Origin of the sequence: Streptomyces sp. 13-12-16 (assembly GCF_002114215.1) — a bacterium.
Lineage (GTDB): Bacteria > Actinomycetota > Actinomycetes > Streptomycetales > Streptomycetaceae > Streptomyces.
The window spans coordinates 56,647-113,323 of record NZ_NCTE01000504.1 but is presented as its reverse complement, the minus strand read 5'-3'; the positions used below and the strand labels follow the sequence as shown (position 1 = coordinate 113,323).

56 protein-coding genes and 5 pseudogenes are annotated in these 56,677 nt (G+C 70.2%); 28 read left to right on the top strand and 33 right to left on the bottom strand.

Going from position 1 to position 56,677, the window contains the following annotated elements:
- The first annotated feature begins 8 nt into the window (after nt 1-8).
- The 10 genes and pseudogenes from B7767_RS20285 (at nt 9) to B7767_RS20245 (ending at nt 9,297) form a co-directional block, all read left to right on the top strand.
- A complete protein-coding gene (locus B7767_RS20285; RefSeq protein ID WP_143652560.1) occupies nt 9-428 on the top strand; it encodes an ATP-binding protein in 420 nt (139 codons plus the stop codon).
- Between the two features lie 107 nt (nt 429-535).
- A complete protein-coding gene (locus tag B7767_RS20280) occupies nt 536-847 on the top strand; it encodes a DUF6415 family natural product biosynthesis protein (protein WP_256923504.1) in 312 nt (103 codons plus the stop codon).
- A pseudogene (locus B7767_RS49360) lies at nt 844-1,107 on the top strand (DUF6302 family protein); the annotation flags it as partial. The gene B7767_RS20280 and the pseudogene B7767_RS49360, both read left to right, overlap by 4 nt.
- Nucleotides 1,108-1,354: 247 nt before the next feature.
- Entirely contained in the window at nt 1,355-1,555 is a 201-nt protein-coding gene (locus tag B7767_RS20275) for a DUF5999 family protein (RefSeq protein WP_085573429.1), read from the top strand.
- Nucleotides 1,552-2,217: a hypothetical protein gene (locus B7767_RS20270; RefSeq protein WP_256923503.1), complete on the top strand. Its 666-nt coding sequence runs from the start codon at nt 1,552-1,554 to the stop codon at nt 2,215-2,217. Before B7767_RS20275 ends, B7767_RS20270 begins: the two co-directional genes overlap by 4 nt.
- 203 nt (nt 2,218-2,420) lie before the next feature.
- A complete protein-coding gene (gene fxlM / locus B7767_RS20265; protein ID WP_085573428.1) occupies nt 2,421-3,656 on the top strand; it encodes a methyltransferase, FxLD system in 1,236 nt (411 codons plus the stop codon).
- Nucleotides 3,657-3,711: 55 nt separating this feature from the next.
- Entirely contained in the window at nt 3,712-3,903 is a 192-nt protein-coding gene (gene fxlA, locus B7767_RS20260) for an FxLD family lanthipeptide (RefSeq protein WP_085573427.1), read from the top strand.
- 94 nt (nt 3,904-3,997) lie between these two features.
- Complete coding sequence (locus B7767_RS20255) at nt 3,998-7,063, top strand: lantibiotic dehydratase (protein ID WP_085573426.1); 3,066 nt, start codon at nt 3,998-4,000, stop codon at nt 7,061-7,063.
- Nucleotides 7,060-8,293 (top strand): annotated as a pseudogene (locus B7767_RS20250) (lanthionine synthetase C family protein). Before B7767_RS20255 ends, B7767_RS20250 begins: the two are co-directional and overlap by 4 nt.
- Nucleotides 8,275-9,297: a thiopeptide-type bacteriocin biosynthesis protein gene (locus B7767_RS20245; RefSeq protein WP_085573425.1), complete on the top strand. Its 1,023-nt coding sequence runs from the start codon at nt 8,275-8,277 to the stop codon at nt 9,295-9,297. Before B7767_RS20250 ends, B7767_RS20245 begins: the two are co-directional and overlap by 19 nt.
- A gap of 321 nt (nt 9,298-9,618) precedes the next feature.
- On the opposite strand, the gene B7767_RS20240 is transcribed toward B7767_RS20245, so the two are convergent.
- From B7767_RS20240 to B7767_RS20225, 4 genes are all read right to left on the bottom strand, one after another.
- On the bottom strand, nt 9,619-10,236 hold the full coding sequence (locus B7767_RS20240) for a hypothetical protein (RefSeq protein WP_085573424.1): 618 nt from the start codon (nt 10,234-10,236) through the stop codon (nt 9,619-9,621).
- Entirely contained in the window at nt 10,233-11,414 is a 1,182-nt protein-coding gene (locus B7767_RS20235; RefSeq protein ID WP_085573423.1) for an MAB_1171c family putative transporter, read from the bottom strand. The genes B7767_RS20240 and B7767_RS20235 overlap by 4 nt, the downstream gene beginning before the upstream one ends.
- Nucleotides 11,415-11,427: 13 nt before the next feature.
- The gene (locus B7767_RS20230; RefSeq protein WP_256923502.1) at nt 11,428-11,937 is read right to left on the bottom strand and encodes a hypothetical protein; all 510 of its coding nucleotides are present in this window, start codon (nt 11,935-11,937) and stop codon (nt 11,428-11,430) included.
- 163 nt (nt 11,938-12,100) lie between these two features.
- Entirely contained in the window at nt 12,101-12,601 is a 501-nt protein-coding gene (locus B7767_RS20225) for a helix-turn-helix domain-containing protein (protein WP_085573422.1), read from the bottom strand.
- A gap of 373 nt (nt 12,602-12,974) precedes the next feature.
- On the opposite strand from B7767_RS20225, the gene B7767_RS20220 reads away from it, so the two are divergent.
- From B7767_RS20220 to B7767_RS20175, 10 genes are all read left to right on the top strand, one after another.
- On the top strand, nt 12,975-13,976 hold the full coding sequence (locus tag B7767_RS20220) for a hypothetical protein (RefSeq protein WP_085573421.1): 1,002 nt from the start codon (nt 12,975-12,977) through the stop codon (nt 13,974-13,976).
- Nucleotides 13,976-14,671: an ATP-binding protein gene (locus tag B7767_RS20215; protein WP_085573420.1), complete on the top strand. Its 696-nt coding sequence runs from the start codon at nt 13,976-13,978 to the stop codon at nt 14,669-14,671. Before B7767_RS20220 ends, B7767_RS20215 begins: the two co-directional genes overlap by 1 nt.
- Before the next feature lie 118 nt (nt 14,672-14,789).
- Nucleotides 14,790-15,356 carry a WhiB family transcriptional regulator gene (locus tag B7767_RS20210; RefSeq protein ID WP_085573419.1) on the top strand — a complete coding sequence of 189 codons (567 nt, stop codon included), beginning with the start codon at nt 14,790-14,792 and terminating at the stop codon, nt 15,354-15,356.
- Nucleotides 15,353-16,396, top strand: a complete 1,044-nt coding sequence (locus B7767_RS20205; protein WP_085573418.1) for a DUF2637 domain-containing protein — start codon at nt 15,353-15,355, stop codon at nt 16,394-16,396. Before B7767_RS20210 ends, B7767_RS20205 begins: the two co-directional genes overlap by 4 nt.
- Before the next feature lie 103 nt (nt 16,397-16,499).
- Nucleotides 16,500-16,724: a hypothetical protein gene (locus B7767_RS20200; RefSeq protein WP_085573417.1), complete on the top strand. Its 225-nt coding sequence runs from the start codon at nt 16,500-16,502 to the stop codon at nt 16,722-16,724.
- A complete protein-coding gene (locus tag B7767_RS20195; RefSeq protein ID WP_085573416.1) occupies nt 16,721-17,386 on the top strand; it encodes a MobC family plasmid mobilization relaxosome protein in 666 nt (221 codons plus the stop codon). The genes B7767_RS20200 and B7767_RS20195 overlap by 4 nt, the downstream gene beginning before the upstream one ends.
- Nucleotides 17,386-19,155 (top strand): relaxase/mobilization nuclease domain-containing protein, encoded by a 1,770-nt coding sequence (locus tag B7767_RS20190; RefSeq protein ID WP_085573415.1) that lies wholly within the window; start codon nt 17,386-17,388, stop codon nt 19,153-19,155. The genes B7767_RS20195 and B7767_RS20190 overlap by 1 nt, the downstream gene beginning before the upstream one ends.
- A gap of 106 nt (nt 19,156-19,261) precedes the next feature.
- Nucleotides 19,262-19,666, top strand: coding sequence for a hypothetical protein (locus B7767_RS20185; protein WP_085573414.1), 405 nt, complete (start codon nt 19,262-19,264; stop codon nt 19,664-19,666).
- A gap of 306 nt (nt 19,667-19,972) precedes the next feature.
- Nucleotides 19,973-20,356, top strand: coding sequence for a hypothetical protein (locus B7767_RS20180; RefSeq protein WP_143652559.1), 384 nt, complete (start codon nt 19,973-19,975; stop codon nt 20,354-20,356).
- Nucleotides 20,353-23,037, top strand: coding sequence for a tetratricopeptide repeat protein (locus B7767_RS20175; RefSeq protein ID WP_085573412.1), 2,685 nt, complete (start codon nt 20,353-20,355; stop codon nt 23,035-23,037). Before B7767_RS20180 ends, B7767_RS20175 begins: the two co-directional genes overlap by 4 nt.
- 367 nt (nt 23,038-23,404) lie before the next feature.
- Here the strand turns inward: B7767_RS20175 and B7767_RS20170 are convergent, their stop codons facing one another.
- The 6 genes from B7767_RS20170 to B7767_RS20145 form a co-directional block, all read right to left on the bottom strand.
- The gene (locus B7767_RS20170; protein WP_085573411.1) at nt 23,405-24,658 is read right to left on the bottom strand and encodes a hypothetical protein; all 1,254 of its coding nucleotides are present in this window, start codon (nt 24,656-24,658) and stop codon (nt 23,405-23,407) included.
- Between the two features lie 68 nt (nt 24,659-24,726).
- Complete coding sequence (locus B7767_RS20165) at nt 24,727-24,909, bottom strand: Dickkopf N-terminal cysteine-rich domain-containing protein (RefSeq protein ID WP_085573410.1); 183 nt, start codon at nt 24,907-24,909, stop codon at nt 24,727-24,729.
- A 229-nt stretch (nt 24,910-25,138) separates the two neighbouring features.
- The gene (locus B7767_RS48160; protein ID WP_256923501.1) at nt 25,139-25,399 is read right to left on the bottom strand and encodes a hypothetical protein; all 261 of its coding nucleotides are present in this window, start codon (nt 25,397-25,399) and stop codon (nt 25,139-25,141) included.
- A gap of 69 nt (nt 25,400-25,468) precedes the next feature.
- Entirely contained in the window at nt 25,469-25,786 is a 318-nt protein-coding gene (locus tag B7767_RS20155) for an esterase (RefSeq protein WP_256923500.1), read from the bottom strand.
- Between the two features lie 101 nt (nt 25,787-25,887).
- Nucleotides 25,888-26,100, bottom strand: a complete 213-nt coding sequence (locus B7767_RS20150; protein WP_085573409.1) for a hypothetical protein — start codon at nt 26,098-26,100, stop codon at nt 25,888-25,890.
- Nucleotides 26,101-26,202: 102 nt separating this feature from the next.
- The gene (locus B7767_RS20145) at nt 26,203-26,550 is read right to left on the bottom strand and encodes a DUF317 domain-containing protein (protein WP_085573408.1); all 348 of its coding nucleotides are present in this window, start codon (nt 26,548-26,550) and stop codon (nt 26,203-26,205) included.
- 217 nt (nt 26,551-26,767) lie between these two features.
- On the opposite strand from B7767_RS20145, the gene B7767_RS20140 reads away from it, so the two are divergent.
- Nucleotides 26,768-27,031, top strand: coding sequence for a hypothetical protein (locus B7767_RS20140; protein ID WP_085573407.1), 264 nt, complete (start codon nt 26,768-26,770; stop codon nt 27,029-27,031).
- A 4-nt stretch (nt 27,032-27,035) separates the two neighbouring features.
- On the opposite strand, the gene B7767_RS20135 is transcribed toward B7767_RS20140, so the two are convergent.
- The 16 genes and pseudogenes from B7767_RS20135 to B7767_RS20060 all read right to left on the bottom strand — a co-directional run.
- Entirely contained in the window at nt 27,036-27,521 is a 486-nt protein-coding gene (locus tag B7767_RS20135) for a hypothetical protein (protein WP_085573406.1), read from the bottom strand.
- 61 nt (nt 27,522-27,582) lie between these two features.
- Nucleotides 27,583-28,533 (bottom strand): DUF317 domain-containing protein, encoded by a 951-nt coding sequence (locus B7767_RS20130; RefSeq protein WP_085573405.1) that lies wholly within the window; start codon nt 28,531-28,533, stop codon nt 27,583-27,585.
- A gap of 114 nt (nt 28,534-28,647) precedes the next feature.
- The gene (locus tag B7767_RS20125) at nt 28,648-29,496 is read right to left on the bottom strand and encodes a winged helix-turn-helix transcriptional regulator (protein WP_085573404.1); all 849 of its coding nucleotides are present in this window, start codon (nt 29,494-29,496) and stop codon (nt 28,648-28,650) included.
- A 23-nt stretch (nt 29,497-29,519) separates the two neighbouring features.
- Nucleotides 29,520-30,347, bottom strand: a complete 828-nt coding sequence (locus B7767_RS20120) for a large ATP-binding protein (protein WP_085573403.1) — start codon at nt 30,345-30,347, stop codon at nt 29,520-29,522.
- Nucleotides 30,344-31,012 carry a hypothetical protein gene (locus B7767_RS20115; RefSeq protein WP_085573402.1) on the bottom strand — a complete coding sequence of 223 codons (669 nt, stop codon included), beginning with the start codon at nt 31,010-31,012 and terminating at the stop codon, nt 30,344-30,346. Before B7767_RS20115 ends, B7767_RS20120 begins: the two co-directional genes overlap by 4 nt.
- Nucleotides 31,009-31,485 (bottom strand): hypothetical protein, encoded by a 477-nt coding sequence (locus tag B7767_RS20110; RefSeq protein WP_085573401.1) that lies wholly within the window; start codon nt 31,483-31,485, stop codon nt 31,009-31,011. The genes B7767_RS20115 and B7767_RS20110 overlap by 4 nt, the downstream gene beginning before the upstream one ends.
- Nucleotides 31,482-32,258 (bottom strand): glycosyl hydrolase, encoded by a 777-nt coding sequence (locus B7767_RS20105; RefSeq protein ID WP_085573400.1) that lies wholly within the window; start codon nt 32,256-32,258, stop codon nt 31,482-31,484. Before B7767_RS20105 ends, B7767_RS20110 begins: the two co-directional genes overlap by 4 nt.
- On the bottom strand, nt 32,255-32,854 hold the full coding sequence (locus B7767_RS20100; protein WP_085573399.1) for a DUF4913 domain-containing protein: 600 nt from the start codon (nt 32,852-32,854) through the stop codon (nt 32,255-32,257). Before B7767_RS20100 ends, B7767_RS20105 begins: the two co-directional genes overlap by 4 nt.
- Before the next feature lie 93 nt (nt 32,855-32,947).
- Nucleotides 32,948-33,853: pseudogene (locus tag B7767_RS20095) on the bottom strand (DNA cytosine methyltransferase); the annotation flags it as partial.
- A gap of 121 nt (nt 33,854-33,974) precedes the next feature.
- Nucleotides 33,975-34,076, bottom strand: a pseudogene (locus tag B7767_RS48155) (DNA methyltransferase); the annotation flags it as partial.
- A 119-nt stretch (nt 34,077-34,195) separates the two neighbouring features.
- On the bottom strand, nt 34,196-35,419 hold the full coding sequence (locus B7767_RS20090) for a DnaB-like helicase N-terminal domain-containing protein (RefSeq protein WP_085573398.1): 1,224 nt from the start codon (nt 35,417-35,419) through the stop codon (nt 34,196-34,198).
- 217 nt (nt 35,420-35,636) lie between these two features.
- The gene (locus tag B7767_RS20080) at nt 35,637-37,424 is read right to left on the bottom strand and encodes a type IV secretory system conjugative DNA transfer family protein (RefSeq protein ID WP_085573396.1); all 1,788 of its coding nucleotides are present in this window, start codon (nt 37,422-37,424) and stop codon (nt 35,637-35,639) included.
- A 137-nt stretch (nt 37,425-37,561) separates the two neighbouring features.
- Nucleotides 37,562-38,290, bottom strand: a complete 729-nt coding sequence (locus B7767_RS20075; protein WP_085573395.1) for a hypothetical protein — start codon at nt 38,288-38,290, stop codon at nt 37,562-37,564.
- 183 nt (nt 38,291-38,473) lie between these two features.
- Nucleotides 38,474-38,971, bottom strand: coding sequence for a hypothetical protein (locus tag B7767_RS20070; RefSeq protein ID WP_085573394.1), 498 nt, complete (start codon nt 38,969-38,971; stop codon nt 38,474-38,476).
- A 26-nt stretch (nt 38,972-38,997) separates the two neighbouring features.
- Complete coding sequence (locus B7767_RS20065) at nt 38,998-39,762, bottom strand: hypothetical protein (RefSeq protein WP_085573393.1); 765 nt, start codon at nt 39,760-39,762, stop codon at nt 38,998-39,000.
- Between the two features lie 226 nt (nt 39,763-39,988).
- Nucleotides 39,989-40,621: pseudogene (locus B7767_RS20060) on the bottom strand (hypothetical protein); the annotation flags it as partial.
- Between the two features lie 271 nt (nt 40,622-40,892).
- Here B7767_RS20060 and B7767_RS20055 point away from each other — a divergent pair.
- The 4 genes from B7767_RS20055 to B7767_RS20040 all read left to right on the top strand — a co-directional run bounded on the left by B7767_RS20055 (nt 40,893) and on the right by B7767_RS20040 (nt 44,546).
- Entirely contained in the window at nt 40,893-41,972 is a 1,080-nt protein-coding gene (locus B7767_RS20055; protein ID WP_085573392.1) for a tyrosine-type recombinase/integrase, read from the top strand.
- A 4-nt stretch (nt 41,973-41,976) separates the two neighbouring features.
- Nucleotides 41,977-42,303, top strand: a complete 327-nt coding sequence (locus B7767_RS20050) for a helix-turn-helix transcriptional regulator (RefSeq protein ID WP_085573391.1) — start codon at nt 41,977-41,979, stop codon at nt 42,301-42,303.
- 299 nt (nt 42,304-42,602) lie between these two features.
- Nucleotides 42,603-44,060, top strand: a complete 1,458-nt coding sequence (locus B7767_RS20045; RefSeq protein WP_256923498.1) for a hypothetical protein — start codon at nt 42,603-42,605, stop codon at nt 44,058-44,060.
- A 60-nt stretch (nt 44,061-44,120) separates the two neighbouring features.
- Nucleotides 44,121-44,546, top strand: a complete 426-nt coding sequence (locus B7767_RS20040) for a hypothetical protein (RefSeq protein ID WP_085573389.1) — start codon at nt 44,121-44,123, stop codon at nt 44,544-44,546.
- 74 nt (nt 44,547-44,620) lie between these two features.
- On the opposite strand, the gene B7767_RS20035 is transcribed toward B7767_RS20040, so the two are convergent.
- The 7 genes from B7767_RS20035 to B7767_RS20005 all read right to left on the bottom strand — a co-directional run bounded on the left by B7767_RS20035 (nt 44,621) and on the right by B7767_RS20005 (nt 51,968).
- Nucleotides 44,621-46,189, bottom strand: coding sequence for an ATP-binding protein (locus tag B7767_RS20035; protein WP_085573388.1), 1,569 nt, complete (start codon nt 46,187-46,189; stop codon nt 44,621-44,623).
- A gap of 27 nt (nt 46,190-46,216) precedes the next feature.
- Nucleotides 46,217-46,669, bottom strand: a complete 453-nt coding sequence (locus tag B7767_RS20030; RefSeq protein ID WP_085573387.1) for a DUF6238 family protein — start codon at nt 46,667-46,669, stop codon at nt 46,217-46,219.
- A 28-nt stretch (nt 46,670-46,697) separates the two neighbouring features.
- Entirely contained in the window at nt 46,698-48,164 is a 1,467-nt protein-coding gene (locus B7767_RS20025; RefSeq protein ID WP_085573386.1) for an SCO6880 family protein, read from the bottom strand.
- Between the two features lie 135 nt (nt 48,165-48,299).
- Nucleotides 48,300-49,718, bottom strand: coding sequence for an ATP-binding protein (locus B7767_RS20020; protein WP_085573385.1), 1,419 nt, complete (start codon nt 49,716-49,718; stop codon nt 48,300-48,302).
- 28 nt (nt 49,719-49,746) lie between these two features.
- The gene (locus B7767_RS20015) at nt 49,747-50,427 is read right to left on the bottom strand and encodes a hypothetical protein (protein ID WP_085573384.1); all 681 of its coding nucleotides are present in this window, start codon (nt 50,425-50,427) and stop codon (nt 49,747-49,749) included.
- Complete coding sequence (locus B7767_RS20010) at nt 50,427-50,735, bottom strand: DUF6112 family protein (protein WP_023421641.1); 309 nt, start codon at nt 50,733-50,735, stop codon at nt 50,427-50,429. Before B7767_RS20010 ends, B7767_RS20015 begins: the two co-directional genes overlap by 1 nt.
- A gap of 87 nt (nt 50,736-50,822) precedes the next feature.
- Nucleotides 50,823-51,968 carry a C40 family peptidase gene (locus B7767_RS20005; protein ID WP_085573383.1) on the bottom strand — a complete coding sequence of 382 codons (1,146 nt, stop codon included), beginning with the start codon at nt 51,966-51,968 and terminating at the stop codon, nt 50,823-50,825.
- Nucleotides 51,969-52,546: 578 nt separating this feature from the next.
- Between B7767_RS20005 and B7767_RS20000 the strand changes: the two genes are divergently transcribed.
- The 3 genes from B7767_RS20000 to B7767_RS46460 form a co-directional block, all read left to right on the top strand.
- Nucleotides 52,547-53,293 carry a site-specific DNA-methyltransferase gene (locus B7767_RS20000; RefSeq protein ID WP_085573382.1) on the top strand — a complete coding sequence of 249 codons (747 nt, stop codon included), beginning with the start codon at nt 52,547-52,549 and terminating at the stop codon, nt 53,291-53,293.
- 741 nt (nt 53,294-54,034) lie between these two features.
- Nucleotides 54,035-54,397: a hypothetical protein gene (locus B7767_RS46465; RefSeq protein ID WP_179167215.1), complete on the top strand. Its 363-nt coding sequence runs from the start codon at nt 54,035-54,037 to the stop codon at nt 54,395-54,397.
- On the top strand, nt 54,384-56,677 hold a 2,294-nt coding region (locus tag B7767_RS46460; RefSeq protein WP_218775806.1), incomplete at its 3' end, for a M48 family metalloprotease. The genes B7767_RS46465 and B7767_RS46460, both read left to right, overlap by 14 nt.

Sequence of the window (56,677 nt, the reverse complement as noted above, 5' to 3'; positions counted from 1 at the left end):
GGGGACTGATGCAGACCTCCTTCGAGATCGCCCGGCGCGCACAGGGCGAGGAGATTCCCTTACGGGATGCCCTCCGGGTGGGCGCGACGAGGCGCATCGCTCGCGCCTACCTCTCCTTTCACCGGTTGTCCAGCCTGGCTTTCCCCGTGTCGCTCGTCCTTTCCGAGCTGGTGACCAACGCCATCCAGCACAGCGGCGGTACCGAAGTCACCGTCACGATGCAACACGAGGACGACCTGCTGTACGCCGGCGTGACGAGCGACGTGCCCGGCAACCTGACCTTCCGGGAGACCAGCGAGGACGCGGAGAACGGCCGAGGACTGCTCCTCGTGATGGTCACGGTCAACGGACTGGACGGCACATGGGGCGTCAGCGACGACCAAAGGACCGTCTGGTGCCTTCTTCCGACGGAGGGGGGAGCGCAGTGAGCAGCACAGTCGCCCCCTTACGAACGGTCGAGCAGTGGACACCGCCGCTGGATGCGGACTGCTTGCGGAACGTCCTGGAGCGGGTCAGGGCCTGGAGACCGCTCGACGTGGAGGAAGTGTTCGACGATCTGGATGCGGCGATCGGCAACCAGCCGCCGCCCGCGGCTACGACTGCGGAACTGGTCGCACGCCTCCGCGGCCACCTGAAGCACCTCAGCGACATCGCCGTCGCGGATGTGAGCTTCCCACCCACCGCTGAGATGAGCCGGCTCGTCAAATGCGGACGGCCCCTGCGGGAGGAGCCCCTGCCGGCCGACCGGCAGCGAGCGGTCGGGCTCGCCCGCCGCTTGGCCTTCGTCACTGCCGATCTGGTCGAGGAGCTGATCGAGGCTCGCTACCTCAAGGGGGCCGACGAATGAGGCACGATCCCGGACACCCGCCGGTAGCCGCCTCCGTAGCTGCGAGCCCACGCGACGCGTACGAATTCGACTACCACGCACAGCGAACCGCCGAACCCTGGGCGCTGGAGAGAAGCGTCGCGGTGCGCACCATACGCATGCTGTTCCTCGCTGTTCCCGTCGGGAACGCGAGACAGGGAGGGCGCTTCCCCGTCTCGTGCTTCTGCTTCGGCGCCAAGGTCCGCGACCTTCTCCTGGACCAGCCCGGCTTCCCCACCCGCGAATGCGGTGGTCGCCCTACCCGGACGCCTGTCCTGTTGTCGAGCGGGGAGAGAGGCCACCGTCCCTCCGGGGATTCACGACAGCATCGCCCTCGGCCGTTTCCACGGACACAGCGAAGCAGCGATCGACCGCTTCGTACAGCGGCGCCCACAGACTCCCTCTTCGGCTGTGCCCACACCGTGTTCCCCCACGGCACCACAGCTCGCCGGAGAGGGCCCCATCCCACGATCCGGAAGGACCAACTCCATGTGCCAGCACCAACCCCCGTGCCCGTCGGCCGACGAGTCCGACCGGGCTGCGGCGCGAGCCGTGGCCCGGGACGAGGTGCTGGGTTGGACCCTTCTCTGCAATGGCACGGTGCTGTTCGAGGACACCGGCGAACTGCTCCCCGACGGCCGTACGGTGGCCCCGCACCGGTCCCTCGGCACTGTGCGGGCAGCCGCGTGAAGCGGACCAGCGCAGCGCCGAAGCTCGTGCCGTACGTCACCTCGCGAGAGGGCGAGTACGGCGGGCTGGAGTCGGAACTCACCCTGAGCATGGACGTCTTCGGTTCCGTGCGCCTCGCCTACCAGGACGAGACCCCCGTCGACCGTGGGCCGCGCGGTGAGCTGTGGGCACGGTGCTCCCAGTCTCTCAACGCCTCCGGGAAGCCGGTCGGCAAGCCGCAGTGGCGCTTGGTCAACCCCACCCGGCAGCGAAGGACGATGGAGGAGCTTCGGTGCCAGGTCGGGTTCTGCCCGGCCGAGACCGACCGGGGATACGTGTTCCTGGCCGGAAGCGCGGAAGACCCGTCGCACCGCTCCGGTGAGCCGGTGAGGACAGCCCAGCCACCAGTGTGCCTGGAGCATCTGCGGCCGGCCGTCGAGCTGTGCCCGTACCTGCGAAAGGGGCACGTCGCGTTCCTCACGCGGGCGACATCGGTCTGGGGCGTCATCGGCTCCCGGTACCGCCTCACCGCGACTGGACTGGAGCCGCTTCCTTCTGAGGACGACGACGCACCGGTGGCGTACGGACACCCCCAGTTGAGCTGGTTCCTGGCAAGCCAACTCGTACGCGAACTGCGGGACTACGAGGTCGTCGACTTGGACGATCTCGTACCCGCCGCATAGACGGCCGCCCGCGGCCCTGAGTGGTTCGGACAGGACCGTCGGGCGGCTCACCACCGGCGCCGGAGCCTTCTCGCGCCGTCCATCACGACACCGCCGAGCTCGGGTGGTCCGACAAGAACGAGGAGCGTTCGCCCATAACCTCCCGGTCACCGGCATCGCCGTGTCGGCCTGCATCCCCCAACACGTACGACCGAAGGAAGTCCATGACGAACACGATCGTCGAGCCCGACGAGGCGACCCGCCTGCGGAACAAGGTGGTGGACGAGCTGTGCGCGGACGGCAACCTCTCCTCCCCGGAGATCGAAGCCGTGATGCGCAAGGTGCCCCGGCACGCGTTCATTCCCGACACCCCGCTGGACAAGGCGTACGACACGTACGCCGCCGTGATCACCAAGACCGACGAGCACGGCGTGCAACTCAGCTCCGTCTCGGCGCCGCAGATCCAGGCGATGATGCTGGAGCAGGCCCAGGTGAAGCCCGGGATGAGGGTGTTGGAGATCGGTTCGGGAGGGCTGAACGCGGCCTACCTCGCCGAGCTCGTGGGTGAGCACGGTGAGGTCGTCACCGTGGACATCGACCCCGTCGTCACCGACCGGGCACGCCGGCTCCTGGACGAGCACGGCTACGGCAGGGTGCGCGTCGTCACCGCCGACGCCGCCGAGCCCGTTCCGGACCTCGGCGAGGTCGACGTCGTGATGGTGACCGCCGGGGCCTGGGACATCTCCCCGGCGTGGACCGCGCAGCTCAGGCAGGGCGGCCGGCTCGTGGTGCCGCTGCGGATGCGCGGCTTGACCCGGTCAGTCTCCTTTGTCCAGGTCGCGGGCGAACACGGCCCCTACCTGGAGAGCGAGTCGGGGCGGATCTGCGGCTTCGTCCCGATGCAGGGTTCGACCGCCCACCGGGAAGAACTCCTCCTCGTCAACGGCACTCCGGAGATCGGGCTGAAGTTCGACGACGGTCTGCCGGCCGACCCGCACCGACTCGACAACGCCGTCACGACACCGCGCCACGAGCTGTGGACCGGGGTCACCGTTCGTATCCAGGAACTCATCGACACCCTCCAGATGGCGATGGCGATCAGCCTGCCGGGCTTCTGCACGATGGCCGTCGACGAGGACTTGGACACGGGGCTGGTCGCCCCTGTGAACAAGCGGTTCTCCCTCGCAGCCGTCGAGGACGACACCTTCGCCTACCTCGTCACCCGCCGCACCGAGGACGACAAGCACATCGAGTACGGCGTGCACGCCCTCGGCCCGAACGCCGAGCAGTTCGCCGACAAGGTCGCCGACGTGCTGCGCGACTGGGAGGCCAACCGGCGCGGTGGCCCCAGCCCGGTCATCCGGGTCCATCCGGCCGACACCCCTGACGACCAGATCCCGGCCGACCGGGTCATCGACAAGGTGCACAGCCGGGTCTCGCTCTCCTGGCCCTCGGCGTGACGCCGGGAGCCAGGTCGTTCCGCACCATCCGAACACCAAGAGGAAGGGCACCATCATGACGAGCGCCCCCCTGGCCCCGCCCGCCCCGCCGACGGGCCTGGACGACGACTTCGCGCCCCTGGACGTGAAGGTCGTCATCGCCGAGCACGCGTACGGCAAGCTCATGTGCTCCACGGGCGACGGCTGCGGCACCACCTGCGCGACCGGCGCCTCCGCCTGCGGTTCCTTCACGGAGGACCCGGCCTGATCCAGGCCGCTCCCCGCCGGTGGGTCCGCGAAGCACTTCGCCCGGCCCACCGGCTCCCTGTCCCCTTCTCCACGCAGCCTGACGGAAGGGCCTCATGGCTTCCCGAGCAGTCGCCGGCTACCAGTGGCAGGGCGTCGCGATGCTGCGCGCCACCACCAGCCCCGGGCCGGCAGACATCCCCCGTACCCTCGACCTGGACGACGTGACCGTCACCCGCGGATGGCTGAACCGCATCTGGCAGCGCGAGGACTTCCGCAGCGCGCTGGAACTGGCCACCCCGGTCCTGTCCGACGCCGTCGGGGCAGTCGTCCGAGGCCGGCAGACAGAGCCCCGTCATGTCCGCCGCACCGCGTTGTCGACTGTTTCCTATCTCCTGCGGTGGCAGCACCGGCCGACCCCGCTGGGCCTGTTCGCCGGTACCGCCCCGGTGACTGTCGGGCCCCGGGCTGACACACGGTGGCGCGACAAGCACCGTACGCTGATCCGGCCGGACGCCGAGTGGGTCACCGACCTGGTTCTACGGCTCCAGCGCACCCCCGCGTTACTGAAGCGGCTACCGCTGGTCGCCAACAACGCCGCGCACACGCGCGGAGACCGGCTCGTGGCGCCGGGCCCGCCCTCCGACGGTCACGCCGTCCTCCTGGCCCCCGTGGAGGTGTCCGTCCGTAACGCCCGGCCGGTGGCCGCCGCCATGGACGCGGCCCGCACTCCCATCTCCTACGGCGACCTCCACGGCCACCTGCGCGACAGCTTCCCGCAGGCCACACCGGAGAAGATCGACGCCCTTCTCACCAGCCTGGTCGAGCAGCAGTTCCTCATCACCAGCCTGTGGGCGCCCATGACCACGGTGGACGCCTTCCAGCACCTGTGCCACGAACTGGACCGGCACGGCGCTGACAGTGTTCCCGAGGTACGGGACCTGGTCCATGAGCTGTTCGCGTTACGCGACGACGTGTCCGCCCACCAGCCGACGCTGTCCGACAACAGCGTGAGCGCCATCGCCGCGCGGATGCGCGGTCTCACCCCCGTCACCCCGACACCGCTGCTCGTCGACACCGCCCTCGACTGCGAGACCCAGCTCCCGCACGCCGTGATCGCGGAAGTGCAGGCAGCCGTGTCGGCCTTGTACCGGACCACCCCACAGCCCTACGGCTACCAGCACTGGCGCGACTACCACCGCCGGTTCCGGGCCCGGTACGGCGTCGGCACCCTGGTGCCGGTGACGGACCTGGTCTCCGACAGCGGCCTGGGCCTGCCCGCCGGATACATCGGCTCCGAACGCGGCGCGACCCCGAAACCGCGAACCGACCGCGACGAACTACTGCTCGCTCTGATGCAGCAAGTCCTCCTGGACGGCCGCGACGAACTCCGGCTGACAGACGACATGATCGACGCCTTGGAGAAGGCCGCCGGAACGGACGAGCGACTGTTCGTGTCCAGGGTGGAGGCCGCCTTCGAGATCCACTCGCCCAGCACCACGGCTCTGTCCGGCGGCACCTTCGACGTCCTGCTCACTGCGGCCCCCCGCCCCGGCAGCAGCATGGCGGGCAGGTTCGCCCACGTCCTGCCGCCCGAGCATCAGGACGCGCTCGCCGCCACATACCGCGGGGCGCCGGACGGGCTCACGGCGCAGCTCGTGTTTCCGCCGCGCCGACACCGCAACGAGAACGTCACCCGCACACCGCGGATGCTGCCGCACATCATCGAACTGTCCGGCCACCAGAAGACGGACGAGACGACCATCCGGCTCTCCGACATCGCCGTCACCGCCGACCCGCGCAGCTTCCACCTCGTGCAGCGCTCCACCGGCCGGCGCATCGACGTGCGGGTCCTGCACGCCCTGGAAGGCGGGACCCAGACCCCGCCACTGGCCCGGTTCCTCGCCGAAGTGGCCAACGGGCGGTACGCCGCCTACAAGCCGTTCGACTTCGGCGTCGGCTCCCGGCTCCCGTTCCTCCCGCGAGTGCGCTACCGCCGCACCATCCTCACGCAGGCCCGATGGCTGCTGACGGCCGACGACCTGCCCGGCCGCAAAGCACCGAGGCAGGAGTGGGAGAACGCCTTCACCACCTGGCGGGGCCGGCTGAGGGTCCCGAAGCAGGTCGCCGTCATCGAGTACGACCAGCGCCTCCCCCTCGACCTGTCCCACCCGGTCCACCTCCGGGTCCTGCGCGCACACCTCGACAACGCCCGGCGCGCGGAGCTGCGCGAGGTCCCGGACGGAGACGCCCACGGGTGGATCGGACGGGCACACGAGATCTGGCTCTCCCTGGGCCGGTCCGAGCCGGACACCGCCCATGCGCCCCGGCCGCGCCCCGTCACGTCGCCGGGGGCCGGACGACACCTCCCGGGCTCCGGCGGTGTCCTCCATGCGCAACTCCACGCTCATCCGCGCCGCTACGACGAGATCCTGCGCCACCACCTTCCCCACCTGCTCGCCGCGTTCGGGGAGAAGCCGCCGACCTGGTGGTTCACCCGGCACCGGGAGACGGCTCGTCCGGAGGCCGACCAGCACCTCGACGTCACGCTGCACCTGTCGCAAGGCGCCTACGGGGTCGCCGCACAGCACGTCGGTGCCTGGGCGGACAGCCTGCACAGAATGGGATTGGTGTCCGGGCTCGTCCTGGCTCCCTACCAGCCGCAGACCGGGCGCTTCGGCGGCGAGGCAGCCATGGACGCCGCGCACCAGGTATTCGCAGCGGACTCCGCCGCCGCCCTCGCGCAGATCCAGCTCACCGAGCGCACCGAGACCATCGCCCCGCAGGCCCTTACTGCGGCCAGCGCGCTGAACCTCGTCGCCCACCTCGCGCCGAGCACCGCCGAGGCCGAACAGTGGCTGGTCCACAACCTCCCCCAGGGCACCGGACGCCTGGACCGGACCCTGCGCAGCCAGACCCTCGGACTCGCCGGACCTGACGCCGTCACGGTTCTCGGTCCTCTCCCCGGCGGCTCCCAGGTCGCCGCAGCCTGGCAGGCCCGCGCCGCCGCGATGGCCGCCTACCGGAACACCGTGGCCGGTGAGCGTGACCCGCTCACCGTCGCCCGATCCCTGCTCCACCAGCATCACGTACGGGCCCTGGGCGTCAGCCCGACCGCCGAGGTCACCACGCTGCGACTCGTCCGCACCGTGGCTCTCCAGCACCGGAAGGCGAACCGATGACCGCCCCGGCCACCACGGTGCCGGCCATCCTCGACCAGTACACCGTCCGCCTGGCAGAACCCGACCCGCCGCCGGAGAACGAGCCCTGGGCGGTGCAGTCCCTCGCCGAGGGTGCCGCCGGAATCGCTCTCCTGCACACCGAGACCGTCAGCCGGTACGGCGGCTCCTGGCGTTCCGCCCACCGATGGATCACGAGCGCGGCCTCCGGGCCCATCAGCGCGGCCGATCAGACGGGCCTCTTCCTCGGCGCCCCGGCCGTCGGCTTCCTCCTCACCACCGTCCCCCCCGGCCTACCAGCATCTGTACGCCTCGGCGCGCACGACACTCCACCGGCACATCGCCGACCTCACGAACCGCCGCGTGGACGCCGCGCTCGCCCGCATCGACAGGGGAGACCTGCCGACCTTCGCGGAGTACGACCTCTTCCACGGCCTCACGGGGATCGGCGCCTACCTCCTGCGCACAGAGCCCGAGGGCGCAGGCCTGGAGAGGATCCTGCACTACCTCGTCGCCCTGACGCGGCCGCTCGCCCCCGCCGGCCGCGGGCTCCCCGGCTGGTGGGTCCGCCACGACCCCGCCCGCGGCGAGTCCCCCTACTTCCCCGGCGGACACGGCAACTTCGGCGCCGCACACGGCATCACCGGCCCGCTCCTCCTCCTGGCCCAGGCCCTTCGCCACGGCATCACCGTCAACGGTCACCAGGACGCGATGTTCACGATCTGCGCCCACCTCGACGCCTGGTGCCAGCACGGTGACTCCGGCCCGTGGTGGCCCGAGCACGTCTCGCGTCGCGACCTCGACCGCGGACGCCCCCACCACACCGCACCCACCCGTCCGAGCTGGTGCTACGGCACGACGGGCATCGCACGGGCCGGCCAACTCGCGGGAATCGCCCTGCGCTCTCCCGCACTCCAGAAGTTCTACGAGGACGCCATGTACCGGGCCTTGACCGATCCTGCGCAAATCGCACAGGTCGTCGACAGCGGCCTCTGCCACGGATGGGCGGGCATCTACCAGACCGCTCACCGCGCCGCCGCGGACGCGCTCGACCCGCGGCTGCGCACCCTCCCGGAACGTCTTGGTGACGCCCTCACCGCGCAGGACAAGCCCGACGCCCTGTCGACTCCCGGCCTGATCAACGGCGCCGCCGGTACCGCGCTCGCCCTCACCACCTTCGCCTCTCAGCAGGCACCGAGCACTGGATGGGACGCATGTCTCCTGATCAACTGACTCAGGCAACCGAGGCGAGCCCGACGCAGCACGCCGTCCTCGCCGTCCTCACCGGCCTGTCGATCGCCGACGCAGCGCAGCAGTACCGGATGGACCCCGTGGTCCTCTCCGACGCGGTCGCGGTCTACGACCAGGCCGGCCGGGAAGCGCTGGCCCGTCACGCGGCCACCACCGACTGGTGGCAGGCGTACCTCCACTTCACCGACTGGTCGAACGCCGACACCACCTTCACCGCACACGTCCTGCCCGTACTGCGCGAGGCGGAGTCCGTCGGCGCGATCGACGGCTGGTGGTACACCCGAAAGCACCCATGCTGGCGTCTGCGCCTCCGCGTCCAGCCCGCGGGCGGCGCCAAGCCGACCATCGGGGACGGCTTCGACCGCCTCGTCTCCGAAGGTCACCTTCGACGCTGGTGGCCCGGCATCTACGAGCCGGAGGCTCCGGCGTTCGGCGGGAGGACCAGCATGAGGGCCGCACACACCTTGTTCGTCACCGACAGCCGCGAGGCCCAGCAGTTACGCCGGCGCGGCGACCTCGCCGTAGGGCCCAGGGAGCTGTCCGTCCTCCTGTGCACGATCATGATGCGCGCCGCGGGATTGGAGTGGTACGAGCAGGGGGATGTCTGGGACCGCGTCATCACGACGGAGCACCGCTCGGCCGTCAGCGACGTTCCGGTGGAACGGCTCAACGCCCGAGCCCGGGAGATCCGTCCCCTGCTTCTCGTGGACAGCAACGTCCTGCTGCGGACCGGTGGTCCGCTGGAGCCTGTCGCAGAGTGGGCCGCCGCCTTCCGCAGCACCGGCCGAGCACTCGCCGAAGGCGTCCAGGACGGAACTCTTGACCGCGGGTTGCGGCAGGTGCTCAGCTACCACGTGATCTTCCACTGGAACAGGCTCGGGCTGTCCATGCGAGGGCAGAGCATCCTGGCCTGGGCAGCCAGGGCAGCGATCCTGCATAGGCAGCCTGCGCCGGCCTATGAGGAGCTGTTGTCTTCTCGGACGTGAGGATCGCGTTTCCGCTGGTGGACATAGGGGCAGCGGTCGGGTAGAAGTGACGGCTCGTCATGTCGTCGCTGCTGTGGGGGTCGCGGATGCCATCGGTGGTTGGGCTGCTGGAAGCGCGGGAGCCGGGTGCTCGCCGTGGTGCCGCCACTGCGTCGGATGCCACCTGGCAGGTCGTGGAGGTGGGCAGCCAGACCGCAGGACAGCGAGGGTCGGCCTGGGGAACTAGACCGAGCGAGGCGCATCTGGGCAGCGGGTGGGAGATCCAGATGTCTCCGTCACCGCTTGATGCCTTCGGATCCCGAGAGGGCTGATCCGGACGAGTCAGCGCAGCCCCGCGAACACCACAGCTGCCGCTGTGCCGCCCAGAACGGTGCCTACGATCACCTGCGCCGTCGTGTGGTCGCGGAGGGAGACCCGGGACCAGCCGACGGCGGCGACGCCGAGGAAGAGGAGGGCGGCCCACCAGCCGTAGGCGACGGTGATGACGACGGCGACGCCGGAGGCGACGGCGGTGTGGACGCTGACCTTCCACCAGACGGTGACCGCCATGGTCAGCACCAGGCCGGCGATCATGGCGGCGACCAGGGCGACGACCTCGCGAGGCGCGTCGAGTGCCAGGAGCAGGCCCGTGCCGACGAGGACGGAACCGAGGGTGACGAAGAGCGGTGTCCACCGCTGGGAGCGGACCTTGAGATGCTTGTCCGTCCAGCGGCCACGGCGGACGCCTGCGACGATGTAGGCGATCGGCAGACCGCCGCAGAAGGCGCCGGCCAGCAGGCCCCAGCCCGCACCCGCAAGGGAGTCGGTGGAGTGCCAGCCGATGACCAGCAGGACGCCGATGACCAGGTTGGCTGGCGCCAGGACCTCGGTGACGAGTCGTGCGGAGCGCCTCTCGGCAGGAGCGGCGGCAGTGGGTGGAATCTGGGTGACGGTGGTCATGCCGGTGTCTCCTCGATGTGGGCGCGGAGGAAGTCCTGCGTGGCGCGGGAGCGGTAGGCGGTGCTGAGGGTGGCGAGGGCGCGGATCTCGGTGGCGAGGTCGCGACCTCCGCTGGCCGGGGGCATCGGCTCACCGGAGCCGGTGGCCGCGCCGCGGAGCCGTTCCTCGCGGGCGACGGCGAGCCAGCAGGCCTCGGCGGTGATGTCGGCGTGGGCGCCGATGAAGCCGAGGGAGGTGGCGTGGTCGTAGGCGCGTCCACGCAGTTCAGCCGGTGCGTGGTCGGCGAGAGTGAGGATCGAGTCGCGGATCTCGATGGTGCGCCGGTACAGCCGGTCGTGCGTACGCAGTGGATTGGTGACGTCGGCGGCGCGGCTCGGCGGTGTGTCGAGCCGGGTCTCCGGGACGGCGTCGGTGAGGGTGCGCCACAGGGGGTAGAGGCTGACGAGCTGCCAGTGGGCCCGGCTGCGGACGAGGACGCGTGGGGCGGCGGGGAGGGTACTGCCCAGCACGATCAGCAGCAGGGCCAGGAAGAGCAGGCCCGTGCTGAGCGCGTGGTTGACGTTCTCACCGAGCGGGCTGCTGCCGACGTAGTCGATGAACAGCACGGCGACGCGGTGGAGGGCGTACACGAGGCCGACGGCGGTGCCGGTGCCGGTGAGGATCAGCCCTCGGCCGACGAGTCCGCTGTCGGGGCGGCGCCCCCAGCGGAAGCAGAGCAGCGTGGCGCTCAGCAGGGCGGCGCCGAGGTAGGAGGTCCACACGACGCCGTACGCGAGGATCGTGGCGTGGTCGGCGTAGTCCGCCAGGAGATTCTCCGCCTCGCGAGGCTGGGGCGTGGCGAAGAAGCAGGCGGCCAGCAGGGCGACCGTGACGACAGGCACGGCCTTGTGCAGCCTGGACACGCGCATCCCGGTCTTCGACTCGGCCATGTCGGCGACGAAGGTGAGGACCGCCGCCGCCGCGACGGTCCCGCAGACGTGCTTGACCAGGAACGACAGGTTGGTGACGTGCAGGTGCTCGTCGACCGCCGACGCGATGGCGACCGGCCGGACCGTCATGGCCACGGCGAGTGCCGCGAAGGCCAGCCAGAGACTGAGTCGTTCGGGTCTCCGGAAGGCGGAGCGGGCACGCCAGAGGGTGACGGCCCAGAGCAGGACGGCGGGTATCGCGTCGATCATGTGTGGGGGAGTCTCAGGAGTCGCTGAGCGCGGCATTGAGCCGGCGCAAGGTGCTGGGGGTGGTCCGGTCGCCGTTTCCACGCAGAGCGGCACGGGTCGCGATGAGGCCGGCGAGCGTCTCCGCGCTCCGCTCTTCCTCGGTCTCGTAGCTCGTGCGGCCGAGGACACCCGTCACGAGGTCGACGTCGAGGTGGTGGAAGGCGCGGCCGAGGGTTTGGCGAGGGGTGTGTCCGAGGAGCATGTGGCTGACCTCGTGCAGCACGATGTGGTCCCGGTGGAGGGGGCTGGTGGCGTCCTCCACGAGGATGTGGTCCGCGTTCTCCGTGGCGAGCCAGGCCCCGCAGGGCAGTTCGTCACCGGTGATCGCCGGGAACGTGTGCAGGTGGATAGGACGGCCGCGCTTCCTGGACACGCGGGCGAGCAGTTCCTCGATCCTGAAGGGATCCGGAAGATCGAGATCGTCCAGGACGGATTCGAGCCGGATCCCCTGATCTTGGGCAGGCCCCGAACGGCCGGACTTCATCTGCCCTCCGACTCCAGAACTTCTCGAACGTGCGACTACTGCCGCGATGCCGTGCCGAGTATATGGATCATTTCCGGTCGCACATCTGGAGGGTCGACGATTGTGCCGGGTGAATGCGGACAATCGTGTGTAGATGGAGTGGAGAATTCTTGCTAATGGGGCATCAGTTCACGCCGTCGTGATGTTTGCCACTGGAATTCACGTCGGCGATCGAGACCTCGTCAGGGACCCCGAGACCTTCGAGTTCGCGGGCGCGTTCGATGAATTCGGAAATGATCTTGAGGCTCTTGTCGGAGAGTCCGGACGCGCGGAGGGCCACTGATCTCACGCCTGCATCGCGCATGGCGGCGAGCGCGTCGAGTTCGGCGGCGATCTTCTCCGATTCGTCGTCGTCGAAGAAGTAGGCGGGCTTCACGCCGAAGAAGGTGGAGAGGGCCTCGAGGTGGCGCTTGGTCGGGTTGTCCTTGGCGCCGGTCCTCAGTTGCCAGATGTAGCTCGCGGAGATGGTCGGGCCGCCCTGTCGGCGGATGCCCGACGCCACCTCCTCGTAGCTGTACGGGCCGCGGCCCTTCGGATGGACGGTGGAGAACAGCCGGTCCAGGCGACCGGCGAGTGTGGCTCCTCCGCCCGCCTGCGTCGCAGGTGGGTTGTCCTGGTGGTCCATCGTGGCCGTCCTCCGGTCGCGTCGCCTTCACTGGGGTGGATGGCTTCCCTGTCTCCATTTTCGCTGGTTGACAGCAGTGCCCCGTCTCAGTCTAGTGTGATCATCGTGCCATCCACCCATGAAAACGGTCCAGGCCGGGGTGGGGCCGAACAGCGATGCCCGGGAGCGCCAACTCCCGGGCATCCGTCGGCTGCCCTCGCCGAGGGCATCCAATGATCCGGGGCCGCGTGGCCAAGCTTGCAGGCGGCAACCACGCAGCCCCGTCCACGAGGACGGAGTATCACATGCGCCCACCCAGCAGGGGAATCCCGGCATCCTCGGAGCGGAGCCGGTGCCGGCGGCTCCAGCGGCGTCGAGCCCACCGGGAGCGCTGATGGCCCGCATCCGGACGGTCAAGCCCGACCTGTTCGTCAACGAACGGGTCGCGGCCTGCTCGGTCACCGCGGTCGTCACCTACGTCGGCCTGTTCACCCAGTCCGACGACCACGGGCGGCACCGGGACAACCCGGCGATCATCGCCGGCCTCCTGTGGCCGCTGCGCGCCGAGCACACCCCCGTGCACGTGGAGGAGGACCTCCAGCAGCTCGCCGACGTCGGACTGATCTGTCGGTACACCGGCTGCGACGGCAAGCGCTACCTCCACATCACCGGCTGGTACGAGCACCAGAAGATCGACCGGCCCAGCCAGTCCCGGTTCCCGGTCTGCGTCTCCCACAACAGAGACAAGAAGTGCGGCCCGTGCAAGGGAGCCTGCGTCGAGGCCGAGGCGAACACCCGGGGAGCACCGGACGAGCCCTCGGCGAACCCTCACCGAGCCGTCGACCCGCACCCCGCACAGCTCGCACGTCCGCACAGCGACCGCACCACGGCGCCGGGCACTGGCGACGACACGCATCCCGACACCAGCGGGACGGCCTTCCCAACGGGAGGGGAACCCGCAGGTCAAGGACGGTTCGCAGAGGCTTCGACGAACCCTCCCCGCAACCTCGCCGAAGCCTCGACGCCCGGATCCAGGATCATGGATCCTGGATCGTCCTCACCTACGGGGCGCACAGCGCCCGACGGCACGGTCACCGCCGGGAACCTCCTCGCCGAATACGTGGGCTCCTGCACCCAGCGCCCGCCCGGTGACGTCCTCGGACACCTCGGGCGCCTGCTGAAGAAACTGCTCGCCGAAGGCGTCGACGTGGACCACATCCGCGCCGGCCTCGCTCGCTACGCCGAGATCCAGGGCCACCCCTCGCGGCTGCCGAGCCTGGTGAACGACGCCATGAACGCCCGCGTCCCCGCCCAGACGGGATCCCGACCCGGTGCGACGCACCGAGCGTGGACCAACCCGGTCGACGCGGCCGCCGCCTACGCGGAGGAGCTGTGATGAGCCGCGAGCCCGAGCTCCTCGGCGCCGGAGCCCTCCAGCGACTGCAGCGGATCCTCACCGCCCGGGGCATGAACCCACAGCACCTCCCCGACGCCCCGGACGAGGACCGGCCCTACACCCCGCTGGGCCTGCTGGACGCCCGGATGCCCCCGCGCTACCGGACCGCCCGCGCCGACCACCCCGAGGTACTGGCCTGGACCCGCGACGTGATCGCGCGGGCCGAAGCACCCAACCCCGGCGCGCGACGAGAGATCACCACCGGCCCCAGCCTGCTCCTCGCCGGCGTCACCGGCGCGGGCAAGACCCACCAGGTGTACGGCGCGGTCCGAACCCTCGTCGAAGCGGGCATCGCAGCCAGGTGGCGGGCCACCACGGCCGCCGACCTTTACGCGGACCTGCGCCCGCGCCCCGGACACGACACCGAACGCGGACTCGAGACGGTCAGCCGCTGCCCGCTGCTGATCCTGGACGACCTCGGCGCGGCCAAGACCTCCGAGTGGGTCGAGGAGATCACCTACCGGCTGGTCAACCGCCGGTACAACCTGATGCTCCCCACGCTGATCACCAGCAACCTCGCCATGCGCGACCTCCGCGGACACCTCGGGGACCGGGTCGCCTCCCGTCTCGCCGAGATGACCACCCGCGTCACCTTCGAGCCCGTCGACCGCAGACGCCGGCCCCACGCCGCCTGAGCCGCCGCAGGCCGCCACGCCGGGCTGCGCACCCGGCGAGCCACCCCATGTACTTCCCGACCCAGCAACATCTCTCCGCCGACGCCCACCGCGCGCGGAGAGCGATCGGAGCAACCGCATGACACCCACGACGATCAGCCCTGCCCGCCACCGGTCGCTCGGCGACCACACCTGGCAGGAGCAGGCCGTCTGCCAGAGCACCGAGTACAACCCGGTGGACCCCGAACTCTTCTTCCCCGAGCCCGACGAGACCGCCAAGATCACCGCAGCGAAGTCGCTCTGTGCCCAGTGCCCGGTCCGCCGCACCTGCCTGGACGCCGCCCTCGAAGGCGGCGACACCCACGGCATCCGTGGCGGGATGACCGAGGAGGAGCGTGCGCCGCTGCACGAGAAGCTCGCCAACCGTCTCGACTACAGCCGCGTCAACGCGACCGTCGCCGGGCGCGACGTCCACCTCACCAAGGCCGAGCGTCGCGCGGTCGTCCGCGCCGCCTACCGCCACGGCCTCACCGAACAGCGCCTGGCCCGGCTCCTGAAGATCAGCGAGGAACACGCCCAGAAGCTCTACCGCGAAACCCGCCGAGCCCTGCGCAACCGAGACCTGGAGCAGACCACGAAGAGCACCCCACCATCCGAGACCGACGGCAGGCATCTGGGCCGCGACGACTTCGGAGCGGCTGCGTGAGCACCGCCGGCGCGCCGGGCACAGCGCACGTCACCCGGTGGGACCGAGCGGTCGTCATCGCCCTCGGCGGTGCGGGATGCGCCCTGTCCTACGACGCCCTGCAGCAGATGGCCGTCGCCGTCCACGTCCGAGGGCTGCTGACCTACCTCTTCCCCTTGGTGATCGACGGGTTCATCGCGTACGGCGTCCGGGCCCTGCTGGTCCTGCGCGACGCACCGCTGCGCGCCCGGCTCTACGTCTGGACGCTCTTCGGCACGGCCACCGCCGCCAGCATCTGGGCCAACGCGCTGCACGCGGTCAGGCTCAACGAAGAGAGCACCTCGGCCACCGGGCTGCGGCTCGGAGACACGGTGGTCGCGGTGCTGTCCACCATCGCCCCGCTGGCCCTGGCCGGAGCGGTGCACCTGTACATCCTCATCGCCCGGGGGCCGGTCAAGGGCAGTGACCGAAGTGACCGCGATGACCTCGGTCAGGCCGGCCACCCCGAGCGTGTCCCGGTCACTCGGACTGACCGGGCCGGTCGGCCGCAGCCGCAGCCCGGTCAGGTCGGCGCCGGACAGCCGGTCACCGCCCTGACCGACCGGCCCCGCCTGTCCCTGGACGAGCAGGCACCAGAGGCCCGGACACTGACCGGGGGCAGTACCCCAGCGGACAGCAGCAGCCCGGACACCGGTCACTCTGACCGGGAGCCCAAGGCCGCTGACCTGGGCGGACAGTCGGACACCACCCCGGCGGTCAGTGCCCGAGAGGCCGTCACCGAGCCGGTCACCGGTCACTTGGCCGACCTCCCGCCGGTCACTCCGCCACCGGTTACTGCCCGCGGCCCTCGGACAACGGGTGGCCGGCGACCTGACCCAGACACCGAGGAACTGCTGGAGATCGCCCGGTCAGCGGTCAGGGCCGAGGACAAACTGACCCGCAAGGTGGTCGCCCAGGCGATCCGCGGTCAGCAGATCCCGCTGTCCAGCGACACGCTGACCGCCCTGATGGTCCAGCTCCGCCAGCAGCACGGACAGTCGGTCACCACCGCCCGGAACTGACCGCACACCCCAGGGGTGGGTGACCGAGCCGGACACTGCGGCCGGTCACCCGCCCCGGGCACCCCGCCCCACGACCCCCTCCCGCGAACCGGAGAGCACCGCCATGCGCACGAACCCCGCCACCCCTGCCGAGGTGGACACCTGGCTGACCGTCCTGCACCAGCGCGGTCACCTCCACCGTGCCGAATCCGGTCCCGACAACACCTGGACCGTGCAACGGTGCCGACACAGCCGCCCCTGGACCCTGCACCACCCGGTCCTGGCCATGGACTGGATCGAGGACATCGTCCGCGACGTCCACCAGCAGGACGCGGAGACGGGCCGGTGACCGCCAACGACCCGGCGGCCACCACGTCCGGACCGCAGCGTGACCCCAACTCGGCTCCAGGCGGAGCAAGTTGTCGCGTACGACGGTCCTACGGCCCGTCGTACGCACTTGCCCCCGCCCAGGAGGGCAGGGGAGGCCCGGCAGGCCCCCGAGCGAGGGCGCACGGGGACCATCCGGGCAACCGGCACCAGGGAACACCGGTCACGGGAGGAGAAGCCGACCGCGACGACCACCGCGAGCAGCCGCGCCCCAGCACGCCCGCCTTTCCCGACCGCACACCGCGCCGTCGTCGCCGCAACCCGAGCGAGCGCACTCGTAAGACGACCACCCGCCTCTCCGACACCGAGCACGCCGAGATCGTCGTCGCCGCCACGCAGCGCGGCATCACCGTCGCCCGATTCCTCGCCACCGCCGGCCTCGTCGCCGCCCGCGGTTCGACCGCCCTGCACACCGACGAACGTCTCGACACCGCCATCGACGAACTCGCCGCCCTGCGAACCGCCCTGGCCCGGATCGGCAACAACATCAACCAGATCGCCCACGTCCACAACGCCGGCGGACAGTCCCGCCCCGGCGAACTCGACCACGCCCTCGCGACCCTGACCCGGCTCCTGGCCCGTGTCGACGACACTGCCGACGCCCTGGTAAGGAGGCGAACCTGATGGTCCCCAAGGTCCGGCGCGGCTCGCGAACCCACGGCCTGCTCGTCTACCTGTACGGCCCCGGCAAACGCGACGAGCACGTCGACCCCCACCTCGTCGGGAGCTGGGACGGCTTCGCCCCCGACCCCGGCCGCGACACCAGCTCCGATCCCGATCCGAAGGTCACCCTCGCCCGCCTCACCGCCGCTCTGGACCTGCGGGTCAAGCAAGCCGGCGACAGCGCGCCCACCCAGCACGTCTGGCATTGCTCGGTCCGCACCGACCCCGGCGACCGGACCCTGAGCGACGCCGAATGGAACACCGTCGCCCGCCGCCTGGTCCACGCCGTCAACCTCGCCCCCGAAGGCGACCCGGACGGCTGCCGGTGGGTCGCCGTACGCCACGCCGACGACCACATCCACATCCTGGCCACCATGGTCCGAGGCGACCTGCGCCGCCCGAGGATGAACTACGACTTCAAGAAGGCCCAGGCGGAATGCCGACGCATCGAGAAGGACATGGGTCTGCGCCGCCTCAAGCCCGGCGACGGGACCGGAGCCAAGACCCCCACCAGCGCCGAACGCTTCAAGGCCGAGCGCACCGGCCGCTCCGAAGCCCCCCGTGAGACGCTCCGCGAAGCCGTCCGCCAGGCCTTCGCCGGCGCGGCCACCGAAGAGGAGTTCTTCACCCGGCTCCGGGAGGCGGGCCTGCGCGTGAAGACGCGGACCGCTCCGTCCGGCGACGCCATCGGCTACAACGTCGCCCTGCCCGGCGACCGCAACCGCCACGGCGAACCGGTCTGGTACCCCGGCTACAAGCTGGCCCCTGACCTCTCCTTGCCGAAGATCCGTCTTCGGCTGACCGACGGCGCCGCCGAGCGGATCACGCCCTCGGCCACCGGCGGCCGGACGGACTGGTCTCCGCCCGCCTGTGCACGCCGGAGCGCCACCGGCATCGCCGAACGCTCCGCCGTTCTTCTGGACCGCGACGACGGCGAAGCCGCCGCCCAGCTCGTCGGCGTCGGAGAACTCCTGGACGCGGTCGCCCAGACCTCCCCGGCCGCCACCCGCGCCGAGTTGGCTGCCGCCGCTCGCGCGTTCGAGCGGGCGACCCGTAGCCACGTCCGCGCCGAACTCGCCGACACCCGGGCTCTCCGCTCGGCCGCCCGGGGCATCGTCCAGGCCGGTGGTGCGCTCGGCAGGGGCGAGGACGGTGGCACCACCGCCATGCTCGTCTCCTCCCTGGTCCTGGTCACCCTCGCCGCCGCCCGCTGGCACTCCGCCCGCGGACACGCCCAGCAGGCCCACGCCTCCCGACAGGCCGCCGAGCACCTGCGCACCGCCTACAGCCAGGCCACCGCCACACCGATGCGGGTGCTGCACGCCCAAGGCCGCGCCCTCCCCGAGTCCCAACGCCGGTCGCACGAAGCCACCCTTCGCGCGGTTCTGCCAGAGCAGGACGTACGAGCGGGCGGCATGGCGACGAGGACCGATGCCCTGGTCGCCACCCTCGCCCAGGCCGAGCAGGCGGGCCACAACCCCGAAGCCCTCCTGCGACAGGCCATCGACATGCGCGAACTCGATACCGCCGAGGACGTCAACGACGTGCTGGTCTGGCGCCTTCGCCGCATAGCGCAGCTGCCCGCACACCCCGGCGAAGCTCCGCCCCGCCCACAGGCCGGCACCCGCCAGGCCAAGCCCTCGACCAGCCGCACCATCGAACGGAACGCCCCAGCAGCGGCACCGCGCCCGGCTGTCCCGGACCACGACCGCCGCCCGCCACGTCGCTGACCAGCTCGTCCGGACAGCCGGCCACTGGCCGACCGGACGCCACGAAATGCCTGGACAGCCGATTCCACCGGCTGTTAGGGATGAAAACAGGACTCACGACCGGAAGATGACGCTCGTGCTCAGAAGCACCGACCGCACCACGGAGCCGGCACCCGCGCTGCCCGTCCTCCCCACCGACACCGATCCTCTGCTGCAGCTCCAGTACGAGACGCGGCCGACCGACGGCCCCGGCGCGATTCGCTGCGTCGGCCACTCACGCGAACTCGCTCTCGGCGGCATCCCCGTGATGTGCTCCGCCTGCCAGGCCCGACGTGACTGGCTGCTCATCAGCCACGGCCGCAACGTCTGGATCCGCTGCCGATGCGGCGACCAGTGGCTCGAACCCGAGATCAGCCGCGCCGACTTCGACGCCCTGATCGGCGGCCCGAACGGGACGACCTACCCGAGCGTCGAAGCGGGCCTTGTCGCGCTCGGCTTCGACGGCGTCTTCGCTGGCATCTATCTGGAGTAGTGAGCGCTATTGCAGCCCATGCAACGGCAGCATCCGCTTGCCGCCCGCTCTGTTGACCCGAGGGGCGGCTCCACTTCCCTGGGAGACCCCCGATGTTCGCGAAGCCGGTAGGGGATGCGGCGGCTAGTCTCAAGCGAGCCGAAGGCGCTGGTCGGGGGCGTCTCGGCGCATAGGGTCGGGGAATTCGTTGATGCGCAACAACCAGTCGTAGGTGCGTACCATCGTGCCGAATCCGGTCGTTACGTCCCAAGTGCCTAGAGAATCGGTGGCGGAAACTGGCCCGATCGGATCCCCTGAGAACGTCTGATGGGTCATCATGAAATGGTGAATAACTGGCAGTTGCTGCGTTTGGTCGGTGGGATCGCTGGTGTCATCGCTCTGGCCGTGTTCATGACACTTCTGGGCCTTGACCGTGCTGACAAGCTGAGCAGTGTGCTGAGCCTGTTCGTCACCGTCGCTGGTTTCGTTCTGTCGCTGGTGGCGCACTTGCGGCAGAAGCCGGTCGATACGGCGGTGGCGCGCGGTGGGGCGATTGCTGCGGCCGGGAGTGTGCGAAATGCCCGGGCTCAGAGCGCTGGCGGCACGTGGCAGCCGGATTCGGCGCCGGCGACTGGGATCCGGGCGGAAGGCGGGTCGATCGCTGCCGGTGGTGATGTCGATGGTTCGTCGGCGTACGAGGGGCCCCGGTGAGCGCCGGGTGGTGGCGTCGTGGTTCGGGCCGTGACAAGGAGCAGGGCCACGGGGGGCTGAGCGCAGAGCAGGGCTCGATCGCCGCAGGTGGGAACATCGCCCACGCAGTTGCCCTGCAGGTGGGCCAGCTGGTCGTGCAGGCTCCGGCAACCGATCCCCAGCAGTTGGCCTCTGCGGCGCCACCGCCTCGCGAACTTCCCACCAGGGAAACGCTGGCCGGCGAGACCACCATCCTGGACGGTCTGTGTGCCTATCTCCGAGACGTGCCAGTGCCCGACAGCCGCACGCTCCCGTCGAGTGCCGCTGCGGGCCAGTCGAAACTCGTTGTCGTGCATGGCCAACCCGGGGTGGGAAAGACGGCCCTGGCAGTCAACGCCGCGCACGAGGTGAAGGACGCCTACCCGGACGGTCAGGTCTACCTCGATCTCCATGGTGACAAGACGACTCCGAGGAGCAGTTCCGATGCCCTCGGTCGCATGCTCCGCAGTCTGCATGTGGACCCGAAGGATGTGCCGAACTCCGCCGACGACCGGGCGGCGATGTTCCGGACGCTCACTGCAGATCTGCGACTGCTCGTTGTCCTGGACAACGCGCACAGCACGGATCAGACCGAGCTTCTGCTCCCCACCGGACCCGGTTGCTCGGTACTGATCACCTCTCGACGCGCGCTCTCTTTCAACAGCATCACCCAGCGGGAGCCGCTACCGATGCGTCTGCCAAGCGACCAGAACGCACTTGCCGTGCTCGCGCACTACGCGGGGAAGGAACGCGTTGCCGCCGAGATGGCGGCGGCAGTGGACATTCTTCGTTTCTGCGGCAACCTCCCGCTGGCCTTGCGGCTGGTCGGCTGCAAACTGAGGGAATCAGGCCACAGTCTTGGCCGCATGCGCCAGGCCTTGGTTGTCGAAACAGACCGTCTGGAGAGCCTGGGACGTCTCGACAACAGCAGGCTGACTGCCTGCTTCACCTTGAGTTTTCAGGGCCTCACGCCGACTACCCGTTCCTCCTTCGCTGTGCTCGCCTCATTGCCTCCAGGCCGGTTGACGGACTGGCATCTCACCCGGCTCGCGACCACCCGCGGGGCCGGACTTGCGGCTGGTGACGAACTGCTCGAGGTCGCGTTGATGGAGAGGCTGGACGGGGAAGGAAACGGCGGAGACTCCGAAAGCAGCTACCGCATGCACGACTTGACTCGTCTCTTCCTCACCCGTCAGCACGAGCAGATGCCTCCGGAGGAACGGAACGCTCTGGAGGAACGTCTAGTCCGGGCCTACAGGGACACTGTTGTTTTTTGGGCAGCCCAGCGCGCCCCGGAACTGCGCACCGAGGTGGACCCTAAGCGCATGTCCGACCTCTCTGGAGCGTCGATGACAGCCGCCGAGTGGGTCGCCGACGAGCAGGAGCGTCTCTTTTGGGCACTCGACCACGCACGGACCCTCGGGTTGAACGCGGTTGCGGGGGAGATCGGAGAGGCGTTGTCATACTTCCTTGACGACATCACCCTGGCTCCGAACTCCGCCGAGTGGATCTTCGAGGTTCCTGGGGAGACTCGGTCGCGGGTGCTGGCCGGTCTCCGCAGAGCACGCGCGATAGCTTCCCTCGCCGAAGGTAACCCGGACCGGGTGCTTTCGCTTCTGCCCTTGAGTAGCGACGATGCAGTGGAGAGGTCTCGGGACCAGGCCCTATGGGCCCGGGATGCAATGGTGGTTGCCCGGGCGCACTCCATGAAGGGCGACTACCGCACCGCTCTTGACCGTATGACGACCGCAGTGGACGAGCTGCGCGTGGTTGGCGATTCCTGGCATACCCTCAGTTCCCTCGAGCTGCTGGGGGAGCTACAACGCTGGCGTGGAAAACCCGAGCTGGGCGAGCAGAGCCAGCGGGAGGCCTTGCGTCTCGCCGAACAGGCGGGTGACCTCAGGGCGCGGGCACGTCTGCGGCGCACCCTCGCCGAGACGCTTGGTTACCTACGCCGCCCGTCGGAGGCAGCACCCCTGCTCGAATCGGCCAGGGACGACTTTAGACTCCTCCGCGATCGCCGTTGGGAAGGTGCCACGGAGTACGCTCTCGGCAAGATCTATCGGCTTCTTGGAGAACGCCAGAAGGCACTCGACTGCTACAGCCGGGCGGAGGGCATCTTCGGCCCGATGGGTGAGCGGCTGTGGCTTGGGCGGGTGAACAACGCCCGTATCCGTGTCTTTGCAGGCATGGGACGGATTGAAGACGCTGCCGCCACCGCCCGCCAGGCGATCTCGATGTTCGAGCAGTTGGGCAACCACATGTGGGTGGCGCACACTCAGCGGGACCTCGGTTGGCTGCAGTTGCGAGCTCGACGGCCTCAGGACGCCGAGGCACCGCTCACACATGCCGTGGACGCCTGTGCTGCAGCCGGCGACTCCTATGCGGGTGCCATGGCACGTCACCTGCGAGGCGTGGCCTATCGCGAACTCGGCCGGTATACGGAGGCGCACGCGGATTTTGACGCCGCCCTGGCGATCTACAGGTCCGGCTCGTACGAGTGGAACGAGGCCGCGATTGCCCATGACGTGATCCGCACCCTCCGAATGGAAGGTCGCGCGGAGGAGGCGGACATCATGGAACGGGACATGTCCGTCGAAAACCCGATCTTTGAGCGGATGCACGGCCGGGACGGAGCGGTCGTGGTGCCGGATGAGGACTGACCGGACCTGCCGAAGACTGGCATCCGCTTGATGTTCAGGATCACCCTCCGCCCAGATGGTCTTGTTAGGCCTGCCACCAGCGCGGGATGAACGGCCTCCGATGGTCAGCCAAGGCCCTCGACCAGGAGCAGCCGCGCCTGCCCTCGCCGCAATCCTGGCTCGACGCCCCGCGCCCGCTGGTGATCACCGCAGCGCAACGGCGCCCAGTCCACGAGCTGCTCGCCCGGCCTGGCCAAGACCTCGCCTTCGTCACCGAGAACAGGTCCCGACGGAGGACATCGTCTGCATCCTTGTCGACGGGCTTATCGCCAGGCAGGAATGCGAGGTCAACATCCTCACAGGGGTCCTCCCCAGCCCTCAGATCTCGTCAGGTGACAGGCGAGTCGGCAAGCAGATGGTCGAGGGCTTGGCGCCACGTACCGACGTGCACCGGCAGGGCCTGAAGGGTGTCCGCCAGCGAGCAAACGGAATCGGGCGTGGCAGGACGATGGACCCAGTTGACGATCTGAGCCAGCAACTGGGCACGCGTCCACGATCCGGTCGAAGCTGACTGAGACAGGATGCTGCTGACCGGAATATCCCGCTCCCGACCTGCGGGCGAGCCGGTCAACACCGGTCTTCCTCCCGACGGCGGAAGGCGCAGGGTGGTAAACGGCCTTGGACAGAGGCGCCAGCCGGCACGCTCAAGCCTCGTTGAGTGCACGACCAGATCCGACAGCCAGTTCCGCGGCAGCAGTACTGCATGTCCAGCCCGGTGCACGGCCGCCGCGCACAGCAGCGTCGTTTCGCTGGGGTTGGGAACTCCGTAACCCGTCAGCACTTGGGCCAAGGTATGTCTCAAAGCGTCTGCCGTCCGGGCGCGGGTGAGTAGTTCGCCGCCCCGATAGAGCAGGTAGAGCGATTGTGGCCGTTCCACGGTCAGTGTGACGGGCGTGTAGACACCCTGGTACCCCTCACCGGTCACCGATCGGACCAACTCGATTATGTCGTTGCTGCCCCGGACCGCAATGCCCACGGCGCGGCCGCCGTCTACCCGAGCGGTCACCAACGCGTCTACTGGCGCTTCGGCGACCTTGAGGGAGCAACTGGTAGGAGCTTCGATCACCGTTGTCACTGCGTCACCGCCGCTGAGCTGTACCAACTCGGCGCTGACCTCGGGGAACCCCACCACGAACCGGGCGGGACTGCCGGGTGACAGAAGCCACCCACTCGGAGTCCCGAGATGTGCCGTCTCGCGTCCGAGTGCCACAAGTCGTGCTCGGACCTGTGGTGGGACAGGCAAGCCCAGCAAATCGTCCCGCACGTCTTCGAGTAGAAGCACGGCAGCGTTCAAGCGGGTCATGACGGAGGCATTCGCGGCGAGGTCGGCCGACAGTTGCGTGCAGAATCCGCACTCCGATGACATGGCCACCACCAACACACGATGCGGCACCGCAACATCGTCAGCCAGCGCCCGCATTCGAGTCGGAGCGAGCGTGAGAGCCGGCTGGGTGTTGCCGACATGGACGAGCCCGGCAGCGCTCCACCTCTCAAGGCACTGCCGGTAGGCGGCGTGGTCTTCCGCGGCCGGCTCCTTGCCCTGCAGCCACGCCATGGCCGTCGGGGCGATGAAAGCAGCCACAGGCCGGGCGGTATCCAGCAATACGCCGCCGCGTCCGAGATCAGCGGTGATTACACCATCGGCCAGTCTCAGGCCTGGGCGCATTTGAACCACGAGCAGATCATGCCCGGGCAGCACTCGGAGTCCCACCAGCAGGCACCCCCGGCTTTGGTGCAAGCAGTCGGGGCCGTGTAGACCTCGGTGAAGATTTCTTCGATATCTGTGACCGTCTCGGCGTCGAGGGACACCAAGTCTTCCGCGAAGGTGACCATGACTCGTCCTTCTCGTGAGGAGGGCAGCCACTTCCCTTTCCCGGGCAAGCGGATGCATTCCGCTCAATCCGAAGGTTCGCCCGGAAGAATGAAGGGCACGTACGGGATCGTAGCGTGCAGTCGCCGTTGGCTGAGGCATCTTCAGCCAGGGTTCACGCCCGGCCCGATGGCAGGGGCCACGGCCTGCGGTCATGCGACGCTTCGCGGGTCCGGTATCGGGCCGTACTCGTCACCGTGGTCCTATTCGACGCCGCCCGGAAGTGGGATGGAGGCTGCCGCGAAAGGAGTTGAACTCGGCCCAGACGGTTCCTTCGAGTCCGCCGCAGGCGCAGGGTGAGCAGCCCCAGCGGTCGGCCAGCGCCTCGACGAGCATCCGGCTGCGGGCTGCGCCGACGCTGATACCCAGGTGGGCGGCGATCTCCGGGTATCCCCAGAGCTGCTGGTCGTCGGCCATGGTGTCCTCGTCGTTCGCCGGGTCGAGGGTACGCAATGCACGGATGGGCGCATGGCAAGGCCGCCCTTGCCTGATCGGCGTGGGGCGGCCTTCTGCGGTCCTCGGTCAGACCCCGGAGAGGCGGCTCAAGAGGTCGAGGGCGTCGGTGGCGAAGGTGAGGGCGGCGCACAGGCCGGTCACCTCGTGGACGGTCGGGCGGACCAGGTGCGGCCAGTCGTCCGGGGCGGCGGGCCAAGAGGCGAGGTGCACTTCGGCGGTGGCCAGGCCCAGGTGGGCGGTGACGTCCCAGCCCGCGAGGGGCGCGGGTTCCCAGCGCAGACGGATACGGCCGAGGGGGAGTCGGGGAGTTCCGGCGGCGAGCCACGTGACATCGAGCGGGCCGTCGGGTCGGGCGGAGACGCGCCGGACCAGCGCGCCGCGCACGCCGTCCGGTATGGGGCGTACGGCGAGGTCGTGCAGCGGAAGGAGAGGCGAGGGGTGAGACCGCGACGAGATAGGAGCCTCCGTGGTGTTGAAGGAATTGGTCAGGCCCAGGCGAGGGCGTCGCGTGCCCCCACCGGGAGGTAGTCCTCCTGTCCGTCGTCGGCGATGTACGCCGTTCCGCCGCGGACGATGACGTCGGCTCCCACGTAGTGGGCGAAGGGGAAGTCGGGGTTGACGGCGAGGCGGACCGGCAGGTCGGGGTCGAGTTCCTGGAGCTGGCGGAGCAGGTGGTCGACGGTCAGGTACTGGGGCAAGAGAATCTCCGAGAGCGGTGGGAAGTGACGGAGCTGGTCGGCCCGACGACATCGGAGTCGGCGGGGCAGCCGGTAAGAAAGGCGAAGGGGCCTGACCGGCGGTCAGCGCGAGGAATGGGCGACCAAGGCGGCGAGGAACCCGGCGACGGCCTCGGACGGGGTGTGGAGACCGAACTCCTGGACCCAGGAGTCGCCGTCGGCGGGCTGCACCCGGATGTGCCAGACGATGTCGCGCTTCCACGCAGCTGGGTCTTCGGGGAGCCAGCCGACGTAGACACGGCCGTCGGGACTGGTCGCGTGGACGTTGGCCTCTGGGGTGTCGACGATCGCCCACCCGAGAGCGCCCAGGAGATCGAGCACCGGACCGGCGCAGTGGTCGGAGGAGAGCCAGTGGTGGTCGTTCGCTGCGGGGCGGACGACGGCGGGCAGGAGGGTGGCGGAGATGCTCACGGTTGGACGATCCCTTCGTTGACCTGCGGTTTTCCCGACACCCGTACGTTGGCATGCAGCGTGCCGAAGTACGTAGTCGTTTCCCTGGGGACGACGTCTGCCATGGGCGAACTCGAGGTTGCCAGCAGGTGACTGGAGGCCGGGAATGGATAGGCGACCACGGTTGTCGTACCGGGGTTGCGGCGACGGGCCGCACGGGACCGAAGGGGGAGCAGGAATGGCCGAGGCGAGCAGACACCGGGACGGCGCCGGGCTGGAGCGCAAGATCCGCGCAGCCGGGCGGCCGTGGACCGTGGGTGACATCGTGATGGTCGCTGACGGCCAGTGGGGCGTCGGGGCGCAGCCCGACCGGTGGCCGGACGAGGAGCTGGTGGAGCGCCGGATCGCGGAAGGCCGGAGTGTCGAGCTGACGATGGAGGAGCTGGCCCGCGCGGTGGGCCTCCGCGCCGAGGACGCCCACCGCGACGAGGGCCCGCGCTGACCGTTCAGCGACGTGGCCCCGTGGTGGGTACCGGTGGCCCGACGACGGCCGACGGAGAGGACGGTTCGGGTACGCGGCCCGAGGCGTGCGGTGCCTGCCCGGAGCGGGCGACAGCGGCCTGGGCCAGCCGGACCGCCGGGGCCTCGGCCACGGGCACGGCGGCCTCACGAGCCTCGACCACACGCCTGATCGCCTGGAGGTACGCACGGCTCTCCGCGTGGGCGACGCGGAGGCTGGTTGCCGATTCGGTGATCCGGTCCAGCTCGTAGAAGTCCGGCACGTACCCGCGTCGGGTCAGAGCGTGCAGACGGTCCTGGTGGGCGGTCACCGCGTTGTCGGTGATGGCCAGGGCCGTACGGGTGTGCATGGCCGAGCGCAGGAGCGGGTCCTCGCTGGGGCGGCGGACTGCGAGGATCTCCAGAGCCTCGATGGGCCGTCCCCAGGCTTCCTCGATCATGGCTGTCGCGTGGTCGAGCATGGTGGTGGGCATGACGGAACTCCCGTTGTGCAGGGACGGTTTCGGGTGGTGCGGTATCCCGGGGCGGCCGGAGTCAGCGGCCGTGCCGTGAAGCCGACGACCCGGTCGGCAGTCGGGCGGTGGTTGTGGGTGCGAGGCTGCCCGAGTGGTTCTGCACCGCACCCGCGGAGCGGCTCCGGGCGGCCATCACCCGGAGATCGGTTGCCGTGCGCGGGGCCCGCGCGACACGGTGGACGGCCTGGGTGACCGCCGTACGTCGTACGTCCAGCGGAGTCGGAGCACGGGAGGCCTGAGCGTCGGTGGTCGGCATGACCGAGGCCACCGGGGTCATCATGACCAGGTGCTGCATCCGCCGGTCGATCTGGTGCCGTTCACGGATCACCGGGGCCGACTCCGCCATCACGGCCGCTGTCGCGGCGATCAGGTGGGACGGGGTGCGAGCGGTGAACACGGCCTCCGCCCGAGTGCCCCACCCCGGTGGACCAGCCCACAGGGTGATGGTCTCGTCGTCCGGGCCGTGGTCGCGCCTGTCGATAACGGCGCCAGCCTGGCCGTCGGGGGCGACGATCTCGATCGTGCCGGGCGAGTCGGGGACGCCGCGCGTCCAGCCGGCATCCGTCAGTGGCCGGACGGCGTCAGCCCAGTAGACCGAAGGGTGCGCCAGGAAGCGTCCGTTGCTCTCGTAGGCGTCGGCCTCGGCGTAGTCGTGGGCCAGCGCGGTGGTGAGGCCGGCGACGATCTCGGCCGGGGTGACGTGGTTGAAGGTGGCGGTCCAGCGGGTGGCGGAGGCAGCCTCGGTAGCCGCGCTGATCTTCCACAGCTCGAAGTCGTCGCCGAACCAGCCGATCCTGATCCGCTGGTCGGGCGAGGTGACGAGGAGCTGACAGGGCCCCTCGTCGAGGTAGTGGTGTGGCCAGTGGGCGACGGGGGCGAAGCCGGCCTCGCCGGTCCCGTTGGAGCCGGCCAGATACATGGGGCTGACCAGCACCTCTTGGTACCGGTTCGGGTCATCAGGGGCGTGCATGGTCGAGGCTCCGGAAGCGAAGGAGGGGAACACGCCCGCGTGCGCGGCAGGACGAGCGGCTGAGTGCACGTGGACGCCGTGGCAGTGACGAGTGGTTTCTGGTTCTCACGACCGTCACCGACCCCGGCCCGGTGTCGGCTGGGCGGTCACGGCCGCCGGCACCCGCGGTTGCGGTTGGGGCGCGTGGCTGAACATGACGTTCGGCGCGGCGGCGCTCCCCCGCAGGGCCGCCGCGGTCCGGGCACCGTCCGTCCCCGCCCCCAGCGGGACGCCGGCGTGGGAGCGCGTGGCCGTCGCTGCCGGACGTGGGACCGACGCGGCCCTCCGCAGGGCGACGGGCTCGCTCCAGTGCTCGACACTTGCGTAGACGGCCCCCAGCGCCTGGCCGGCATCGGCCAGCACGTAGGGGTCACCGTGTCGAGGGCCCGTCCGGGCGACCAGGCCGTCGGCCTGAAGCCGGAGGAGCCGCTGCCGCGCGAGGCCATTGTCCAGACCGGCCTTCTCGGCGATGTGCACGAACCGCATCGGGCCGCCGCCCGAGTCGAGGACCTGGATCACGGCGGTCGAGTGCCGAGGACGCAGCCGGCGCAGGGCGTCCTCGACACGTTCGGCTTCGGCCATCCGGTGCGGCAGGTGGGCGCGGGACCAGTCCGACACCGTGCGCAGTACGGGAGCCAGAGACGTGCCGAGCGCGCTGAGCCGGTACGGCGCCCCGCGACGGTCGTCGTCTCGCGTCACCAGTCCGTCAGCGTGCATCGTGGCCAGCCGCTTGCCGACGAACTGCTCGCTGAGGAAGGGGAGCTGGGCGGCGACGTCGCGCACGCGCATGGGACGGTTCTCCTGGGCCAGGGTCATCGCCGCCCAGGTGGTCCACTTCGGCCCGATCCGGGCAAGCGCATCCTCGACGCGCTGAGCGTCGATCGCAGCTATGGAGAAGGCGGAGGGCTGTGCGGGGGCGGGCATAGTGGCGTCCTGTCGGGGTGGGGTCAGCGGGAGCGGGAGGACATGGGGGGCGTCCTGGCGACGGGTGCGGCGGCTGAGTGAGCAAGGGCGCCGGAGCTGGTCGGGGTGGTGCTGCGGCCGAGGGCGGCGGACACACGGGTCGTCGTCGCGAGAGCGTCACGCAGGGCGGCTTCGCCCTGCGGTGTGAGCGAGAGGAGCTGGCCGGGCCGGTACAGGCCCTCGCTGGTGTCCTGGTGCAACAGCCCCTCTGCGACCAGACGTTGCACGGTCTCTGGCCAGATCGTTGGGGCCTGTCGCTGGATCTTCTCCCGCGAGACGTACGCGTCCTCGCCGATCGCGGTCCGGCGGAACCGGACGTCGCCGGCCTCAACGGCTTCGAGAGCCACGAGTCGGCGCTCCCTCGCGACGGCCCAGTCGTCATCCCGGTCAGAAGTCGTCCTCTGGGCCGGCCCTGGGCCCTTGTTCGTCGAGCGTTGAGCCGAATCCGGCGCGGGTAGAAGACGCCGGTAGGCGGAGATGGACTCGACGAGCTGGCCGTAGGCCCGGTCCTGCTGCGCGAGAAGGTCTCCGAGTCCGGGGACCGCGGTCCGCAGCAGCGCGTATGACACCCGTGCGCCGTCGAGTTCACCGCGACCGACGGGTTCGAGTAGCCGGAGAGCGTCCTTGGCCGCGTGCGTCACCCGGCTGTGCAGTTCGTCCAACTCGTACGCAGCGCCGATCACCTGTGTCGCAGCCTGGTACAGCGGATCATCGAGGTGGTACGTGGTGTTGAGTGTGCTGACTTCGGTGACGCCGAGCGTCTCGGCGACGAGGTGGGTTCCGGGGTGCGTGGTCGCGTCGTACGGGTTCACTCCGCCGCCTCCATCCGGGCGAGCAAAGAGCGGACCAGCGTGGGGAGGCCCTTGGGCCCGTCGCCGAGCCAGATCTGGTCGCCTGCCTCGTCGAGCACGTACGCGGCGTCTTCGAGCAGGCCACTGGAGATCTCCATGCAGGCGTCGGTGATCCGGGAAGCGGCGAGCAGCGACTGGGAGAGGACCTCGACGTAGTCGTCCGGCGCGAGACCGGCGGCCTCGGCCGCGGTGCGGATCGCCTGCAGCTCCAGTGCGCTGAATGCGAAGTCGAACTCGTCGTCCCGCTCGGTGTCGCCGGACGTGGCGACGGCCGGGTCGCTGGGCTCCGTGGGGATGCCTACGCGGGTGCAGATCTCGTCGACCGAGGCGGTCAGCTCGGCGAGGGACTCTGTGAGCCACCCCAGCGCGGAGGCGTAGGAGGCCAGGGCGAACAGGCCCGCCGACGTGGCGGGGCGCGGCTCGGCAGCCACGAACTCTTCGAGTCGGTCGTTCAGCTCGCCGACCACCCGGGGTCCGGCGGCCAGTGCGCCCAGCACGGGGTGAAGGTAGGAGCGGGTGGCGGCCGTCGGGTACACGGCGGTGAGGATGAGGGAGACGCTCTGCGCGGCATCGGTGAGGAGGTCCGCCAGCTCTGTACGGGTCAGCGGGGTGCGGTCGGTGGTCATCGCTGGGGAACCTTTCGGGGCGCAGCAGCCGGGAGAGGCGCCGTTGTCGGAGGGTTTGCTTGGCTTGCCGTCAGCCGGCCGGGGGTTGCGGACGACCGGGACCGGGCGGCCTGCACGCGGGCCTCCGTGGCGGAATCCGTCTCGACGTTCTGTCGGGGACCGGTGCGCAGGTGGGCCGCGCGGTAGACCGCGTAGTCCTTGCGGCTGCCGGCGGCGACGAGGTAGATCTCGCGCCTGTGGGTCGAGGTCGGCGGGGCCGGGCGGAACTGGATGACTATCCGGTAGGCGACGGAGGGGTCGACGTAGACCTTGTGGAAGCCGGCGAGACGGCCCTTCAACGGCAGGCAGTCGTCGCTGCCATGGACCAGGTTCTGTAGCTCCAGCAGCGCCAGGTCGCGAATTTCGTCGGGGAGTTGCCGCAGGTCGGCGATGGCGTCGGGGTGCGCGGCGAAGGCGAAGCGGGCGTGGCTCACAGCAGCCTCCCCCGTACCGGACGCTGGACCGGTCCCGCCGGGGTCGTGTGGGGTGCGTCGAGGCCGGTCCGCGGCGTCGCGGAGGCACCGGCCGACCGGACGAGGGCGATGCGGGCGATGCGGGCCCGGACGACGGCGCCGTCGTGATCGCTGTACTCCGGTGGCTCGGGCAGCGGCCCGCTGCGCTCGTCCAGCCAGGTCTGGGCGGCACCGACGTCGGCGAAGGCGCCCTCGCGCACCGTGTACGTGCCGGCGTCGTGGTCCCACTCCTCGTGGAAGAGACGAACCGGTGCCTGGGCGGCGCGGGAGTCGCGGACAAGCGTCCACGCCTCGCTGGGGTCGTGGTCGGAGGTATGGGTGTCGAGGACCTCGTAGCGCGTGCCCGACCTCTGGATCTGCTGTTCCACCTGGACCGTGAGGTCGTCGGCGGGCTCGGCGTGGTCGCCACCTCGCAGAGCGGTTCGATCGAGCGGGCAGCCTCGTTCTGCAAGCCAGTTCTGGGCGAAGGACGCCGTGGCGTGGCGGCTCGTCTCGAACGTGAACATGGACCGGCTGAGATCCCGTGCGACCGCGATCGCAACGAGCTGCGGCTCGCCGGGCACCCCCCACGTGACCGACCGGTCGTGGGCGAGGACGAAGCTGTGGGAGCCGTTGGGCGCGGTGTGGTGCTGGGACAGCGCCGTCAGGTCGCCGGCCCGGAAAGCCTCCATCGCGTCCTCGGAGGTTTCGTCTGCGGGCACGAGGTCGGCGAGGTCGAAGTCGAAGGCGTTCACGCCGTCACCACCGTCTGCTCGGGTGCCGGGGTGGCCAGCACACGATGGTTGGGGCGGCTCGCGCTCGTCGTGCAGGCCGCGAAGGGCCCGTCTGGGGCACGCAGGTGCGCCAGCGTCTGGTCCAGGTGGTCGCGGTGCCAGGTCGACGGGCCGGACAGGCCGGCCTCCGTGTCGGTGAACTGCTGCCAGGCGAGCCAGAGCGCGTGGAGCCGGGCGACGGCCTCGGGGTGCTCGTGCCACTGCGCGCACCACGGACGGCTCGTACTGATCTCCCGGCCGTACACCGGGAGGAAGAGGTGGTTCACCCAGTCGCTGAGGGCGGCGAGCTCGACGGCGTACGCCTCCCCGCCCAGGGCGAGGATGAACACCGAGGCGGGACCGTCGGCCTGCCTGTCGTCGACCGCCTCGGCTTCCGGGGCCTCGTCCGCCGGCTGGCCGGCAGCGGATTCGGGCTCGGAGCCGAGGCGGTCGAGGAGGACGCCGTGCTGCCTGACCTCGGCCATGGTCTTGGCGAGGGTGCTGGCGAGGTCGTCGAGGTCTCCGTCGGAGACGCGGAACGGCTCGGGGCCGGGGGTGGTCGGGCTGGTGTCGGGCATGGGGGTGTGCTCCATCTGTCGGACGGCGACATGCCCGAGAGGATCCGGAGAAACCGCGGGTTGGTCCGGCCGGAGAAACGCGGTAGTAGAGCGCTACTCGCCCGCGCAGCGGGGACAGCGAGGGAAGGCTGGTGCCAGCAACTGCAACGCCCGAGCGGCTTGTTGCGGGACAACGCCGTTCCCGAGCGCGGTGAGCTGTGCCGGACGCCCGAGCCCCGGGGTGGCGGTGACCCAGCCGGCGTCGAGGCCCTGCATCCACTCCACGAAGTCCGCGCGGAGCCGACCAGCCGCGTCCGTGGGGGCCGGGGCGGGACGGGTGAGCCTCTCCCATCGGGTGATGGCGGCTCCGTACGCTCCCCATCGCCGGTCCGTTCCCCGGCCTCCGGCGACTCCTCCGCCCAGAGCGGCAGGACCACCGCCGACAGGGGAGGGCGCCACTCCTTCCCGGGGCGACGGCCCGGTGTGCCCGTGTCGCCGGCCCTCGGCGTGGGCAGCAGTGACGCCGCCGCACTGGGCAGGGTCATGTCGCCGTTGCCGTGCCGCTGGTTCGGCGAGCCCTTGGTCCCGTCCGACGCCTTCGGGGTCGGCAGCAGCAGCCACTCGACCTCGTCGGCCAGGTTCGGCCCGTGACCCCCGCTCTTCCTCTTCGACGGATGCTGCGAACCGCCGTTCCTGCCGATGTTGCTGGTCGGCGTCTTCAGCAGGATGTCCGGCGGGCCAGGCGGCGAGGAAGACGCGCTCGCGGCGGTGCGGGGCCCCGACGTCGGAGGCGCGAAGCACGAGCCACTTCGCGTCGTACCCGATGTCGGCCAGGGATCCGAGTACGGCACCGAGTGCCCGCAGAGCAGGCTGACCTGTGTTGTCTCCCAGACACCACGGGCAGGGTTCCACGCCGCCAGGGGCACCGGCGGGTGAGGTGAGGAGGCCGCGCACATTCTCGATCACAACCAGGCAGGGTCGGAGGGCCTGGACCGCACGGGCGACGTGCAGCCAGAGCCCGGAGCGGGTCTGGGCGTTGAGTCCGGCCCGGCGGCCGGCGACCGAGACGTCTTTGACAGGGGAAGCCGGCCGTCAGGACACACACCCGCGGGACGGCGAACCAGTCGACGGTGGTGATGTCGCCCAGGTTGGGGACGCCGGGCCAGTGGCGGGCCAGGATGCGCGAGGCGTTCGGATCGACCTCGGCGTGCCAGGCCGGCGTGCCACCGAAGGCGGACTGCACGCCCAGGTCGAGGCCGCCGTACCCCGAGCAGAGCGACCCGATCAGCGGGGGACGCGCCGAGGCGACGAAGGCCGACGTCGTGGCGCGATGGGCCAGTGCAGCGGTGGGAGGGGTGTCAGTCAACGCGAAGTCCCTGAAGACGAAGGGGAGGTGTGCTGGGTGGTGAGGTGTGAGGGGTGGCCGTACGAGGGCGGCCGGGCGGCGGCCGGCGTGGGGACGGGGCCGGTCGGGGCCGGGGGTGATGCGGCTGGGTATGGCGTGCTGCGGGCGCGGGCGGCCTGCACCCGGGCGGGAGGCGGTCCGCCCGCTGACGGAGCGGAGGCCCTGGGCTTCGGAGCCGGGCTGCCGTTCGCGGTCGCCCAGCGGGCACGCGCCTCGTCGAGCGGGCCGAGCGCGTGCAGGGCGTGGTTGATCAGTCGGCCGGGGCTTAGGGCCTCGTTCTCAGCCAGGGCCCGGATGGCACGCGCGGAGGCGGCTGCGGTGCGGGTGAGGGAGGAGCGCATCACCCGGTGCCCGAACCAGTTGGCGCTGCCGGGGACCATCCCGTCGCAGACGGCGGTCAGCCGCTCGCTCGACAGGGTGCCGTCGGCCAGGAGGCCGCGCCGCTGGGCCTCCCAGAGCAGGGTGATCCGGTCGATGGGTTCGCCTCGGTGGTGCAGCGCGCTCAGGCACCGGTATAGCTGTCCGTGGGCCGGGTCGGCGAAGTCGCCCGGCCGTAGCCAGGCCACCACCTCGTCCATGGCCCTCGGCTGCTCGGTGAGGACGGCCAGGAGGAACCGCTCGTCCTCGGCGACCTGATCGGCCTGGACCGGCGGCGGGACAGCCGAGGCGACAGTGGGCGCACCGGTGGGCGCGGCCGGGCGGGGGTCGGTGCCCCAGCGGCGCGCAAGGTCGGTGAGCACTCCGTTCAGGACGTCCGCCGTACGCAGCGCTCCCTCGACCTCGCCCTGGACGGCGTCGGCCCGAGCCGCCTGGTGGAGACGGATCGCGTGCTGGGCGATGGTGCGGTGGATCGCCCCTTCCAGCACCATGCGGCCGTACACCGGGGCGTGTTCGGTGCGTGGACACGCCTGGACCAGGGTGTGGGCGTACGCCGCGGTGAGCCCTCGCACGTGCAGGCCGGCCTCGTCGACCGCGTCGGTCACCCACGACAGCGGCACCGGACCATCGGCCGAGAGCGCAGAGTGACCGTCGCTGCGGAGCTTGCGGAGCGCGCCGAACAGCGCCTGGTGGACGGGTCGGTAGAAGTGGTCCGGAGCGAGCCAGTCCAGGTGCGAGAGCTGGTCGGGGTCGAGGAGCACGGCGCCGAGGACCGCCTGCTCGGCGCTCATCAGCGGGTTCATCGACGGTTTCCCGGATCAGGTGCCGAGGACTCGCTCTGCCGGAGGCCGACGACTGCCCGGTCGGCAGCGGCCATCGCCTGGGCGAAGTCGTCCAGGACGGTGGTGAAGACGGGATCCGAGGCGGGGACCGAGCCGCTCCTTCCGATCAGCCACCACTGACCGCTGCGCAGAACGACCGGAGAGCGGGGCAACTGCCGGGGACGAGGTGTGGGCGCGCTCATGCCGACAGCCCGAGGTCGTCGTGGCCGATGTTCTTCGCGAGGGCCCGCTCGGTGATCGCCTTCGTGGCGCGGGCGGAGGCCGGGCCGACCACCTTGGCGGAGGGCTCCTTGTACCAGGGCTTGAGGTCGAGCATGGCGACCCGGATGCCGGTGGCCAGCAGCAGCACCTTGCCCTTGGGCAGGGCGCGGATCGCGTCCGGTGGCAGGATCCGCTCGGTGCGCATGCTCACCGAGGTGGACTTGCCGCCCTCGCTGGTGGACACCGAGGTGGTCTGGATGTCGTGGTCGCCTACCTGCCTGCTGAGGCGGTCGGCGAAGTCGGCGTCGTCGATACCCGATCCGATGATCTTGACGGTGGCGGCAGAGTACAGGGCGTCCATGCCGGCCTCGCCCCAGCACCGCTGGCCCTGCCGGTAGGACTGCAGGATCGTCATCGGGATCACGCCCCGGCTGCCCAGGTGGCTGTACAGGTCCGGGAGGTCCGAGATGCGGCACACGTTCGCCGCCTCGTCGAGGACGCACAGGGCGGGCGGGTCGAGCCGGCCGCCGGAGCGCTCGGCGACGATCACGGCCGCCCGCATCAAGGCATCGGCCGCCGCCGCGATGATCGCGCTGGCGCTGCCGCCGCCGTCCTTGCTGAGCAGATACAGGGTGTCGCGGGAGGTGGCGAAGGCGAACGGCTGGAACTCGGGGAGGTCCTCGTCCGGCGTGACCCAGGCCGCGACGCCGGGGTCGAGCAGGCAGCTCGCGTACTGCCGCGCTGTTTCGTAGATGCCGTCACGGGTCTCGGTCGCGCCGGAGACGGTGCCCTGGAGCTGGGCGGCGACCGCGTCGTGGCCGGCGTCGGTGAGCAGGTCCACCGGGGTGCGGTCGGCCGGCATGGCGAGCCAGGCCAGGACGTCGGTGATCGGCCGTCGCTGGCTGGCGGCGGCCAGGAACAGGGCGCCGAGGGTGTTGCTCGCGGCGGTGGACCAGAAGTCGGAGCCGCTGGACTCGTCCACGCTCGCGGTGACGAAGTGCCCGGCCAAGCGCTTCGCTCCGGCGAGGTCGCGGGCGTCGGCGAGGATGTCCCACCACATCTCGCGGGGATGGTGGGCGATCTGCTGGGGGTCGAGGGTCCAGATCGTGCCGACCTCGGCGCGGGCGTCCACGGTGGCGGTGAAGGCGTCGTTCGCGGCCTTGTTACTGGTGAGCAGGACCGGGCCGGGTGCCGAGAGGATTGCTGGGATCGCGAGCCCGGACGTCTTGCCGGAGCGCGGGGCCATGATCGCGACGATCACGTCCTCCCAGGACGCGCGGACCTCGGCACGACCGGGGCCGAGGGTGCCGAGCAGGATGCCGCGGTCAGCGGGGGCTACCTCTTTACCCTCCAGGCCGCCCAGAGACGGACGCAGGTTCTTCGCCTTGGCGACGATTTCCTTGTCCAGCAGGGGTGCCAGGTCGGCCTTGCGGGCGAGGCCGGACTTGGAGCCGCCGCACCAGCGCGTCCACAGCACCGCTCCGGTGGTGATCAGGGCCACGGTGAGCATGCCGGGAACGACGCGGGTGCCGACCAGCAGTGCGGTGGTGCTCAGGTTCGGCCACAGCACGTCAGGGTGCAGCAGGGCATCGGTGGCGTGGAACGGGGCCCACGGCCCGTTTCCTGTGGCGGTGTTGGTGAGGTTTCCGGTCAGCCAGGCGAGGGAGCCGAAGGCCACGGCGGTGCCGAGGACTCCGAACAGGAGGTAGAGGAGCGCGTCAGACCCGGTGGTGGTCGAGGGCGCGCTGGTGCGAGGGGAGGGCACGGCGGTTCCTTGGGTGTGCGAGCGTGCGGGGGCGGGGCGCGCTCGGCTCTCGTACAGCGCATGGGGCTACTCCTTGGGGCTTGAGCGGAAACGCTTCAGGACGACCGGCAGGCCGACGGTGACGAAGACGACCTGGGTCACCGCCGGGGGCCCGAGACGTGCGGCGAGTATCCGGTTGCGTTGGGCTGCGCCGTTTCGGAACCGGGCGCCGAGGAGACCTTGGCCTTGGCCGCTGCGGGCGACGTGGCCAGAGCGGCACCTCGGTGATCGCGCAGCGTCCGTGCCGCGATGTTCACCTCTGACACGGTGCCGACGCGGCGCAGCTCGGCCTCGGAGTCGATGAGTTCGGACTGCGCCGAGCTGACGAACTCCGAGGCGAAGCCGAACCGATCGGCGAGTGCATACGCCTCCTCGTCCAGGTCGTTGACCTGTTCCCCCACCGCCTCCAGCGCCTCCCGGACACGCTCCAGAGCACCGTGCTCGGGGTGAAGGAGGTGGCCGACCGCCTGCTGGAGGTCGGCCCCGTTCTCGGCCGCCCGGATCCGGTCCGTGATCCTGAGGAGTTCCGTTCCGGCGGCGTAGGGCCCGAGCGGGTGCACCGGAGAGCTCATCCAGGCCGTATCGAGAGAGGGCGGAAGATCGACTTCGTAGCGGGCGGCGCGAAGCATCTCGGCCGCGTGGGTGGCGATGGCGACCTTGTCGGCGAGCGGGGTGGTGGTGGGAAGGCGATGGCGTCGGCCGTGCCAGTCGTCGATCTGCTGAAAACCGGCGTGCCTGAGGAGCTGGGCTGAGAGGTCGTCGGTGGCGCCCTTGGCGACGACGCTGCCGCTGAGCTCGGACTTTATGGTGATCGAACGTGTGGGCAAGAGGGTTCCTGGGCTCGGGGGAAACAAGGGGCCCGGATGATCGGGGCAGCAGGGAGAGAATCCGGCGCATCCGGGATTTGGCCCGGCCGGGGATCGCTGGTAGAAGCCGCAGGCAGCTTGGGGCCCCGGCGCGCCAGCGGCGGAAGGAGACGGGTGCCTCGCCGCAGCGGGGCACCCGGTCGGTCAGAAGTAGGGGTTCTCGGCCGGCCGGTCGGCCCCAGTAGCGGCCTGGAGCAGCTCGGTGAGGTCGCCCGGTTGGGAGGAACGCTGATCGATCCACCACCCGGCGCGGGTGACGGTACGAGCGCTCTCCTCGATCCCCTCCCACTCCGCCTCGCTGGTTTCGCCCTCGGTGACCAGCGTGGTGTAGGCGGCGGTCAGGATCCGGTGACGACAGCGCACACCCCAGGCGACGGCCCGCTCGGTCCCCTCCAGGGGAGGCATCTGGTACTGCTCGGACCAGGCTTCGGACGCGGCCTGCTCCTCGGCGCGCTTGGCCTTGAGCCAGGCGGCCCTGTCCTGCTCGTCGCCCTCTTTGGAGGCACGCCAGCAGTCGGTGCACTCCTGCCTGGCGAGCCATTCGACGAAGCCCGCCCGGCGGTCGGCCGGTCGGTCGGACAGGTCGCGGTCGGCATGGTGACCGCAGGTGTGATCGATCGGCCAGATGGTCTTCACGGCCATGGGAAGCCCTTCTTACGGGAGTTGGATCAGCGGTCGCGTGAGAACGCGATGCGGGGGTCGACCGGCCGGACTGCCGCTGTGGGGACGACGGGGGCGGGGACCGGCGCCTTGCCCGGGAGGCCGGCGCGGGCCGGGCTGGCGGCGAGCGCGGCGGTGCTGATCGGAGATGCACGAGGTGGGACCTGGCCGCGTGCACGGGGCGTGGTCGGCGCGGCAGCAAGGCGGGGACGTGCTGCTACGTCCTGAGCGAGGCGGGGCTGCACTGCGACCCGTAGACCCGACCGGTGCAGGGCCAGCGTGGCGTCGACCACCTTCCCCAGGGCTTCGCCGCGACCGGTGGTGGAGGGCAGTGTGTAGATGTCCAGGTCCGAGTCGTGCCGCCAGCCGTGCTCCACCAGAGCCAGCCCGGTAAGGCCGGAGGCACGGTCGTCGAGGGCAGCGACGATGCCGAGCTGTGGGTGCTCGGCGATGGCGACGTCGGGCTCACCGAGCGGGCCGAGGTCGCGGACTGGTGCCGTGTCGGGTGTCAGCGCGGGGTCGAGTGTGGCGTCCACGTCAACCCGGTATCCGGCCTTGCGCAGCAGTTCGATCGCGCGGGCCGTACGGCCCTGCCCGTCACGGTTCTGGTTGGCCAGCGCATACAGAGTGGGCTGGTCTGGGACGGGGTGGAAGTCGAACCCCTTCAGCATCCACGTGCTGGCTGCGAGGTTCTTCGGGTTCGCGGCGACGATGCCGTAGACGGGGTGGTGGCCGAAGGCCAGATCGGGCAGCGCGTCGTAGTGGCTGGGCACGGCAGATCCATCCGGGGTGGGCGCGGTCGGAGGTGTGGGCGGCGAGGGGCGAATCGCTTCTGCCGGTGCGGTACACGAAGGACTCCAAGGCGGTGGGTGGTCAGCGACCGGGGACGGACGAGGGGCGTACGAGTGGCAGCGCGGCGCGCGCGGACGACTCCGCCGGCGGACCGGCCGGGAGCGCGTACTGCCCCGCTGACGGCGAAGGGGCGAGAGCAGCGCTCGCCTGGGACGAGGCATGGGTCGGTGGACCCGATGCCGGAGGGACAGGAGACGAAGCGGGCGGGACGCCACGGGCGCCAGGAGCGGACCGGGTGAGAGCCACACGCGCCCGTTCGGCCTGCGACGGCCGTTCGGCGTCCGCCCGGTCGGCCAGGTACTCGCCGGCCCGGACGAGCGCCGGGCCCTGGTAGGACAGCTCGTGCGCGTAGTGCCAACCCTCGGTGTTGCGGTGCTCCTCCGCGCGCTCCTGGTAGAGCTGGAGTGAGCCCGGTTGCGAGCCGTCCATGAGTGCCATGATCTGGTCCCACTCGTGTCGGAGCTGACTTGCTCGGACCAGGGTGGTGTCGATCCCGCGCAGCCGACGCAGGTCGTCGCTGATCGGCCCCTCGACGTAGTCGGGGCCGTCGGCTGCGGCGCGGACCCCGGTTAGCACCTCGGGTCCGTGGTCGAGGAACACCTCGGCGTGCTTCCACGCCTCGGCGTCGCGCCTGACCTTGCCGTCCGCGTAGGCGTCCTCGTCGAGGGGCCAGCCGTCCGCGTCGCAGAGGGAGTCCGAGACCGCGTCCCAGGCGTCGGACGCCTCGTTGATGCCGGCGGCGGCCGAGGCCAGTGCCGGGAGGTGCCGCCGCCACGCCAGGGGGTCGGTGGCCACCGGTGGCTGGTTCTTGCCGGAGGCGGGAGAAGTGGAGGAAGCAGACATGATCGATCCCTGTGCCTGTGCCGGTCGTCTGGTTGGGCTATGTCTCTACTCCCGCGGGTTCGATTGCCGCGGGCACGTTGTTGCGACCTGCAGGTCCAGGTCGGCGGGGGTTCACTCGACGGGATGAAGAATCCGTCGTTCTGTCGGGAATCCTGAAGTCTCGGCTGTATCCCTGACGCATGCGCCAGTTCAATGAACCGAGCAGCCAATGACACTTGCCGTCGTCCGTAATCTGGCCTCGGCTCGCGCCTTGCGCACGGCTGAGGAGGCCGAGGTCTTCGAGCAGGAGATCGTTGACCAATACGCCTTGGCGATGGCTGCTGCCGGCCTGACCGATGACTACATCGGGGACTGCCGGACGGTGGTGATCGACTTCGCGCGTAGTCTGGCAAGGCCGCTGTGGACTGCTACCTGTGACGACGCGGATCGGTTCCTCGCCGGCCTTCGGCGGCTGGGGAACACTGCCAACACTCGAGCCGGCAAGGCCGGTACGGTGGCGCAGTTCTTCGACTTCGTGATCAGCCGCTACCAGGGCGACATCCATGCGCTGACGGGGTACGTCGTTGAGCAGCCGATCGACGAGTACAACCGGCCTCCGGGCCGGGCAGCGGGAGAGCTGCGAGTCCCTCCGTCCGAAACCGAGGTCGACGTGTTGTTCCGCCAGTGGCGCGCGAGCATTCCCGAGGCGCGCAAGTACCTGCCCGCGGCGCGGAACTACTTTGCCGCCTCGCTCTGGCGGCGCTTGGGCCTGCGGATCAACGAGACCGTCATGCTCGACATCAGAGACTGGCGTCCCGACCTGGGGGAGTTCGGGAAACTGCATGTCCGGTTCGGCAAAGGCAGCAGAGGTCGCGGTCCCAAGCCCAGGCTGGTCCCCGCCATCAACGGCGCGGATCAGTTGATCGACTGGTGGCTGGCAGAGGTCCGCCATCAATTCGGGACTGACTGGTCGGATCCGGATGCGCCGATGCTGCCCAGCGAGCGCCACGACGAACTGCTCGACCGGTGCGCGCGGGTCGGCGACGATGCCCTGCGTCAGGCATTGAAGGCCCAGACGAAACTGTGGCTGCCGGCGTGGGGCGGACGATTGACTCCCCATGTGCTTCGGCACTACTGCGCCTCCTCTCTGTACGGCGACGGGATGGATCTCAAGGCGCTTCAGGAGCTGCTCGGGCACGATTGGCTGTCCACCACGACCCGCTACATCCACGTGCGCAGCGAGCACATCGAGCGGGCGTGGACCCAGGCCAACCAGCGGCTCGAAGCTCGCTTCGGAATGGAGGTGTGACCTCGTGCGCTGGAATTTGCGGATGAAGGCCGCCGAGCGCGGTATCTGGAAGTCCACGGACATGCGCCGCCAACTCGCCTCGGCCGGACTAGAGATCAGCGCGGGAAAGATGTCGGCGCTGTGGACCGGCACCCCGACCACGATCCGCCTCGACGACCTCGACGTGATCTGTGACGTCCTTGACTGCGACCCCACTGCGCTGCTGATCCGAGAGCCTGACAAGGTCGCCGCCCGCCGCCCCCAGCCGCAGCAGGCAGCGTCCGCCACGTCAGACACCTCCGTCGTGGTCACGCCGCGGTTCGGGCGCCCCCGATCGGAACCGCCTCTGTGAGCACTCCGCCGCCTCCGAAGTGCGCGGTCTGCCAGGTCAACCGCATCGCGTGGACCAAGCCTCGGATGGAGTTCTGCTACGAGTGCCTGCCCGGCGGCCCGATCACGCCACCTCCGTGCCGAAGCTGCGGGTCCCGTGACCGGTACTTCAGCCAGGGTCAATGCGACTCGTGTCACCCTGGCGCTCCGATGCATCCCGGTTCGTGTCGTGGCTGCCTGGCCTGGGGTGTCCACCGCGCTCACAGCTGGTACTGCTGGAGCTGCCGCTGGTGGGCGACCCACTATCCGACGGCCGAATGCATGGTGTGCGGCCGCCACACCACGATCGGCGATGCCGGCACGTGCCGCCTGTGCAGTGTGGAAGGCCGCCGCGTGAAGGAACCAGGTCGGGCGGTCGACCTCGCAACGGTCAAGCGCAACGGCCAGCAGCTCTACCTGGCCAACCTGCATCACACCTACGTGCCACGCGGCAAGGGAAAACGCTTGCGAGGCAATCCGGCGGACGTCAAGCATCTCCAACACAACGGTGACGTAGCCGAGTTCACTCCGCTGCGATGGAGGCAGCTGCTGCTGTTCCGCATGCCACCAAACCAGGGAGCCCTGAAGCGACGCATCGCCGTTCCCGACACCGAGATGCTGACCTACTGCGACTCCGTCCTGCGTGACCACGCTGCTCGGCACGGATGGAGCAAGAAACTCACCAACGAGGTCAAACGCTCCCTCAAACTCCTGCACGCCCTCCAGGACACCCCCGGGGCGAAGATCCATGCCAGTGACGTTCTCGAGCTGCCGCGGCTCGGCGGCACCGCGCTGTCGACCCTGGAGATCCTGGCCGCAGCCGATCTGCTCATCGACGACCGCACGCTGGCCGTACGGCACTACTTCGCCAAACACACGGCCGACCTGCCGCCGGCCATGGTCAGCCAACTCCAGACGTGGCTCGACGTCATGATCGAAGGCAGCCGACAGGCACCCCGCAGGCGGGCACGGCACCCGCAGACCGCTCACCTGCACATCCTCGGCATGAGCCCGATCCTGCGAACGTGGGCGGAAGCGGGGTATCAGTCCCTGGCCGAGGTCAGCCGCAAGGACTTCGTCGCTGCTCTCCCGGCCAGAGGGGCGCATCGCAACTTCGCCGAGCAAGGATTCCGCTCGTTGTTCAGGGTTCTCAGGGCCCGAAAGATGATCTTCATAGACCCGACGCGCGGACTTTCCATCACTCCCGTCAGCGTCACGGTGCCCCTCCCGCTGGACAGCGAGGCCATCCGCAAGGCTCTCAACTCGCCCGACCCCGCTGTGGCCCTGGCCGTCGCGCTCGTCGCCTTCCATGCGGTGACAAGCCCGCAGCTGGCGGCGATGCAACTGACCGATATCCGGGACGGCCGCCTCGCCCTGCAGGACCGAACGATCCCGCTGGCCGGCCCCGTCCTGGCCCGCTTGTCCGCCTACCTCGACCACCGGTCGAAGACCTGGCCCGCGACGCTGAACGCCCACCTCTTCATCAACCGAAAGACCGCACCACGAACCACACCAGTCAGCCGCAACTTCCCATGGATCGCAGCACAGCTGAAACCGCAAGCTCTGCGCGAGGACCGCATTCTGCAGGAGATCCACGCCACCGGCGGGGACGTCCGACGCATCTGCGACCTGTTCGGACTCTCGATCACCGCCGCACTCCGCTACGCGAACACTCTCGAGCACCCCGACCTGGCCAACGGCCCCATCGACAACTCGGTGGCCCCTAGCGCTGATCATTGAGACCTTAGGGCGGAGCTGACCAGCTGCGTTGACCCCAACCAAACGGGAGGACACACCCGCATGACGAGCCCGCAGGCCGAGCGCACCCTCACCTACGCCGCTGACCTCACGCGCGAAGACGTCACAGCCTTGGAGACGTTTCTCAACGCGCAGCTCGGGCGGGTATCCGAGGTGGTGGGTGAAACTGGCGAGACCTCCTTCGCGATGCGGTCCTTGCTCATCCTGGTCAGTGACTCGGCCGGGTTCCTGCAGACTCTCCTTCGGTTGGAACAGCCCGATTCGTGGCAGCGGGCTGCGATCGTGCGTGAGTGGCAGCGGTTGCGCAGCACCGCGCACCCGTTCAACCACTGCGAGGGGTTCGACCACGACCGTTGGTGGAACCAAGTGCGGCACTATGACGCCACCGATGAGAAGGCGGAACAGGAGCGGATTCTGCGGTTCGCCGATGAGACTGTTCTCGACGAGGTGCCGGGGGTGACCGAATGAGGTGTCCCGCCAGTGGATGTGTGGTTCGCGTATCGCGCCTTGGCCCAGTTGAACCGACCCTTGGGTAAGGTGCGTCATCGGCTCATCACCCTTGGGTTCATGGGGATCAGCACATCGGTATTCGTGAACTCACGGACCTTGGCCGCCATGCGGGCGTCGGTGTCGAACAGCTCGCGCTCGGCCGGGTGCAGGATGTGCTGCGTGATGAAGGAGCGGCCAGCGACCTTCCACAGGCCCCGGCCCTTGCTCAGGGCGGACACCGCCTGGGTCTCGACGCCGGTCAGGCCGAGCAGGGACGCGGCGGCGGCGAGCTGGTCCGGCTCCTGGCGGTAGATGATGCGGGTGGAGCAGTCGGCCAGAAGCCCCTCGGCAAGTACCCGACCGCGCGAGCCGGCGTCGCCCGCCGAGAGCAGGTCCGACAACCGGTGGATGACCATCAGGTTCGCGATGCCCAGACCCCGTGAGAGCTTCCACTGGCTCTGCATCCGTTCCAGCAGGCCGACGTGCCGCATCAACCGCCAGGCTTCGTCGTAGATCACCCAGCGCCGGCCGCCGTCGGGGTCGGCGAGGGCGGACTCCATCCACGCGCTCGCGCAGGTCATCGCGAGGACCAGCGCGGTGTCGTCACCGCTTCCTCCGAGCCGGGAGAGGTCGATGGACAGCATCGGCGTGGTCGGGTCGAAGGCCACCGTCGACGGGGCGTCGAACATGCCGCTGAGGTCGCCGTGCACCAGGCGGCGCAGGGCGTGCGCGAGGTCCTGGGCGGCCGATCCGAGGTGTCCGGCCTGGTGACCGAGAGCGCGATCGAGGCGTTCGGGGGAGCCGAGGGCGTGCGCGATCTCGCCGAGCAGCGGCACCGTGCCACGGGCGGCGGCATCGGCGACGACCAGGTCCAGGCCGAGGTCCAGGGCGGTGTGCTCCATCGGCAGCAGATCGCGCTTCAGCACGGTGCGGGCGAGGCCGGCCAGGAGCAGGAGGCGGCGCTTGCGTACCTCCGTCGTCCAGTCGTCCTCGCTGACGGAGGCGGGCCGGGCGGGGGCGTCCAGTGGGTTCAACCTGCCCGGAAGCCCTGGGCCCAGAGCGATGCTGTAGCCGCCGAGGGCCTGTGCGACGCCGGTCCACTCGCCCTTGGGGTCGCACGGGATGTAGATCCGGTAGCCATGGGCGATCGACCTGGTGGCGATGGACTTCGCCAGCGCCGACTTGCCCATGCCGATGATCCCGGCGAGGACGGCGTTCGGGTTCGTGAACCCCTCGATCCGGCCGCTGTTGTACAGCGAGAACGGGTCGAAGCAGAAGGCCGCCTCGGCGTGGACATCCCGGCCGATGAACACCCCCTCCGCCCCCAGGCCGCCCTCGGCCACGAAGGGGTAGGCCCCCGAGGCCGTGGCGGTGGTCATCCGATGGGCGGGCAGGCCGAGCTTGCCGCCCCGGGCGGAGGCTGGGCCGGGGCGGCCGGCTGGCGGGTAGGTGGGCCGCAGTTCCGGGTCGAGGATCTGCTCGGCGCGGTGCTTGGGCGGGGTTCCGGCGAGACGGGCCTGGCGACGGGCCTCGGCGAACCCGGCTCGGGCGGCCCTCTGCTCGGCGCGCGATGTCTTGCGAGGCACGAACAGGGGGGAGGCGCTGGCATGGATGCGGGACATGGACGTTTCTCCAGAAGGGGCAGCGGGTCAGCGGCGGACGAGGCCGGTGAACGGCGCGTACAGGTCGGTCGGGGTGGTGCGGCGTCGCACCAGGTGCGCGGCGCGCTGATGGCGCTGGCAGACGGTCAGTTCCGGCGCCCCTTCGGGCAGGCCGGCCGGACACGCCTCGGGTTCGGGTACCTCGCCGGAGTCCGGCCGGGGCGCCGCGTGGTAGGCGGCGTGGAGGTGCTCGGCGGCCTGCCAGATACGGGTGCGGGCGGTGCGGAGCTGGTCGCCCTCGCCCACGACGAGCTGCCCGGTGCGACCGGCGTGGGCGTCGAGCAGTCCGTACAGCGAGACGAGAAGAGCGTGCATGGCGTCCAGCTCGGAGCGGGTGGTGACCAGCGGGCCGCCCGGGACGTTGAGCGCACGGTGGAAGTCGAGCGCCGCGGTGGCGAACGGCACGAAATCCTGCGCGGTCGGGCTGGCGGTACGGGACATGAGGGTGCTCTTTCGAAGCGAAGGGGTCTCAGGCGGCGAGCGCGAGCGGCAGGGCGGCGGCGGTGAACGCCTCGGCCTGCTGCCAGGTCAGCGGCCGGAGGTCGACCTGGGCACCGACGGCCGCGGTCTCCACCACGGCGCAGGCGGTGCGCAGCTCGTCCTCGGAGTCGGCCGAGACGGTCAGCAGCCCGGTCAGGGCGACGTCGGCGTGACCCGCGATGAGCTGTCGCTCGCGTGCCTTGATGTCCTGGTACTCGATCGAGTCCGCCTCGGAGTCGACCTGGCCGCGCCGGGCCCGCTCGGCGGCGTCAGCAAGAACGCTGGACTTCCTCCGCCGGACGTCGCGCAGGGCGGCGTCCAGTTCCTTCGGCTCGTAGCAGAGCGACAGCGTGCGCCGGACCCCGCCGGTGAACAGCAGCTGGTGCAGGAACCCGGCCGACGCCTCGGTCCGGGGCCAGTTCTCCACCCAGTACGTGGCGTGGACGGCCGAGTCGGTCGCGATGTGGTCCGCCTTCTCGACGACCACGACGGGTCCTGCGGCGGCGGGGTCGGCCTCAGGTCGGCCGGCGGTGGACCACCGGTCCAGCGTCGCCAGTGCCCTGGGGTCGTAGGCGGTGCGTACCACGGCGGCGATCTCACGGGCGGTGAGCCAGCCGGTGGGGGTGAGCCCGGCGGTCCGCGCGGCCTGGTCGAAAGTGGAGGTGAGCTGCGCCAGGACGCCGAAAGCACCGGTGAGGCCGCCGCCGGCCTGGTTGATCAGCCGTCGTGCCGCCCTGGTGTCCAGGGACACCGCGACGTACGCCTCGTGCGGGGCGGCTGCCGGGCCCGCGCTCTGGATCAGCTCGTTGTAGATCGCGCCGGCCATGGGGGTGCCGGGTCGGCCGTGCTCTTCCCAGTAGCGGCGAAGCGCGTCGCCGGAGTCCGGGACGGTGCGCTCGATCACCTGGATACGGGCGATCTGCCCGGTGCGGGCGAGCGTGGCCAGCGCGCGGCCCCAGCCGCCCACGTTGGCCTGCTGGGTGCCCGGGTCGAGCAGGGCGTAGGCGCGGGAGGAGACCTTGACCACCGCGGTCAGCGTGCCGGTGTGGGGGTTGTGGACCGCGCCGTAGCGGCCGTCGGGAGCGGTGACCACGCGCAGGCTGGCGGCGGTGCCGGGAAGGTGGAGCAGTCCTTCGCGGGTGGGTCGGCGGGAAGGCCGGGTGAGCCAGACGAGTTGGCCGCGCATCCGGCGCAGGGCGTAGCGGGTGACGATCGGAGCCCAGTCCGCCAGGGCACGGCCCCGGTGGCGGACGAAGACGAAAAGGGCGATGACGGCCCACAGCGGGATGAGCTGGAGTGCACCGACCACGCCGCGCGTGAGGACCACGGCGAGAAGGAGGAGGCCGGTGAGGCCGGTGACGGTCAACTGCGGGGCGGTCAGGCCGAGCAGGACGCCGCGCCTGCTGCGGTGGGGGAACTTCACGGTGGGCGCGGGGGACTGGTGCTTGCCGGACATGGTGTTTCCAGACGTGGGAGCGGGCGGATGACGAGGCGCGCGACGCTCTTCTGGAGGTCATGGCGAGAAATCTCCTGCTGGTCGGGTGAGGTGGGGGCGGGCCGTGGAGTGCAGCCCGCCCCCGTGGATGGTGGGTCAGGAACCCGACGGCGGCTGGGTGGGGAAGACCCAGTTGGTCGGCGTGGGAGAACCGGCGGCCGACGGTCCGGCGGGAGACGGCGGTGCGGCCGGGGCGCCGGAGGACGAAGACGCGGGACCGACAGGTGGCATGGAGGTCATGCCACCGCCCGGAGCCGATGCGCCGACGAGATGACCGGAACCACCCGCGGCGCCTTGGACGGTCCCCTCGGATCCTTCCGGCTCGTCCTCGCCGGGACGCGTGATCAGCGGCGGAATCCCCGGGCGCTGGATCAGGGCCCGGCCCTTGTCACCGGTGAAGTTCGGGTCTTCGCCGTACCGGAAGCGGGTCTGCGGCCTGGGCGGGCCGGCGTCGATGCCCTCCTTGCTGAGGTTGCCGCCGGAGGGGTTGATGCCGGAGACGACACCGTCGGTCCCCGCACCGGGGACCCAGTTCGGACCCTGCGGTGCGGGGGTGCCGGTGCCGGCCCGCAGTGCGAGGCTGCCCGCGGTCTTCGCCGCGCCGGCGGCGACCGCCATGCCGGCGACTCCGGTGCGGTGCATGTCGTCGTGGCCACCGCCGTCGCTGGCCCAGTGGACGAACTTGTACGTCGCGTACGGGCAGAGGAGCACCAGGACCATCACGACGATGCCGGCCATCGCGTCGGACAGGGCCGCCATCCCGTCGCCGGCGTCGCTCTTGCCCATGGCGGAGACGCCGATGAGGAAGACGACGGTCATCAGGAGCTTGGAGACGATCAGGGTGCCGGTGGCCTCGATCCAGCCGCGCCGCCACCGCTTGGCGACCTCCCAGCCGCCGCCGGCCCCGGCGAACACGGCGAGCGCGACCATGATCAGGACGCCGACCTTGCGGGCGACCATCACGCCCCAGTAGAGGAAGGCGCCGATCGCGCACCCGAAGGCGACCAGTGCGGAGACGCCCCAGCCGAGGCCGTACATGGCTCCCATCTGGTCGACCTTGACCACGCGGCGGATCGCGTCGTCGATCGAGGTGTTGGCCGCTTGGAACAGCCCGTCTGACAACGCGTCGACCACGGTGACGGCGACGGTGGTGAAGGCGATGGCGGAGAAGCTGAACAGGACGCCGGTCATGGTGCCGAACGCGGCCTTGGCGAGGGCGCGTCCGTCACGACGCCAGGCCGCGGTCATGAGCTGGATGCAGAAGATGCCGACGGTCAGGGCGAGCCCGATGGGCAGCAGCAGCTCGTAGTTGTCCCGGAACCACCCGGCGTTGAGGTCGATGGCCGTCGTCTTGTTGACGGCCTCGGCGGCCAGGTCGGCCGCGCTGGCCGCCAGTTCACCCGCCGACTTCGCGATCCACGCCCCGAGGCCGTCGGTGACGGTGCCGGCGGGATTGGTGGCGAAGTCGACGGCGCCGCAGACCTTGTCCATCAGCGGGAAGTCGCAGACTCCCATGGCTCGTACCTCCTTACTGAGGCGGGGGTCAGGGCGCGACGGACGGCATGACGCCGACCAGGGCGCAGGGGTGGTCGGGCCGGCACTGGACCGCGAGGGTGGTGGACCGGCTCTCCGCGCCGCCCGCCGGCGAGCCCTTCCAGGCGATCGACTGCTTGCCGGAGACCGTGACGGCGTAGACGTACGCCTCGGTGATCGCTCCGGGGTCGGCTTGGAGGGCCTGGGTGAAGGTGTGCGGGAAGTGCCCCTCGTTCACCTTGGCGGTGGCGAACTGGCCGTTCGCGGCCATCTCCTTCCACAGCACGGGCGAGGGGACGACCTTGTCGACGGAGGCCGGATCGGCGTACTTCGACTCCTTGGTCAGCCAGCCGCGTAGCGCCTTCCGCAGCTCCGGCTGCGAGTAAGCGCGGGTGTCGTACGACCACAGCGCTGCGGCGGCTGCCTTCCCGTACTTGATCGGGTCCTGGGTCTTCGGCGGGACGGGAAGTGCATGGGATCGCGCGTGCGGGTCGGCCGGCGCCGTGGGCGAGGACGACGCCGTCGGCGAACTCGGCGGTGGAGCGGGAGCATCGGAGGGGCTTCGGCCGTCGCGGGTGAGGTACGCGGTCAGGCCGGCGAGGGCGACGAGCACCGCCATGACGGCGGTGCCGACCAGCGCACGGCGGCGCACGCGGGATGCGCCGCCGGGGTGGGTGGAGTGCTGAGCCATCAGTGGACCTGCGTCCCGAGCGTCGAGAAGAACGCCACCACGCCGTTGGCCGCGCCGAGCAGAAGGGCTGCGCCGGCACTCACCAGCACGCCCTTCTTCCCGTTCGCCTCGGCCTGGTGACCACCGGAGTGGTGGCCCCAGGCCCACACGCCCGCGCTGACGGCGAGGGCGCCGACCACGGCGATGAGTCCGAAGAGGTTGATCGAGCCCATCACCTGCTTGAGGACGTTGAGGCCCGGCAGACCGCCCTCGTTCGGCTTGATCCCGGGATCGTAGGCGAGCTGTATGACCTGGTCAGCGAGATACAAGGGGAACTCCAGTTCGAATGAATGCACGCCGAAGCCTGAGCGGGCGGAGCGGCGCTGCGGGAGGAGGGGAGGGAGGGGAAGCGCCGGTCAGACGACTCGGCGGGCCGCGAGAATCCGCGACTTCCAGGACGCGAGGGTCGTGATCCGCACCACGTCACCGGTGTGCGGGGCGTGGACGATCAAGCCATTCCCGATCGCCATCCCGACGTGCTCGGGCACGTCGGCCGTCCCTTCGGTGAAGAGGAGGTCGCCCGGCTCAAGGGCGTCGACCGAGATGGCCTTGCCGTCCTTGACCTGCGTGTACGTGGTCCGCGTCAGGGTCACCCCGGCGGCCTTGTACGCCTGCTGCATCAGGGACGAGCAGTCGCAGCGGCCCATCGGGTCGGTGCCGTGGGAGTCAGTGCAGCTCCCACCCCACTGGTACTGCGTGCCGAGCTGACCCAACGCCCACCGGATCGCCGTCTGAACCTCTCGCGGGGCAGTGGCGGGGATCTTGTACTCGTCCGGCAGCGCACCGGCCGGGATGGTGCCGAAGCCCGTCCCGTCTCCGTCCGCCGAACAGCGGCCCGCGGTACTGGGTGAAGGACTGCTTGCGTCGGCCGAGCCGGACGGCGAAGGACTCGGCGACGGGTCGCCGGCCTTCCGCAGCAGGGGCTCGATGGCCTTCTGCAGGGCGGTGGCCAGCGGCTCCCACTTGGCATACGCATCGGGGAAGCCCGACTTCTGCACCGCCTGGGCGGCCTGGGTGACGGACAGGGACTGCCAGCCGGAGACCTTCTTGAGTCCCTCGTAGAACTTGGTGCTGGCGTGCACCGGGTCGAGGATCTCGTTCGCCGTTCCCCAACCCATCGACGGCCGCTGCTGGAACAACCCCAGCGAGTCGCGGTCGCCGTAGGTCAGATTACGTAGGCCGCTCTCCTGCAGGGCGGTCGCCAGGGCCACGACCTGCCCCCGGGCGGGGATGTTCATCGCGACGCCCGTGGCCTGGATCGTCTTGGCGTTGGGCACCTGTTCGGCCGGGTCGTCCAGGCCCGGCACAGAGACCGAGACCTTGTCGCCGCCGTCCAGGATGGCCTTCACCTGCCTGGCGACGGCGGCGGTGTCCACGCCCTGTGCAGCGTCGGTCGAGCACGAGGCCGATGCGGTACCGGCGCCGATGGCGAGGATCGGGAGGGCCAGCAGCAGCGGGCCGGTCGCGCAGAGACCGATGAGGGCTCCGGTCGCCTTCTTCATCGCCGCCGCCGTTCACCGGGACGGCGGTGACGGCCAGGTGACAGTGGTGGGTCGGAGCGCGGGTGTATCAGGACATGCTGCATCGCAGCGGCTCCTCGGTGTTCGTAGGAGGCGCGGTGCCGACTTCTCGTGCGAAGCCGCCGGCACCGCGCCGATGCGCATCCGCCTCTCGGGCGGGTCCGGGTCTGAGAAGGTGGCGGCTTTCGGACGCCGGTTTCAGGTCACGCGGCAGCCAGCCGCGCTCGTAATCTCAGGCAGTACACCGGGACCTCCGGAAGGCACTCGGGGATGCATGGTCAACGTGCCCCCGACGCTGCTCGATTGGACGAGAAGGTACGGATAAGCACAGGTCAAAAGGGGTGGAGCGGGGCTCCTGCCCGGTGGCACGGCGAGAGAGTAGACCCGGATTCCGGCCGCACCAAACGACTGCCACCCCGGGGCCCGCAGCAGGAGGGCACCTCGTTAGGTGCGGCCGGAATCGGCCGTTAACCTCCGGTGCAACCCCGCCCGAGACGACCGCTGCCGAGCGCTGTCCGGAGCGGGCCCGGATCCGCCGTGCCCGAAGAGAGGTCCTCCCCATGAGCTACACGCTGCACCGGGGCGACGCCCTGACCGTCCTGAAGTCCCTCCCCGACGAGAGCGTCCACGCGGTGATCACCGATCCCCCGTACAACTCCGGTGGACGCACCAGTTCGGAACGCACCGGCCGCACCGCGCGAGCCAAGTACGTCACCAGCAACAGCGCCCACGACCTCGCCGACTTCCCCGGCGAGAACCGCGACCAGCGTTCCTACCGCTCCTGGCTGACCGAACTGCTCACCGAGGCGTACCGGGCCTCGACCGAGCACGCGGTCGCCATGGTCTTCACCGACTGGCGTCAGGAACCGACCACCTCCGACGCCCTGCAGATGGCGGGGTGGACCTGGAGCGGCACCATCCCGTGGATCAAGCCCTCCAGCCGGCCCCGCAAGGGCGGTCCGAAGCAGGACTCCGAGTTCATCGTCTGGGGCGTCAAGGGATCCCTCGACAACACCCGCGACCTCTACCTGCCCGGCCACTACATCGCCTCCCAGCCCCGCAAGGGCCGGGTCCACATCACCCAGAAGCCGGTCGAGGTCATGCAACAGCTCGTCCAGGTCTGCCCCGAGGGCGGCACCGTGCTCGACCCGTTCACCGGCAGCGGCTCCACCGGGGTCGCGGCCCTGCGCGAGGGACGCCGCTTCGTGGGCGTCGAGCTGTCCGCGCACTACGCCGACGTCGCCGAGGAGCGGCTGCGCGCCGAGCTGACGAAGGACGACTTCGGACTGGCCGGACCGGAGGCATGAGCATGAGAGCGGAGAGTCCGGGGCCGGTGGCCCGCAGACGCCGAAGGGCGGCTGGCGCATCGAGTAACTGATGCACCAGCCGCCCTTCTCGTTGCGTCAGACAGACTCGAACGCCCGCCGGATGAGCGGCGCCGCTTTCTCCAAGTCGGCCGCTGAAACGAGGCGCACCTCCAGGTCTCCGGTTCCCAGGTGCCCGTACTCCTTGCCGGGGCGGGAGGCCCGTCGGCGGGCGGTGAACATCCGGTGGGCCTCGATCGTCTCGGCAGGGTAAACCGCTAACGGTGGAGTCGGGTATTGGAACTGCCTGAATGCCAGGGCGAGGCTTTCCGCGCGAGGGCGGCATGGCTGCGGCGAACGGCGATTAGTTGAAGGCGAGGACGGCAAGGGGCTCCTGCAGGGTGACCGGGACGGCACCGAGGCGAATCCGAATCGCTTTGGCGGAAGGTGGTTGGCAGGCCCCGGTCTCCGCTACCCTCCGAGGATGTGACGACAGTCACGTGAGCGACTCGCCAGGTGTACGGGGGAACGGGGCGGACGGCAGTGGTGTTGGTAGCGCGAGCCGGGCGAGACACGTCCGGCGTGGATAAGTTGGCTCGTGGCGTCATACAGCGCGTCGCTCCGGACGAGCTACCGCAGTTCGCGTCGGTAGCACGGTCGTTCCACGCGGCGTCACGGCGCCAAGTGCGCCGGGCAGCGCGGCGGAACGAGCCGCTCGGCATCGGTGTTGACGGTGCGACGACCATGCTGAGCCTGGCAGTCCTGTATGTCATCTCCAAGCTGGCCGACTCTGTCCTCCAACAGTGCGCCGACCAGACAGCGACTTCCCTGATCGGCCGGATACGCGGTTGGATAGGGCGGGTTGTTCGACGTGGTCGTCCGTCCGGGGAAGAGGGAGCGGAAGCGGAGTGGGTTCCGGAACCTGAGCAGCTGGCCATGATCTGTGCTGTGGCGGGCCGAAAGGCGCGCAGACTGGGACTAACCGCCGAACAGGCGGAGTTGGTTGCCGACGGGATCGTGGCCGAGCTGGCGACGCGTACGGCTGCTGCCAGTACGGCCGATACCGACGGAAGTACGGCTGCTGAGGGCGGCGATGACCGCGGCTGACCATCCCGCCGCGTTACGGCAGCGCCCGCCCCTTCCGCTGATCTCCGGGACAACCCTCCGCTTCGTCCTGCTCGCCGCCATCGCCTCGGCGCTCATGATGTCCTTGGCCAACAACGTTGCGGACATCCTTGAGCACGTCCGCCCCGCCGCCAAAGGAGCGTACGAGAGCTGCAAGGTCGGTCACTTGCGTCAAATCGGGGAGGAGTGGCGGGCGCAAGGCAGCCTGCCGAGTTCTCCGCGCGAGTGCGTGAGCCCGTACGGCTTCGGGGGGTGGTGGCTGATCGGACTGGGGGTGTTCTGGATCGCGGTGGGCTTGGTGGTGTGGTGGCTGCCAGCCTGGCGCATCCGGCGCCGCCGGTACGAGGAGATTGGCCGCGTCGTGCCGGCGAGCATTGCGTCAGACGGGGCCCTCCCCGACGGTGTCGACCTGTTTGCACTGCTGGCCCGGCTCCAGCTCGGCACCGACGTCGCCGTGCCCGTGACTTATCTGCTAGACCCGCTTGACCCGCGCTGCTCCGCCCTTGCGTTCGGACGACCGGGGCGTCGGTACGTTGTTCTCTCCGGCGGGCTTGAGACCCTGTCGCGCCGCGACCCGGTGGCCTTCCGCGTGGTGCTGCTGCACGAACTGGCGCACATCTACAACCGGGACCTTGATGTCGGCTTCCTCACCATTGTTGCGTGGCGCATCACCATGCCGCTACTGGTGTGGAACGTCCTGACCAACCCTCTCATACCGGTGATCCGGGGAAGCGACACGAGCAGCGCCCTCGTCGCCCTCGCGTTCGCCGCATCGGCTATGCAGCTCACCCTTGCCGTGATCGTGCCGCTGCTGCGCAACTCTGTGTTGCGCAGCCGTGAGTTGTTCGCGGACGCGCAGGTGAAGCAGTGGGGAGTGGATACGGCGTACATGGACGCGATGCTCACCGCGTACTTCCCCAGCGTGCGTCGGCGGCGCCTGGAGGTGCTACGCGTCCATCCATCGCTGCAGCGCCGCCGTGCTGTGCTGCATGACAGCCGCCTGCTGGGGGTCACGAGCGCGTGGGACTGGTGTGCGGTGGGAGTGGGCGCGATGGTCCTCCACTGGAGCATCCTTCAGGCATGGCGGGACGGCCCGTTCTCCAGGGAGGTGGGTATCGGGGCAGCCGCGATCTTGGTCACGGGCGCGCTGGGGATGGCGGCCTGGCAGGACGCCGTACGAGAGAAACAACCCCAGCTGCGGGGCCGGGGCACTGGTGCGGCCAGTGTCGGCCTGGGGCTGGGCCTGGCTGTGGGCAGCAGCCTGCTGCAGCCGGACGTCATCGCGAGGATCTTCCTTGTGAATGCCTCGTTGTGGGGACAGTTCCTGGCGTGGGTTCCCCTGATGTGCTTGGCCGCATGGGCGGCGCGCCGCTGGCTCGGCGCGGTCGCGGCCGCGTGGGCGGACGTGGCGGAGGCGCGGGATGGGTGGGCGGCGAAGAGAGTGCTGTGTGCGGTGCTGGGGGTGGCCGCCGTGCCACTCTGCCTCGGGCTGTACCTCCTCACCCTGGGGCTGCAGGTCTCGATGGTCACGCCGGTGTTCGGCAGCAGCAGCACCTTGGGCGGTGTCGTGACCCTCATCGGGCTGCCTGCTCTTTTCGTTCTCTCGTCTCCCTTGGTCATCCCTCTGGTGCTGATTGTGGCTGTGCTGCTTCTCGCCGGGGCGGGAGCGATGAAGGGGGTCCTCCGCAAGGGGTGGTTGTGGCACGGCATTGCGGCCGCCGCATTGGCTCTCTACCTGCTGTTGCTTGACGCTCGGCTCGGCATTGCAGTCGGTGTTGTTGTGGTGGTGCAGGTCGTGTGCGCGGTGCGCGTGGCCCTTACCACGGGTCGCCGGCAGTTCCCCGTGGCCGCAGCCACTGTCGCCGCCTTCGTCACGGGCCTCTCCGGGGATCTGACCTGTCTTGTGCTCTCGGCGGCATACGGGAGCTGGTATCACGTCGCCGTCGGCGGCACTCTCGGCGTCACCCTCGGCAGTGTGTCCGCCGCAGTCGCTCTCGGCATACGTGATCGTCGGGCCCGGCGATCCAGTATGGTGCGTCCGCGATCCCGCAAGCCGTCGGCGGCTGCTTCTTCCGGTCCATGGCACGGACCGCCGAAGGTGACGTGGGCTCGCCGTATGGGGCTGTGGTACGGCGCAGGGGCCGCTTTGGCGGCTGTCTTGCTCGTGCCGTTCGGAACATTGCTTGCGATATGGGGTGTGATCGCGCTGACGCAGGTCGTCTGCGCGGTGTGTGTGGCCCTCACTGCGGACTGGCGGCCGCC

Coding starts and splice junctions, on each gene's coding strand:
- B7767_RS20285 (WP_143652560.1), top strand. CDS start 9: ATGCAGACCTCCTTCGAGATCGCCCGGCGCGCACAGGGCGAGGAGATT.
- B7767_RS20275 (WP_085573429.1), top strand. CDS start 1,355: ATGTGCCAGCACCAACCCCCGTGCCCGTCGGCCGACGAGTCCGACCGG.
- fxlM (WP_085573428.1), top strand. CDS start 2,421: ATGACGAACACGATCGTCGAGCCCGACGAGGCGACCCGCCTGCGGAAC.
- fxlA (WP_085573427.1), top strand. CDS start 3,712: ATGACGAGCGCCCCCCTGGCCCCGCCCGCCCCGCCGACGGGCCTGGAC.
- B7767_RS20255 (WP_085573426.1), top strand. CDS start 3,998: ATGGCTTCCCGAGCAGTCGCCGGCTACCAGTGGCAGGGCGTCGCGATG.
- B7767_RS20245 (WP_085573425.1), top strand. CDS start 8,275: ATGTCTCCTGATCAACTGACTCAGGCAACCGAGGCGAGCCCGACGCAG.
- B7767_RS20240 (WP_085573424.1), bottom strand. CDS start 10,236: ATGACCACCGTCACCCAGATTCCACCCACTGCCGCCGCTCCTGCCGAG.
- B7767_RS20235 (WP_085573423.1), bottom strand. CDS start 11,414: ATGATCGACGCGATACCCGCCGTCCTGCTCTGGGCCGTCACCCTCTGG.
- B7767_RS20230 (WP_256923502.1), bottom strand. CDS start 11,937: ATGAAGTCCGGCCGTTCGGGGCCTGCCCAAGATCAGGGGATCCGGCTC.
- B7767_RS20225 (WP_085573422.1), bottom strand. CDS start 12,601: ATGGACCACCAGGACAACCCACCTGCGACGCAGGCGGGCGGAGGAGCC.
- B7767_RS20220 (WP_085573421.1), top strand. CDS start 12,975: ATGGCCCGCATCCGGACGGTCAAGCCCGACCTGTTCGTCAACGAACGG.
- B7767_RS20215 (WP_085573420.1), top strand. CDS start 13,976: ATGAGCCGCGAGCCCGAGCTCCTCGGCGCCGGAGCCCTCCAGCGACTG.
- B7767_RS20210 (WP_085573419.1), top strand. CDS start 14,790: ATGACACCCACGACGATCAGCCCTGCCCGCCACCGGTCGCTCGGCGAC.
- B7767_RS20200 (WP_085573417.1), top strand. CDS start 16,500: ATGCGCACGAACCCCGCCACCCCTGCCGAGGTGGACACCTGGCTGACC.
- B7767_RS20190 (WP_085573415.1), top strand. CDS start 17,386: ATGGTCCCCAAGGTCCGGCGCGGCTCGCGAACCCACGGCCTGCTCGTC.
- B7767_RS20185 (WP_085573414.1), top strand. CDS start 19,262: ATGACGCTCGTGCTCAGAAGCACCGACCGCACCACGGAGCCGGCACCC.
- B7767_RS20180 (WP_143652559.1), top strand. CDS start 19,973: ATGGGTCATCATGAAATGGTGAATAACTGGCAGTTGCTGCGTTTGGTC.
- B7767_RS20165 (WP_085573410.1), bottom strand. CDS start 24,909: ATGGTCACCTTCGCGGAAGACTTGGTGTCCCTCGACGCCGAGACGGTC.
- B7767_RS20140 (WP_085573407.1), top strand. CDS start 26,768: ATGGCCGAGGCGAGCAGACACCGGGACGGCGCCGGGCTGGAGCGCAAG.
- B7767_RS20135 (WP_085573406.1), bottom strand. CDS start 27,521: ATGCCCACCACCATGCTCGACCACGCGACAGCCATGATCGAGGAAGCC.
- B7767_RS20130 (WP_085573405.1), bottom strand. CDS start 28,533: ATGCACGCCCCTGATGACCCGAACCGGTACCAAGAGGTGCTGGTCAGC.
- B7767_RS20125 (WP_085573404.1), bottom strand. CDS start 29,496: ATGCCCGCCCCCGCACAGCCCTCCGCCTTCTCCATAGCTGCGATCGAC.
- B7767_RS20115 (WP_085573402.1), bottom strand. CDS start 31,012: ATGACCACCGACCGCACCCCGCTGACCCGTACAGAGCTGGCGGACCTC.
- B7767_RS20100 (WP_085573399.1), bottom strand. CDS start 32,854: ATGCCCGACACCAGCCCGACCACCCCCGGCCCCGAGCCGTTCCGCGTC.
- B7767_RS20090 (WP_085573398.1), bottom strand. CDS start 35,419: ATGAACCCGCTGATGAGCGCCGAGCAGGCGGTCCTCGGCGCCGTGCTC.
- B7767_RS20070 (WP_085573394.1), bottom strand. CDS start 38,971: ATGGCCGTGAAGACCATCTGGCCGATCGATCACACCTGCGGTCACCAT.
- B7767_RS20055 (WP_085573392.1), top strand. CDS start 40,893: ATGACACTTGCCGTCGTCCGTAATCTGGCCTCGGCTCGCGCCTTGCGC.
- B7767_RS20045 (WP_256923498.1), top strand. CDS start 42,603: ATGGTGTGCGGCCGCCACACCACGATCGGCGATGCCGGCACGTGCCGC.
- B7767_RS20040 (WP_085573389.1), top strand. CDS start 44,121: ATGACGAGCCCGCAGGCCGAGCGCACCCTCACCTACGCCGCTGACCTC.
- B7767_RS20035 (WP_085573388.1), bottom strand. CDS start 46,189: ATGTCCCGCATCCATGCCAGCGCCTCCCCCCTGTTCGTGCCTCGCAAG.
- B7767_RS20030 (WP_085573387.1), bottom strand. CDS start 46,669: ATGTCCCGTACCGCCAGCCCGACCGCGCAGGATTTCGTGCCGTTCGCC.
- B7767_RS20025 (WP_085573386.1), bottom strand. CDS start 48,164: ATGTCCGGCAAGCACCAGTCCCCCGCGCCCACCGTGAAGTTCCCCCAC.
- B7767_RS20020 (WP_085573385.1), bottom strand. CDS start 49,718: ATGGGAGTCTGCGACTTCCCGCTGATGGACAAGGTCTGCGGCGCCGTC.
- B7767_RS20015 (WP_085573384.1), bottom strand. CDS start 50,427: ATGGCTCAGCACTCCACCCACCCCGGCGGCGCATCCCGCGTGCGCCGC.
- B7767_RS20005 (WP_085573383.1), bottom strand. CDS start 51,968: ATGAAGAAGGCGACCGGAGCCCTCATCGGTCTCTGCGCGACCGGCCCG.
- B7767_RS20000 (WP_085573382.1), top strand. CDS start 52,547: ATGAGCTACACGCTGCACCGGGGCGACGCCCTGACCGTCCTGAAGTCC.
- B7767_RS46465 (WP_179167215.1), top strand. CDS start 54,035: ATGCTGAGCCTGGCAGTCCTGTATGTCATCTCCAAGCTGGCCGACTCT.